Annotated in this window: 59 protein-coding genes and 5 tRNA genes (2 of these 64 only partly in view); 6 read left to right on the top strand and 58 right to left on the bottom strand. The window is 40.3% G+C overall.

The features are described 5' to 3' along the window. The 5 genes from Q7A53_RS01750 to Q7A53_RS01730 all read right to left on the bottom strand — a co-directional run. Positions 1-1647, bottom strand: partial view of an LTA synthase family protein gene (locus Q7A53_RS01750; protein WP_411787384.1) — the 5' portion only. It extends 228 nt beyond the left edge of the window; only the first 1647 of its 1875 coding nucleotides appear in the window; its start codon is at positions 1645-1647; its stop codon lies off the left edge, out of view. A 412-nt stretch (positions 1648-2059) separates the two neighbouring features. Beyond that, complete coding sequence (locus Q7A53_RS01745; RefSeq protein ID WP_411787383.1) at positions 2060-3022, bottom strand: ROK family glucokinase; 963 nt, start codon at positions 3020-3022, stop codon at positions 2060-2062. Continuing rightward, positions 3019-3240: a YqgQ family protein gene (locus Q7A53_RS01740; protein ID WP_411787382.1), complete on the bottom strand. Its 222-nt coding sequence runs from the start codon at positions 3238-3240 to the stop codon at positions 3019-3021. Before Q7A53_RS01740 ends, Q7A53_RS01745 begins: the two co-directional genes overlap by 4 nt. A 64-nt stretch (positions 3241-3304) precedes the next feature. Then, positions 3305-4759 (bottom strand): spore germination protein, encoded by a 1455-nt coding sequence (locus tag Q7A53_RS01735; protein ID WP_411787381.1) that lies wholly within the window; start codon positions 4757-4759, stop codon positions 3305-3307. Positions 4760-4823: 64 nt separating this feature from the next. Beyond that, on the bottom strand, positions 4824-5870 hold the full coding sequence (locus Q7A53_RS01730; RefSeq protein ID WP_411787380.1) for a M42 family metallopeptidase: 1047 nt from the start codon (positions 5868-5870) through the stop codon (positions 4824-4826). Positions 5871-5944: 74 nt separating this feature from the next. Between Q7A53_RS01730 and Q7A53_RS01725 the strand changes: the two genes are divergently transcribed. Continuing rightward, on the top strand, positions 5945-6805 hold the full coding sequence (locus Q7A53_RS01725) for a hypothetical protein (RefSeq protein ID WP_411787379.1): 861 nt from the start codon (positions 5945-5947) through the stop codon (positions 6803-6805). Here the strand turns inward: Q7A53_RS01725 and Q7A53_RS01720 are convergent. From Q7A53_RS01720 to rpmG, 5 genes are all read right to left on the bottom strand, one after another. Then, entirely contained in the window at positions 6802-8337 is a 1536-nt protein-coding gene (locus Q7A53_RS01720; RefSeq protein WP_411787378.1) for a rhomboid family intramembrane serine protease, read from the bottom strand. The genes Q7A53_RS01725 and Q7A53_RS01720 overlap by 4 nt on opposite strands. A gap of 170 nt (positions 8338-8507) precedes the next feature. Next, entirely contained in the window at positions 8508-8690 is a 183-nt protein-coding gene (locus tag Q7A53_RS01715; protein WP_411787377.1) for a hypothetical protein, read from the bottom strand. 54 nt (positions 8691-8744) lie between these two features. After that, positions 8745-9710, bottom strand: coding sequence for an L-lactate dehydrogenase (locus Q7A53_RS01710; protein WP_411787376.1), 966 nt, complete (start codon positions 9708-9710; stop codon positions 8745-8747). Between the two features lie 74 nt (positions 9711-9784). Then, a complete protein-coding gene (locus tag Q7A53_RS01705) occupies positions 9785-10345 on the bottom strand; it encodes a 5-formyltetrahydrofolate cyclo-ligase (RefSeq protein ID WP_411787375.1) in 561 nt (186 codons plus the stop codon). Positions 10346-10497: 152 nt separating this feature from the next. Further along, positions 10498-10647, bottom strand: a complete 150-nt coding sequence (gene rpmG / locus Q7A53_RS01700; protein WP_411787374.1) for a 50S ribosomal protein L33 — start codon at positions 10645-10647, stop codon at positions 10498-10500. Between the two features lie 179 nt (positions 10648-10826). Here rpmG and Q7A53_RS01695 point away from each other — a divergent pair, with 179 nt between their 5' ends. Both Q7A53_RS01695 and Q7A53_RS01690 read left to right on the top strand, forming a co-directional pair. Continuing rightward, entirely contained in the window at positions 10827-11198 is a 372-nt protein-coding gene (locus tag Q7A53_RS01695) for a hypothetical protein (protein ID WP_411787373.1), read from the top strand. Next, positions 11198-11647: a hypothetical protein gene (locus Q7A53_RS01690; RefSeq protein ID WP_411787372.1), complete on the top strand. Its 450-nt coding sequence runs from the start codon at positions 11198-11200 to the stop codon at positions 11645-11647. The genes Q7A53_RS01695 and Q7A53_RS01690 overlap by 1 nt, the downstream gene beginning before the upstream one ends. Before the next feature lie 179 nt (positions 11648-11826). Here Q7A53_RS01690 and phoU read toward each other — a convergent pair whose 3' ends face one another. The 16 genes from phoU to Q7A53_RS01610 form a co-directional block, all read right to left on the bottom strand. After that, positions 11827-12486 carry a phosphate signaling complex protein PhoU gene (phoU, locus tag Q7A53_RS01685; protein WP_411787371.1) on the bottom strand — a complete coding sequence of 220 codons (660 nt, stop codon included), beginning with the start codon at positions 12484-12486 and terminating at the stop codon, positions 11827-11829. 18 nt (positions 12487-12504) lie between these two features. Continuing rightward, positions 12505-13260: a phosphate ABC transporter ATP-binding protein PstB gene (gene pstB, locus Q7A53_RS01680; RefSeq protein WP_411787370.1), complete on the bottom strand. Its 756-nt coding sequence runs from the start codon at positions 13258-13260 to the stop codon at positions 12505-12507. Between the two features lie 85 nt (positions 13261-13345). Further along, positions 13346-14086, bottom strand: coding sequence for a phosphate ABC transporter ATP-binding protein PstB (gene pstB / locus Q7A53_RS01675; RefSeq protein ID WP_411787846.1), 741 nt, complete (start codon positions 14084-14086; stop codon positions 13346-13348). A gap of 117 nt (positions 14087-14203) precedes the next feature. After that, positions 14204-15091 carry a phosphate ABC transporter permease PstA gene (gene pstA, locus Q7A53_RS01670; protein ID WP_411787369.1) on the bottom strand — a complete coding sequence of 296 codons (888 nt, stop codon included), beginning with the start codon at positions 15089-15091 and terminating at the stop codon, positions 14204-14206. Continuing rightward, positions 15092-16039: a phosphate ABC transporter permease subunit PstC gene (gene pstC / locus Q7A53_RS01665; protein WP_411787368.1), complete on the bottom strand. Its 948-nt coding sequence runs from the start codon at positions 16037-16039 to the stop codon at positions 15092-15094. It lies immediately after the preceding gene. 150 nt (positions 16040-16189) lie between these two features. Then, on the bottom strand, positions 16190-17137 hold the full coding sequence (locus Q7A53_RS01660; protein WP_411787367.1) for a phosphate ABC transporter substrate-binding protein: 948 nt from the start codon (positions 17135-17137) through the stop codon (positions 16190-16192). Between the two features lie 176 nt (positions 17138-17313). After that, complete coding sequence (locus tag Q7A53_RS01655; RefSeq protein WP_411787366.1) at positions 17314-19422, bottom strand: peptidoglycan D,D-transpeptidase FtsI family protein; 2109 nt, start codon at positions 19420-19422, stop codon at positions 17314-17316. 93 nt (positions 19423-19515) lie between these two features. Continuing rightward, complete coding sequence (locus Q7A53_RS01650) at positions 19516-20751, bottom strand: MFS transporter (protein ID WP_411787365.1); 1236 nt, start codon at positions 20749-20751, stop codon at positions 19516-19518. Between the two features lie 105 nt (positions 20752-20856). Then, entirely contained in the window at positions 20857-21471 is a 615-nt protein-coding gene (locus Q7A53_RS01645; protein ID WP_411787364.1) for a superoxide dismutase, read from the bottom strand. 200 nt (positions 21472-21671) lie between these two features. Then, positions 21672-21747: transfer RNA gene (locus tag Q7A53_RS01640), tRNA-Phe, on the bottom strand. 46 nt (positions 21748-21793) lie between these two features. After that, positions 21794-21886, bottom strand: a tRNA-Ser gene (locus tag Q7A53_RS01635). A gap of 8 nt (positions 21887-21894) precedes the next feature. After that, a tRNA-Ile gene (locus Q7A53_RS01630) sits at positions 21895-21971 on the bottom strand. A gap of 4 nt (positions 21972-21975) precedes the next feature. Further along, a tRNA-His gene (locus Q7A53_RS01625) sits at positions 21976-22051 on the bottom strand. A gap of 42 nt (positions 22052-22093) precedes the next feature. Next, positions 22094-22170: transfer RNA gene (locus Q7A53_RS01620), tRNA-Met, on the bottom strand. A gap of 197 nt (positions 22171-22367) precedes the next feature. Further along, complete coding sequence (locus Q7A53_RS01615; RefSeq protein WP_411787363.1) at positions 22368-24005, bottom strand: Na/Pi cotransporter family protein; 1638 nt, start codon at positions 24003-24005, stop codon at positions 22368-22370. Between the two features lie 454 nt (positions 24006-24459). Next, positions 24460-25110 carry an NfeD family protein gene (locus Q7A53_RS01610; protein ID WP_411787362.1) on the bottom strand — a complete coding sequence of 217 codons (651 nt, stop codon included), beginning with the start codon at positions 25108-25110 and terminating at the stop codon, positions 24460-24462. Between the two features lie 272 nt (positions 25111-25382). On the opposite strand from Q7A53_RS01610, the gene ispG reads away from it, so the two are divergent. Next, on the top strand, positions 25383-26501 hold the full coding sequence (gene ispG, locus Q7A53_RS01605) for a flavodoxin-dependent (E)-4-hydroxy-3-methylbut-2-enyl-diphosphate synthase (RefSeq protein WP_411787361.1): 1119 nt from the start codon (positions 25383-25385) through the stop codon (positions 26499-26501). Between the two features lie 42 nt (positions 26502-26543). On the opposite strand, the gene Q7A53_RS01600 is transcribed toward ispG, so the two are convergent. Further along, on the bottom strand, positions 26544-27053 hold the full coding sequence (locus Q7A53_RS01600) for a hypothetical protein (protein ID WP_411787360.1): 510 nt from the start codon (positions 27051-27053) through the stop codon (positions 26544-26546). Between the two features lie 158 nt (positions 27054-27211). Then, positions 27212-27919: a lytic transglycosylase domain-containing protein gene (locus Q7A53_RS01595; protein ID WP_411787359.1), complete on the bottom strand. Its 708-nt coding sequence runs from the start codon at positions 27917-27919 to the stop codon at positions 27212-27214. Between the two features lie 174 nt (positions 27920-28093). Here Q7A53_RS01595 and Q7A53_RS01590 point away from each other — a divergent pair, with 174 nt between their 5' ends. Further along, on the top strand, positions 28094-28378 hold the full coding sequence (locus Q7A53_RS01590; protein WP_411787358.1) for a DUF2624 family protein: 285 nt from the start codon (positions 28094-28096) through the stop codon (positions 28376-28378). 89 nt (positions 28379-28467) lie between these two features. On the opposite strand, the gene Q7A53_RS01585 is transcribed toward Q7A53_RS01590, so the two are convergent. Both Q7A53_RS01585 and Q7A53_RS01580 read right to left on the bottom strand, forming a co-directional pair. After that, positions 28468-29373, bottom strand: a complete 906-nt coding sequence (locus tag Q7A53_RS01585; RefSeq protein ID WP_411787357.1) for a deoxyribonuclease IV — start codon at positions 29371-29373, stop codon at positions 28468-28470. Between the two features lie 16 nt (positions 29374-29389). Then, complete coding sequence (locus Q7A53_RS01580; protein ID WP_411787356.1) at positions 29390-30712, bottom strand: DEAD/DEAH box helicase; 1323 nt, start codon at positions 30710-30712, stop codon at positions 29390-29392. Between the two features lie 177 nt (positions 30713-30889). On the opposite strand from Q7A53_RS01580, the gene Q7A53_RS01575 reads away from it, so the two are divergent. Further along, positions 30890-31864, top strand: coding sequence for a 4-hydroxy-3-methylbut-2-enyl diphosphate reductase (locus Q7A53_RS01575; protein ID WP_411787355.1), 975 nt, complete (start codon positions 30890-30892; stop codon positions 31862-31864). Between the two features lie 99 nt (positions 31865-31963). On the opposite strand, the gene Q7A53_RS01570 is transcribed toward Q7A53_RS01575, so the two are convergent. From Q7A53_RS01570 to Q7A53_RS01435, 28 genes are all read right to left on the bottom strand, one after another. Beyond that, the gene (locus tag Q7A53_RS01570) at positions 31964-33082 is read right to left on the bottom strand and encodes a Nif3-like dinuclear metal center hexameric protein (RefSeq protein WP_411787354.1); all 1119 of its coding nucleotides are present in this window, start codon (positions 33080-33082) and stop codon (positions 31964-31966) included. Next, entirely contained in the window at positions 33079-33786 is a 708-nt protein-coding gene (locus Q7A53_RS01565) for a tRNA (adenine(22)-N(1))-methyltransferase (protein ID WP_411787353.1), read from the bottom strand. The genes Q7A53_RS01570 and Q7A53_RS01565 overlap by 4 nt, the downstream gene beginning before the upstream one ends. A gap of 63 nt (positions 33787-33849) precedes the next feature. Next, positions 33850-34224 carry a cytochrome c550 gene (gene cccA / locus Q7A53_RS01560; protein WP_411787352.1) on the bottom strand — a complete coding sequence of 125 codons (375 nt, stop codon included), beginning with the start codon at positions 34222-34224 and terminating at the stop codon, positions 33850-33852. Between the two features lie 90 nt (positions 34225-34314). Further along, a complete protein-coding gene (locus Q7A53_RS01555; RefSeq protein ID WP_411787351.1) occupies positions 34315-34866 on the bottom strand; it encodes a hypothetical protein in 552 nt (183 codons plus the stop codon). Between the two features lie 77 nt (positions 34867-34943). After that, the gene (rpoD, locus tag Q7A53_RS01550) at positions 34944-36071 is read right to left on the bottom strand and encodes an RNA polymerase sigma factor RpoD (protein ID WP_411787350.1); all 1128 of its coding nucleotides are present in this window, start codon (positions 36069-36071) and stop codon (positions 34944-34946) included. Between the two features lie 36 nt (positions 36072-36107). After that, a complete protein-coding gene (dnaG, locus tag Q7A53_RS01545; protein WP_411787349.1) occupies positions 36108-37925 on the bottom strand; it encodes a DNA primase in 1818 nt (605 codons plus the stop codon). A 35-nt stretch (positions 37926-37960) separates the two neighbouring features. Next, positions 37961-38422, bottom strand: coding sequence for a DUF188 domain-containing protein (locus Q7A53_RS01540; protein ID WP_411787348.1), 462 nt, complete (start codon positions 38420-38422; stop codon positions 37961-37963). A 214-nt stretch (positions 38423-38636) separates the two neighbouring features. Then, complete coding sequence (locus Q7A53_RS01535; protein WP_411787347.1) at positions 38637-39449, bottom strand: pyruvate, water dikinase regulatory protein; 813 nt, start codon at positions 39447-39449, stop codon at positions 38637-38639. 25 nt (positions 39450-39474) lie between these two features. Then, on the bottom strand, positions 39475-40104 hold the full coding sequence (locus tag Q7A53_RS01530; protein WP_411787346.1) for a helix-turn-helix transcriptional regulator: 630 nt from the start codon (positions 40102-40104) through the stop codon (positions 39475-39477). Positions 40105-40185: 81 nt separating this feature from the next. Continuing rightward, complete coding sequence (glyS, locus tag Q7A53_RS01525) at positions 40186-42270, bottom strand: glycine--tRNA ligase subunit beta (protein WP_411787345.1); 2085 nt, start codon at positions 42268-42270, stop codon at positions 40186-40188. Then, the gene (gene glyQ, locus Q7A53_RS01520) at positions 42263-43150 is read right to left on the bottom strand and encodes a glycine--tRNA ligase subunit alpha (RefSeq protein WP_411787344.1); all 888 of its coding nucleotides are present in this window, start codon (positions 43148-43150) and stop codon (positions 42263-42265) included. The genes glyS and glyQ overlap by 8 nt, the downstream gene beginning before the upstream one ends. 270 nt (positions 43151-43420) lie before the next feature. Further along, positions 43421-44164, bottom strand: a complete 744-nt coding sequence (recO, locus tag Q7A53_RS01515) for a DNA repair protein RecO (RefSeq protein WP_411787343.1) — start codon at positions 44162-44164, stop codon at positions 43421-43423. A 17-nt stretch (positions 44165-44181) separates the two neighbouring features. Then, positions 44182-44331 carry a YqzL family protein gene (locus tag Q7A53_RS01510; RefSeq protein WP_411787342.1) on the bottom strand — a complete coding sequence of 50 codons (150 nt, stop codon included), beginning with the start codon at positions 44329-44331 and terminating at the stop codon, positions 44182-44184. A 99-nt stretch (positions 44332-44430) separates the two neighbouring features. Next, positions 44431-45336, bottom strand: coding sequence for a GTPase Era (gene era, locus Q7A53_RS01505; protein ID WP_411787341.1), 906 nt, complete (start codon positions 45334-45336; stop codon positions 44431-44433). Positions 45337-45413: 77 nt separating this feature from the next. Further along, positions 45414-45791: a diacylglycerol kinase family protein gene (locus Q7A53_RS01500; protein ID WP_411787340.1), complete on the bottom strand. Its 378-nt coding sequence runs from the start codon at positions 45789-45791 to the stop codon at positions 45414-45416. Continuing rightward, complete coding sequence (gene ybeY, locus Q7A53_RS01495; RefSeq protein WP_411787845.1) at positions 45766-46233, bottom strand: rRNA maturation RNase YbeY; 468 nt, start codon at positions 46231-46233, stop codon at positions 45766-45768. The genes Q7A53_RS01500 and ybeY overlap by 26 nt, the downstream gene beginning before the upstream one ends. Positions 46234-46236: 3 nt before the next feature. Further along, positions 46237-48363, bottom strand: coding sequence for an HD family phosphohydrolase (locus Q7A53_RS01490; protein ID WP_411787339.1), 2127 nt, complete (start codon positions 48361-48363; stop codon positions 46237-46239). 61 nt (positions 48364-48424) lie between these two features. Further along, positions 48425-49387 (bottom strand): PhoH family protein, encoded by a 963-nt coding sequence (locus Q7A53_RS01485; protein WP_411787338.1) that lies wholly within the window; start codon positions 49385-49387, stop codon positions 48425-48427. A 24-nt stretch (positions 49388-49411) separates the two neighbouring features. Further along, positions 49412-50584: a sporulation protein YqfD gene (yqfD, locus tag Q7A53_RS01480; RefSeq protein ID WP_411787337.1), complete on the bottom strand. Its 1173-nt coding sequence runs from the start codon at positions 50582-50584 to the stop codon at positions 49412-49414. Positions 50585-50595: 11 nt separating this feature from the next. Then, positions 50596-50883, bottom strand: a complete 288-nt coding sequence (yqfC, locus tag Q7A53_RS01475) for a sporulation protein YqfC (protein WP_411787336.1) — start codon at positions 50881-50883, stop codon at positions 50596-50598. A gap of 71 nt (positions 50884-50954) precedes the next feature. After that, a complete protein-coding gene (locus tag Q7A53_RS01470; RefSeq protein WP_411787335.1) occupies positions 50955-51452 on the bottom strand; it encodes a hypothetical protein in 498 nt (165 codons plus the stop codon). A gap of 28 nt (positions 51453-51480) precedes the next feature. Beyond that, positions 51481-52473, bottom strand: a complete 993-nt coding sequence (gene floA, locus Q7A53_RS01465) for a flotillin-like protein FloA (RefSeq protein ID WP_411787334.1) — start codon at positions 52471-52473, stop codon at positions 51481-51483. 3 nt (positions 52474-52476) lie between these two features. Further along, positions 52477-53832 carry an NfeD family protein gene (locus tag Q7A53_RS01460; RefSeq protein ID WP_411787333.1) on the bottom strand — a complete coding sequence of 452 codons (1356 nt, stop codon included), beginning with the start codon at positions 53830-53832 and terminating at the stop codon, positions 52477-52479. Between the two features lie 124 nt (positions 53833-53956). Beyond that, positions 53957-54403 (bottom strand): GatB/YqeY domain-containing protein, encoded by a 447-nt coding sequence (locus tag Q7A53_RS01455; RefSeq protein ID WP_411787332.1) that lies wholly within the window; start codon positions 54401-54403, stop codon positions 53957-53959. A gap of 22 nt (positions 54404-54425) precedes the next feature. Further along, positions 54426-54599: a 30S ribosomal protein S21 gene (rpsU, locus tag Q7A53_RS01450; RefSeq protein ID WP_411787331.1), complete on the bottom strand. Its 174-nt coding sequence runs from the start codon at positions 54597-54599 to the stop codon at positions 54426-54428. Positions 54600-54820: 221 nt separating this feature from the next. Then, positions 54821-55492, bottom strand: coding sequence for a deoxyribose-phosphate aldolase (gene deoC / locus Q7A53_RS01445; protein WP_411787330.1), 672 nt, complete (start codon positions 55490-55492; stop codon positions 54821-54823). A gap of 148 nt (positions 55493-55640) precedes the next feature. Beyond that, positions 55641-56984 (bottom strand): tRNA (N(6)-L-threonylcarbamoyladenosine(37)-C(2))-methylthiotransferase MtaB, encoded by a 1344-nt coding sequence (gene mtaB, locus Q7A53_RS01440; protein WP_411787329.1) that lies wholly within the window; start codon positions 56982-56984, stop codon positions 55641-55643. A gap of 6 nt (positions 56985-56990) precedes the next feature. Then, positions 56991-57671, bottom strand: partial view of a 16S rRNA (uracil(1498)-N(3))-methyltransferase gene (locus Q7A53_RS01435; protein WP_411787328.1) — the 3' portion only. Its footprint extends 75 nt past the window's final position; only the last 681 of its 756 coding nucleotides appear in the window; its start codon lies off the right edge, out of view — the gene reads right to left on this strand; it ends in the stop codon at positions 56991-56993.

Raw genomic sequence — 57671 nt, 5'->3', positions numbered from 1 at the left:
CTGGCGGAACATGTCCTGGCCAAACGCCAGATCACCGGAATTATCGATACCAAGCAGATGCAGCAGCGTTGGCTTCACATCTATTTGGCCGGCTATATTATTCTTCTGGCTCGCTTTATGATACCCCGGTATATGAATCATGAAAGGAACACGCTGAAGCTGTGTATGCTCGTATCCATTAATATCTTTACCTAGAAATTTCCCCATAGCATTGTTATGAAATTCACTGATTCCATAATGATCGCCCATTAAAACAATGACCGAATTCTGATACAAGCCCGCTTCTTTTAATTCCTGGAAAAACTCTTCAATGGACTCATCTGTATATCTAGCAGTTTGAAAATAATGGTTTAAAGTTTCTGAACCAGAATCAAATTGATCAATATTGGCTTTATCCTGAGGCATCTCAAATGGAAAATGGTTTGTTAAAGTTATGAATTTGCTATAGAAAGGCTGTTTTTGCTTTTTTAAATATTTAATGGATTGGGCGAAGAAATCTTTATCATCCAGCCCCCAACCAAATGAATTCTCAGAGTTTTCAACAAAGGAAGTTTCATCATAAAAGTGATCATAACCAATGTTATTATACATGACGTCACGGTTCCAAAAACTCCGGTTATTCGCATGAAATACAGAAGTATAATAATTATTTTCTTTAAGGATTTCAGGAAGGGAGTGATACTCGTTTTGGGCATTAGTAAAGTATACGGCTCCCCTCCCCAATGGATAAAGAGAATTCTCAATTAAAAATTCCGAATCAGAGGTTTTGCCTTGAGCCGTTTGATGATAGAAATTCTTAAACCAGAATGTGTCTTTGCTTTCCTTTAAATCATTTAAAAAAGGGGTTGTTTCCTTGCCATTAATTTTTGAATCCAGCAGGAAGTTTTGAAACGACTCCAAGCTTACAAATATAACGTTTTTTCCTTTGGCAAGTCCATACAAATCCGTTTTCTCATTTGTATTAACGTTCTCATCCATATACCCTTCAATTTCGCTTATTTCCGTTCCATCCGCGAAAACACGCTGTGCTTTAGTTTTTGTCTGCATCGTTGAATCGTAAAGATGGTAATTAAAAATCCCAATATTTTTTACTAAATACTCACGGTCGAAAGTACGAACAAACAGCATGGGACGCTCGACTTCGGCCAGAGTTATATTTCCTGCTAATAATAGAAATGTTACGGCAGTAGCCGCAATTCTGCTGCTCCCGGATAATTCTGTGTACATACGGTATTTCTTTCTGCTTAGCAGCCAAATTAGTACTACATCAGTAAATAAAAAAAGATCGGTACTATGAATTAAGGTAAAAATACTGGAAGTTAAATCTGAAGCATTGTTTCCCTGAAACAAAACAGGGATCGTAATAAAGTCCGTAAAATTACGATAGAACAATAGATTCAGATACAAAACGACGGTGCCGATCATAGAAGTCCAGCGCAAATATTTTAGCTGTCGGTTCGGTTTAAGCCAGACGCTGATCGCAAAAACTAAATAAGCACTTGCCAAGGGATTAATGAAAAGAATGATTTCCTGTAATGGATTTTCAATAGATAAATCAAAGATGAATCTGTAAAGGATATAAGTTTTAATACCAAATAAAATCGTTGCAATCACAAATAAAGGGAGCTTCCTTTTATTTAATTGCATGGGTGTTCCTCCTCTATCTCCTCGACAAGTTAAATGAATACCATTCGCATCTCTCAAACTATTTATGTTTCCATTTAAGTATCATTATTATTAGTTCATCCACAATATTATGACGATGATTTTACCATAAAAGTTTCAAAAAAGGTGGAGAAACAAGTATTTGTTAGAAAAATGCCAAGCAAATGTAATAAGCTTCTAAAGATCCTGGTATTTTATTGCAGCTATTAGGCGCCGAGGATAGAAGATTTAAAGAATTCCTTTCCTTTCCTTTAAAATGAAACCCTACCCGTGGTGAAAAAACTTAAAAGCGACTGTTTTTTCACCACGGGTAAGGTTTATTCTCTATAAAATCCAGAAAAAAACATTTGGAAAGTGATGCTTTCTTCCAAATGTTTTTCATCCGTTAAGTTACTTACTTTTGATTTTGTTTAACTAGATAAGCGCCTCCGATGACTCCAGCATCGTTGCCCAGCTTCGCCATTCCAAAGTTACATGCCTCAGCAGTCCTCGGTAGCGCATACTTATAAAAGGTTTCCATTAATGGATGGAGTAATTGGTCCCCTGCATTAGATACCCCACCGCCAATGACTATTTTTTCAGGATTTATAGCAATAGCCAAGTTTGCAATTGCCAGCCCGAGCGTGTCAATCACATCATTTAAAACAGATTTAGCGAGCTGATCTCCTTGCTTTCCAGCATCAAATACATCTTTTGAAGTAATGGATTCATTTTGAATTTTATCCTTCAGACTGGAGGTAGGATAATCAGAAATAGCTTCTCTAACTTTCCTTACGATCCCTGTAGCCGATGCTTCTGTTTCTAAACAACCTGTCTTTCCGCAATTACAAGGTGCTCCCCCGTTCGGGACTACAGTCATGTGTCCGATCTCTGCGGCTGTACCGTTCGCTCCGCTGTCAATTTGTCCATTAACTATGATACCTCCACCTACGCCGGTGCCTAAGGTTACGGCGATAAGGTAGTCTGAACCTTCCCCCGCCCCGAGCCAATTTTCACCCAAGGCTGCAAGGTTAGCGTCATTATCCACCCAAACAGGAAATCCGCTAAGTTCCTGCAGCTGTTCTCCTAAGTTAAAGTTCTTCCATCCTATGTTTACTGCTTCATAAATAAAACCCGTCTCTGTATTAATAAAGCCAGGAGCTCCTGCGCCAATTCCAAGAATCTGGTCGTTATGTACATCCATTTTTGTTAATTCATTCTCAAAGGCCTCATGAATATCTTTTGGTATATTAATTCCTTGATCCTGTTTATCTGTAGGGATTTCCCATTTTTTTACGATAATTCCATCTAGTGAAATCACCGCCAGCTTAATAGAAGTCCCTCCTATATCTGCACTTAAACAATAAGATTGATTCATCGTATTAATCCTCTCCCCTTCAATCGATCTCTTTCCACTGCCATTTCATTTCTTAATAAGAGAATTGCCATTTGGTAATCATCTTGGACCATACACTGAGATTGATAAAGCTCACGAATCTCATCCTCCATCATCTCAAGCTCCGCCAGCCGGTCCCCAACGTAAATAAAAGTGCCAAATTTTTTTAGTAATTGCTGAATATCATATATAGTTCTCATTTTTATCACCATCTCTATTATAACAAGCTAGTCACTGAAATAAAATCTAAAAAACCCTGACCGATTACCGATCAGGGTCTCTAGGGTTTAAAAATGCTGGGCGTCTATTTTTCAAAGGAATAGGCGACCGAATTAATACATCTCGCAGAGGACGCCAAGAAAAAGGCAGGAATGGCCAAAGATACGGTATTTTGAAAGTTTTCATATGGGCTAAATACATTAACCAGAAGGTTACTCCGATAACATAACCTTTCACCCCAAAGATTCCCGTAACAATAAGCAGCAGTAATCTGGATAGCCGATCAGCTAATCCCATTTCATAGCTAGGAGTGGCGAAGGTCCCAATCGCCGCCATTGATAAATACAACACAACTTCGCTAGAAAACAACCCGACTTGAACAGCTACTTGACCAATTAAGATCGCAGCTACTAATCCGAGAGCGGTTGCGAGAGAAGAAGGAGTATGAATGGCCGCCATCCTTAACATGTCTATCCCTATTTCAGCAATTAGAAACTGAACAATAAGCGGCAGGACACCCGCTTCTTCAGGACCGATAAATGAAATAGCCTCAGGGAGCAGACCCGGCTGTAATGAAAGCAGAAAATATAACGGAAGCAAGAAAATGGATGCAAAAAACCCAATAAACCTTACAAATCTCAAATATGCCCCTACCACCGGTTTCTGCCGGTATTCTTCCGCGTGCTGAAGGTGATGCCAGAAAGTAGCAGGAGTAATCATAACACTTGGTGAGCCATCCACAATGATTAAGATATGCCCCTCATATAAATGAGCGGCGGCAGTATCCGGCCGCTCTGTATAACGGATAACTGGGTAAGGATTCCAATGCTGTCCGCTTATATACTCTTCGATCGTTTTCTCAGCCATAGGAAGCGCATCCGTATCAATTTCCTTTAAAACACGTCTAAGATGAATAATACGATCTTGGTCAGCAATGTCCTTCAAATAGCACAAACAGACATCTGTTTGTGAACGACGTCCAATCTGAGAATACTCCATACGCAAAGACCGGTCACGAATCCTTCTTCTTGTTAATGCTGTGTTAAACACAATGGTTTCAACAAACCCATCCCTCGCTCCTCTTACCACCCTCTCAATATCCGGCTCATGAGGGCTTCTTACCGGATAAGTTCTGGCATCGATCATGATAACTTCGGACATACCTTCAACGACAAGAGCGGTTGGCCCGGCAAGAATCAGGTCCGCTGCTTTATTTAAATCTTTTTGTTTACCTAACTCTATATATGGCAAATGGGTCTGCAGCAGTTTAGTTAAGGGATCCGGGTCTAATTGACTTTTCTCTAATTTAGACAGCAGCTTCATCAAATAGTGAAGAATGTCGTCTTTAACAAAACCATCGACCATAAATAAGGACATTCCGCGACCTGCATAGACAAGATCAAGGTGGATGATATCAAAGCTCTCGTCAACCCCGAGCCGATTACGCATATATTGAACATTTTTTTCATATTCCTTAAAAAGAGATTGCTTGTCTTCCATCCTAATCCTCCTACATTGGCTAGTAAGGATTAGTTTCTGCCGCAGTCTTCAATTCATACATGATTCAGCTGAGCATTTCGGACTTTATATAGCTCATTAATAATCGATAGGTGTGTAAAAGCGAATCGGTATGAGTTCTTTCATAAGAATGGGATGCATCGATACCAGGACCGATAAGAGCATGCTTAATATCAAATCCCGCTTTTATAGCTGCCGAAGCATCCGATCCATAATAGGGATAGATATCAACCTGGTAACTGATCTTATTCTCTTTCGCCAGGGAAACCATGTGATTTTTCAGGCCGGCATGATAGGGTCCTGAGGAGTCTTTAGCACAAATGGACACATCATGTTCGGTGGAGGTTTGTCCATCCCCAATCGCTCCCATATCGACCGCTACAAACTCTTCTGTGTTTGCTGGGATCGATGCATTTGCACCATATCCAATTTCTTCATTATTAGAGAAATAGAAATGAGTCGTGTAAGGAAGACGAATCTGTTCTTCTTGAATGACCTCCAGCATATGCATGAGCACAGCCGCACTGGCTTTATCGTCCAGATGTCTGGATTTAATATAGCCGCTCTCTGTTTCTTCATAACGCGGGGCAAAAGATACAAAATCACCGACTTGAATGCCCAAATTGATTACATCCTCTTTATTACTCAGAACCTCATCCAGCCTTACTACTATATTTTCCTCATTTCTCTTACTTTCTCCTGCCCCTTTGTAAACATGAACCGAAGCTTGGTGCATAAGAATAGTACCGCTTACTGGCCCGTTATCAACCGTGTGAACCTGACAATATTCGCCCTCCACGCTATTAAAGATAAATCCTCCGATCAAGGATAAACGTAGCTTCCCATCGGCTTTTATCTCTTTAACCATGGCTCCTAATGTATCTAAATGAGCCGTTAATAGACGCTGTCTGTCATTATTTTCTCCGGGGATGGTGGCTAACAGAGCCCCTTTGTTCGTCACCTTTGTGGAAATTCCTTTTACTCGAAGAACATTCTCACAATATTTCACAATTTCCTCTGTATAGCCAGTAGGGCTCGCTATAGAAGTAAGCTGCTTCAAATGATCTGCCATATAGTTTATATTTTTCTGCATGTTCGTTCCTCCTTTATCATATCTTTCCTATACATCATTACTTTCTTAGTAACAACCTATTAAGGGGTGTACGTATGAAAAAATCTTGGAAGGCGGCTTGCATTGGTGCACTGCTGCTGGCGCTTATCCTGCCTATGGCCGCGAATAGATCAAAGGATCAACCTGTAATCCAGTACTTCCCTCTGGATAAGACTCATTCGTTTACATCATATAAAACTCATCTGAAATTTGCTGAACAAGAGGATGAAAACGAATATGAGGTATCATGGGACATGACCTCAGTTAGTGACGAACCCATGTATTTAAGACAAGATGTATCGTTACTCTTTGTGAATGGACGACTTAAGGGAGTTATGAATAAATGGCTTCAAAATACGGCTTCTGTTGAAAAACAAACGAAACTGCATGGAGAGGATAGTATGAAATACCAGGCCATTTCTTTCCATCAAGGTGAAGTTCACAGAGATGAACAGCCCATCACAAGTGTACAAGCTAGTTCTAGCGATACCCTGTATGTCATAGATTCACCTCATACCACACGAACCGCCTTCAATAAACCTTCTAATCAACAGGAACAAGAATGGAAGCAGCGCCTGGACCATAGCATCAATCAGCAAATAAATGCCCAATGGGACGATTTAATTGACTATTATCATATCCCACTAGACCAGTACGTGAAAGTTCCTTTAACGGATTTGCCTCGATATAATGACCAGCCTTTTCCCGGGACCACAAAGGAGAACTATAACAGAATTAAAGGACAGCTTTGGGAAGGCTTATATAAAAATTATATATTAGGAATTTCAGATAAGAAGACATCCCACCCGATTCAAAGCTACATTCCATTAATTTTATTTGCTAAAAACGGAAAACATTTAATGGTTTTATTTGAGGACGATACTGGAAAGAAGCATCAACTCATTCAATATTATTAATTTAAGGAACGCAGCAGCTTTTGAAAATTTTCTTGCTCAGGCTTGAGAGATGCAGCTTTTTCTGCCTCTTCTTTAGCCTGATTCAGCCGTCCCCTCTTTTGATAAATTAAAGCAAGGTTAAAATGAGCTTCTGCCATATCTGGTTTAACTTGAACTGCTTTCTCCAAGTCTTGCTTAGCTTTATCCAGCTGCCCTTTCTGTGTATAGGCATAAGATCGATTAAATAATAGTTCGGCCTTGTAGATTCCTGGAAATTCCAGTGCATGTGTAGCTGTTTGAATAACTTGATCGTACTGCTTATCTTTAATAAGTTCCTGAGTGTATTGGACTTGTACGCCTGCCTGCTCAGATTGAGAGTATTGCGCGGTTCCTCCCCATACCATTCCAATGGCAGCTAGAATATAAATAGCTAAGCTAAGCAGCTGAACTTTTAAATTCTTCTGCTTTGGCAGGTGAATCAGCATGGAAGCAATAAAACCGCCTGTCAAACCACCTAAATGAGCGCTGTTATCAACTTGCGGGACAATAAAACCAAAGGCTAGATTTAAGCCAATAATGAAAAGAACATTTGTGCCCATTGTTCTGAAGAAGAGTCGTTTGTGCAGCAGTCCAAAGAAAAGCAAGGCACCAAACAAACCAAAGATAGCACCCGATGCCCCGGCAGCAATTTGAGGGTTCATCATAAAGCTCGAGAGACCTCCAAATATTCCTGCAAGAAAATAGATACCCGTAAAACGAAGGCTTCCATAAATTCTTTCAACGGCAGTCCCTAAATAAAACAAGGCAAGCATGTTCATAAACAGATGGAGAAAACCGATGTGGAGAAACATAGATGTAACAATTCTCCACCATTCCCCGTCCATTAAGGCAGGGTTATACTTAGCTCCATATTGGATTAGTGAAATAAGAGAGGTACTTTTCCCTTTCCACTCTACGAAAAAAAAGACCAAAATATTAAGTATCAGCAATACATACGTCATGATGGGTTTTCCATACTTAAATAAATCAAGGGCCGCTCTTTTTCTTTGCTGATCTGAACTTACAATTTGCTGTCTTAGATAGGAGATAATCGATTCCATTTCTGCAGGTTGAAGATTCTGTCCCAGCTGAGGTGAATTCAGACTAATCGAGTGATAAAACCGAGAACTCTCTTCACTTTTATGTTCTTCATCTAAATAATACAGCTTCATATTGACTTTGGAATCACTCTTTAATACATCCGTAACTGCTTTCTCCCAGTCATCTACAGGCGGATACTCAGATAAATAAAGGTTGTGAAACATTAGTCTTGACCCGGTAAATAATCTTATATTCTGCTTTACGCGCTGATATGTAAGAAGGATGTCATCCATTAATTCTCTTGCCCAATTGAATTGAGCCACCTTAAGGCGGACTACATGTGTTTTCCATTTATAGTCTTTTTCAAGCCACAGATCATGAGTTTGAGAATTCAGATGAAGAATCTCAAATCCTTGAACGACCACCAGGTCATGAGCTATTTTCCAAAAGGTATACTCCTGTTTAATAAACAATGCTTCTGTTCCCCCTTTAAAGTTATCATAGCATGATCATCCATAGGTTTGCTTACTTGGTAACTCCATTCTAACAGTTTTAGTTAGGACAGGACGCCTCCTATACTAGGCAAGAGATATGAATAACCCGTACGAAAAAAAAACTGCCGTTAAGGGCAGCTAACTTCCAATCATGTTTGAAACATTTTTGATAACATTTTCTGTCTTACCCATGGGATATTCATTGTACTCCTTACCAGCCATTTTCTAAGTAAAGGCAGGGTCGTGATAATGTTGAGCAGCTTAAATCTAAACCTATAAATCGTCATAATCACAGAAACAGCTAATACCAGCCAGCGAAAGAAAGAACGCAAACGCTCCACCTCCATTATGAAAGATAAAGTTAGCGTTTGCTAATTTAATGCCGATTATTCATTTCGATATTTCTTTAGGACAGGAGCTAGGGTACCCTTCAAAAGAAGGGTGGAAGCTTCAAATTTCTTCATTTCTTCTTCATTCAGATTTAATTCGATCACTTCTCTCACTCCACTTCGATTCACGACCGCCGGGACTCCAACATAAACGTCATCCTGACCGTACTGGTTTCTTAGATAGCTGGAGATCGTCAAAACCGCATTCTCATTATGCAGGATGGCTTTCGTTAATCTCACGAGCCCCATTGCAATTCCATAATGCGTGGCCCCTTTTCTATCAATGATATGATAAGCAGCATCCCGCACCTGGATAAATAAGTCTTCCAGTTCTTCAGTATGATATTGATTGGGAAACCGTTGAATTCGTTCCAGGATAGAACATCCGCCTACACGTGCCTGACTCCATATCGGAACCTCAGAATCCCCGTGTTCCCCCATAATGTATGCATGGATATTCCTTGAATCAATTTGAAAGTATTCTCCAAGTTGGTACCTAAGCCTGGCTGTATCAAGAATAGTACCTGAACCAATCACCCGATGGACGGGGAGTCCAGAGAATTCCCATGTCATATAAGTAAGGATGTCAACAGGATTAGTGGCCACTATGAATATGCCATCAAACCCACTCTCCATCACTGAATAAATAATATCTCTAAATATGGAAGTGTTTTTTACCACTAAGTCTAACCGGGTTTCTCCAGGCTGTTGATTCGCACCGGCTGTAATCACCACAATGTCAGCCGTTTTACAATCGGCATACTCCCCATTCCAGATTTTAGTACTAGAAGGAGCAAAGGCAAGTCCATGGTTCAAATCCATGGCATCCCCTTCCGCTTTCTCTTTATGAAGATCTACAAGCACTAGTTCATCAGCAATTCCTTGATTTAATAAGGCAAAAGCATAGCTAGACCCCACCGCTCCGGTTCCAACCACCACAACTCTGTTTATATGTTCCATCATCCTGCCCCCTTCTATCTCTATTTTAACTGAATAGCAACTTAAAATATAAAGGCAAGATGAATATTTTGTTAAGATTATCTGCAGGTAATCATTCTTTCTTCCGTGCAGATAAATTGAACCGGGATATCAAATGATTCTATAGGTATTTGTTCCTGCAGCTGTTTCTCAGATGCTAAGGAAATTGTCTCTCCTACATACTTCTCTAAATACCGATCATAATAACCACCGCCAAAACCAATTCGATAACCATCCTCATTAAATAATAATCCCGGAACGAGAAGAAGTTCGATTGCCTGCTTTTGAACAAGCACTGTTTTAGACGGGTCCGGCTCTTTTAATCCATAATAAACAACTTCTAACTGGCTGAGGTCAGTAATCTTATAAAATATGAGTTCTTTCTTATTCGGAACACACTTGGGTACAACCACAGTTTTTCCTTGGTCCCAGGCCTTCTGTATGATAGGTAAAGTCGGCCATTCATCCCCTTTGGAAATAGTCACACCAATAACGGAAGAAGCCTTCCAGATTTTCGAGGAAAATAACCGGTTAAGAATTAGCTTTGAAATTTCTAACCTCTCTTCACCTAAGTTTGTTAAGATGTCTTTCGCTTTCTTACGCCACTCCTTTTTTTCCATTATATCGCCCCTTCTGTGATTATTCCTGTAACTGATTCTACTTAAAGTTTTGATGTTGCTTTTGCTTGAAATCGAGCTTCATCTATATATAAGGATTAGTCTCAAATAGAAACTTGAAGATAAAAAAAACAGTAGGAGTTAATCCTACTGTCTTACTTGGTTTCACGGTGAAGCGTATGTTTGCCTAAACGCGGGCTGTATTTCATTAGCTCTATACGTTCAGGGTTGGTACGCTTATTTTTTGTTGAAATATAATTGCGATCACCAGTTTCGGTGCAAGCAAGTGTAATGTTTACACGCATGGTTATCCCTCCAAATCATCATTCATTTCACTGTCTTATTCACTTTATCAGACTTTATTATAGTAACAAATCCTAAGCTTCATTACAAGTAAAGATTATTGATATCAAGCGAAATATGATAGAAATTTCACTCTCCTTATGTTATAACTGAAGCTGAAATATATAAGGAGTGAATATTAATGGTAATTCTACTAATTACACTAGCCAGCATCTCAGTCGTCCTCTTTCTATTTTCTTTCGGGATGAATGACCGTTTTAAAGACCTTGAAAACCAAGTAGAACAGCTATCTATGAAAATGATGCAGGATAATTATCAAATGAAACAAAAAATGAAAATTCTTGAAGAAGAGCTGCTTGCCGAAGACCTTACCAGCGAGATTCTAAAAAATCCTTATAAGAAAACGGCCTCTTCCACACTTCCTTTTATGGATAAAGTAAAATCCATGCACAATAAAGGATACAAGAGCCATTACATTGCTAAAGAAACTAATTTAGAAGAGCATGATGTAAGATCCATTCTTCAGCAGTTCAGCCGAGAAGGAGGGAAATAATGAAACATACCATTCGCGCCTTTTCTCTCGGTTTACTCACTGCTACAGTAATAATTGGATATACTTATTGGGACCAAAGCAAGGATTCAGAAGAAACTGGACCAACTCATAATTTAACACGTACACAAATGATTAACTCACTTGAAAATAGCGGCTATCATGTTTTGAATTCACAAGAATTTTCTAAAACAGCGAACGCCTCTTCTGCTAAGAAGCAGCAGCAACAGGAAGACCCCATTCATTACTTATCGATGGATATCACTTCAGGTACTTCTTCTCCTGAGATAAGCAAAAGGCTAGAAAAGGCGGAGATTATTTCAGATGCAAAGGGTTTTGAAGCCTTTATGAAAGACAAGGATTACACTCGGTCTATTCAAGTCGGCTGGATTCAAGTAAATTCAGACATGAGTCCAAAGGAAATAGCCAACACCCTTATACATAAAAAATAAAGAATTAAGGCTGGGACTGGAGTCTTTCAGCTAAAATCAAATCCGAATGATGAGGAAATGTTACTGGCATCTTCCATCATCATTCGGATTTTTCCGTACTGGATAAGTTAAGGTTTCCTTTACACACTCTCTTCGGACCCGTTGCCCTTCTCTCGCCATATCCTTCTATCCCTGCTTGTTTATTCGTTTAAATCGTAGGAGACACCTTTAACTAAGTAAAAGATACTCTCCCCAATGTTCGTAATATGGTCAGCAAACCTCTCAATATAACGGGAGGTGAATGCCATCTGCATAAGATGCTGAATCTGTTCAGGGTTATTAGCTGTCTGCTCCAGTAAATCACGGGTCACTTCTCCATATTTATTATCAATGTAGTCATCTTTCACGGCAAGTTCCCGCGCCAGAGTAATATCTTCATTATCATACGCCTTACGAGCAATATCCACCATCTCTGTTGCTATCTTTGCCATTTCACGTATGGCTGGATGAACAGAAAGGGTATGATCCGGACCTAAATGACGAGTAGACTTCGCAATATTTTTTGCGTGATCGGCCATTCTTTCCAAATCTGCAGAAATCTTTATCGCAATAATTAAGCGGCGTAAATCAGAAGCAACGGGCTGTTGTTTAGCAATAAGAATAATGACCGTTTCATTAATAGCTTGTTCCTTCTGATTAAAGATATGATCTTTATCAATAATTTCTTGTGCTGCTTCTATATCTTTGTTATAAAGTGCGTCCACCGCTTTTTCCAGTACTTCTTTCGTATCATCAGCAAGTTCATCTATCTTCACTTGTAATTCATTTAGCTCTTCAGTAAAAAAACGACGTGTAGTCATGTTATAGCCCCCTGTTAATTATCCAAATTTACCGCTAATATAATCTTCTGTCCGCTTATCTTTTGGATTGGAAAAAATAAGATCTGTTTTATCAAATTCCACAAGGTCTCCATTTAAAAAGAAAGCTGTCTGATCAGACACACGAGATGCCTGCTGCATATTGTGTGTCACTACTACAATAGTATAGTGCTCTTTTAGATCCTGAATTAATTCTTCTACTCGCAAAGTAGAAATGGGATCTAGTGCTGAAGTAGGCTCGTCCATTAATATTACATCTGGTTCGACTGCAAGTGCCCGTGCAATACAAATCCGCTGTTGCTGTCCGCCCGATAGACCTTTAGCACTTGTATGAAGTCTGTCTTTAACTTCATCCCATATTGCTGCCTGCTTTAAGCTTTTTTCAACGATTTGATCAAGCTCTTTTTTACTTTTTCTGCCTTGAATCCTTACTCCATAAATTACATTCTCATAAATGGACTTAGGAAATGGATTCGGATGCTGAAAAACCATCCCAACATTCGATCTTAACTCTTCAGGGCGGTATTTATCTAAAATACTGTCCCCATTATATTTAATGTTTCCTGAAACCCGAACGGTTGGAATCATTTCTACCATACGATTCAGCATCTTTAGAAATGTTGATTTCCCGCAGCCGGAAGGGCCGATAATGGCCGTAACTTCGCGCTGAGGTATTTTCATGTTTACTTCATATAATGCTTGATTTTCCCCATACCACAGGTTTAAATTCTCTACTTCATAAGAATAATTTCCCATAGAACCTCATTCCTCTACTTTCATCCAGTAAGATTTTTGCAGGTGTTCATTATCATAAATAAAAAGTTGAATTACTCGGAAGAAATTAACTGAATTTCCCTCTTAAATAATCTTCTGTCCGCTGTTCATTTGGATTGGTAAATATTTTGGAAGTATCTCCGTATTCAATTAAATCCCCATTGTACATAAAGGAAGTATAGTCAGAGATACGAGCAGCCTGTTCCATATTATGAGTAACAATAACAATCGTATAATATTTTTTCAGCTCTATAATTAAATCTTCTACTTTTGCACTTGATATTGGATCTAATGCAGAAGTGGGCTCATCTAATAACAGTACTTGTGGTTTTAATGCTAATGCTCTGGCAATACAAAGCCTCTGCTGCTGACCGCCGGAAAGAGAATGGGCAGAACTATCTAAGCGGTCCTTCACTTCTTCCCATAAAGCAGCTTGTTTCAGCGAAGTTTCAACCATTTCATTCATGTCTTTTTTATTCGTTCTATAAAACTTCAACGCGTGAGTGATATTCGTCTTGATTGGTTTCGGAAATGGATTGGGTTCTTGAAAAACCATCCCGATTTCCTTTCTCAAAGAAACCACATCAATTTTCTTATCTAACAAATTAACACCATCATACATAATCTCGCCTTTATAACGGGCAATATCTATTTGATCATTCATACGGTTGATCGTTCTAAGCAGCGTAGATTTCCCACAGCCGGATGGACCGATAAACGCGGTAACCTTATTCTCTTTAATTGGCATTGAAACCTGTTTAACTGCCTCATTATCTCCGTAATAAACACTTAAATTATTTATTTCCATTAAGGAAGGTATATTCTCTTCTTGATTTTTCACTTCATAATTCTCTTTTTTAAAAGAGTTTTCATTTTTTACTTTTGTTTCTTTATCTGTATAGGCTTTTTGCAATTCCTTCAACTCCTACTTTTTACCAGATATTTTCGTGAATATAAGACCGCCGATTATTCGAGCAGATAAGTTAAATATCAAAACAAAAATAATTAGTACTGCCGCCGAACCGTTAGCTATTTGAAGAACATCCGGCATAATCCCTTGCGAATTTACCTTCCATATGTGAACAGATAATGTTTCTGCCGACCGGAATGGATTTAAAGGCGACGTTGTATCAAAAGGATTCCAGTTAGCAAAATTTAAGCTTGGTGTAGATAACCCGGCAGTAAATAATAAAGCCGCGGCTTCACCAAATACTCGTCCTGCAGAGAGGATTACCCCTGTTAGAATTCCCGGAAATGCAGCAGGAACAAGCACTGTTTTCACTGTGTGCCAATGAGTAATTCCCAAGGCAAGGCTGGCATTTTTTTGTTTTAGAGGGACTGAACGAATCGAATCTTCCGTTACTCTTACAATGACTGGCAGGTTAAATACGGTCAGTGCAAGTGCACCCGCAATGATGGAATAACCTAATCCAAGGTACTGAACAAAAACTAGCAGTCCGAACATACCCACTACTATAGAAGGTAGAGAAGATAGTACTTCTACGCTGGTTCGAATAATATTCGTAATCTTTCCTGGCTTGGAGTACTCTGCTAAATATATGCCTCCAAGCACGCCTAATGGGACTGAAAACAGCAGAGTCATTACGAGAATATAGAAGGAATTCCACAGCTGGTTTTTTATCCCTCCGCCTGCCTGAAAAGAACTAGAGTTAGAAGTTAAAAAAGACCAGTCTATTTCAGCCAGTCCATTTGTAAGGATGTAGCCTAATAAATAGATTAAAGTTGCGATCATAATAACCGCACATAAAATAAACAGTGAAGTTGCAATTGTATTCGTTATACGCCTATTCATTTAAACCTTCCTCCTTGAGGATATGAAACGAATGATAATGATAAACACATAAGACATCACTAACAATATCAGTCCCAGTGACCAAAGCAGGTTATTGTGCATACTTCCATAAGTGGTATGACCCATGCTAAGGGTAATAATGGAAGTCAGCGTTGCTGCCTGGTCAGTAATAGACTCGGGAAGTGCCTTGGAGTTACCAATAACCATCTGCACAGCCAGCGCCTCTCCAAAGGCTCTTGCCATCCCTAATACCACAGCCGTGGCTAGAGACGGAAGGGCAGCTGGAAGAATGACTTTATAAATTGTCTGCCAGCGTGTCGCTCCTAATCCATAGGATGCGTCTTTAATATCCTGGGGAATAGATTTCAGTGCATCTGCAGAAATACTCGTAACTGTTGGTAAAATCATTACACCAACTACAATCATACCTGCCAATAAACTGAACCCTACACCGCTGGAATGGTTTCTTATTAATGGAACGATAACCGTTAATCCGATTAGTCCATAAACGACAGATGGAATTCCAACTAATATTTCTATTACGGGCTGTAAGATCTTTTGACCCCATTTTTTTGCAATTTCGGTCATGAAGATCGCACTGCCTATGCCAAGGGGGGCGGCAAAAATTGCTGCTAGAAATGTAATAGAAAACGAACCAAAGATGAATGGAAAGGCACCATAGGCAATTTCGTCGCCTTCTCCGGATGGGCTCCAATTCAATCCAGTTAAAAATTCACCAACATTAACGCCATTGACTACAAAAGACTGCAGTCCTTTTAACGTCAAGAATAACGTAATGGCAAGAGTTGCCACAATAATCAATATGGCGCAAGAGTATACCACAATTTTCCCTCTCAACTCATTCCGTTTCACTGATCCTTGCTTACTCTTAATGAGCCGGTGAGTAGAGCTGGATGTAGAGGTTGTAGTTTGATTCGCGTTAGACATAGCTATCCTCCTAATATCATGGGAAACGGGCTGACCCTTGGCATCTTTCTTCAACGGGAGTGATCAAGTGTAATCCCACTCATTAATCCGTTGAATTGTGATGACAAAGAGTCAACCCTGTATGAAATCCCCTATCTAGTTTCTAAGAAATTATTTATCTGTTTGGTTACCTTCTGCATCACGTTCAACTTTCATTTCGCTTGCAGGAATATAACCTTGTTGTGGGACCAAGTTCGTTTGAATAGCATCACTCATCATGTAGTCTAAGAATGCTTTTTCTAGACCTTCAGCTTCACCTTTCGTGTAAGCATGCTCGTAAGCCCAGATCGGGAATTCACCAGATTTAACATTTTCGTCTGTTGCTTCTACATCGTCAATAGACATTTTCTTAACTTTTGAATCAGAGCTGTCGTCAAAGTATGAGAATGCAAGGTACCCTACAGCTCCTGGAGTATCATTAATAATCTTTTTAACTGTGTTAGAAGAATCTTCAGTAATTCCTTCAGCAGGTGTCGCGCCATCTAGTCCAAATTCATTGAATGTAGCACGAGTACCAGAACCATCAGGACGGTTTACAAGTTTAATTTCCATATCTTCTCCACCAACGTCTTTCCAGTTCGTAATTTTACCTGTGAAGACTTTGATAAGGTCATCTTTAGAAAGGTTTGTAACACCAGCGTCAGCATTTACTGCTGCAGTCATACCAACAACGGCTACTTTATGATCTTCAAGTTTACTTGCATCAATACCATCTTTAGACTCTGCAAAGTAGTCAGCATTACCGATGTCAAAGTTGCCAGCCGCTACTTCGGAAAGTCCTGTACCGCTTCCGCCGCCTTGGACTTCGATTTGTGCATCAGGGTTGTCCTGCTGGAACTGCTCAGCTGCTGCTGCAGCGAGGGGCTGAAGTGCGCTTGATCCGCCGACTACAATGGAACCTGAAGCTGCTTCGCCGTCAGAACTGCTTTCCCCTGAAGAGGAAGTATCTTCTGAAGAACTGCTGTCATTGCTGGATGAATCTCCATTTCCACAAGCAGCAAGCGCTCCTAGTACTAGAATGAAAGCAAACATTAGTGCTAAACTTTTAAAACGTTTCATTTCTTTTTCCCCCTATATTTCTAAAAATATTTCGTTGGCTTGACCAACTCACAAGTCATATACTACCGATGAAGTTTTAAGTACATATAAATCGAATGTTAAGGTTTTGTAAATGATCGATATTTAAGGAATAAAAAAAGGGCAATTCCCTTTAGGAATGCCCCTTTACAAGCTATCTATTCTTTTTCATTTTTGTTCAAATTCATATTGACACCATTCTTTTCTCTTTGTTTCTTCAAATCAAAGTATGCATCTAGTGCTTTTTCTCCGATTTCATAGTTAATGTGAACCGATGACCCTGCATTCATGTAAGGTACGAATACAGTGACTGCTACTTCAGGGTTATTAGCAGGGGCATACCCTACTAAAGTTAAGTTTTCTAAATCTCTATCTACTGCCTGATACCCGTTTTTAGTCTTCCTATATTTAGTAACCTCTGCGGTCCCAGACTTACCTGCTGGATTATAATCTTTCTTATGGAAGGTACCGTATGCCGTTCCTTCCGGATGCTGAAATACTTCGCGGAATCCTTCCTGCACTCGATTAATATTCGTTTGACTCATCTCTAAAGTATTTAACACGTCCGGAGAATAGGTTTTCTCTACCGGCCCGAGATCATCTCCGACTTGTGCGGGATTATGAATTTCCTTTACTAAATGAGGTCGTATTCTCGACCCTCCGTTTGCGATTGTGGAAACGTATTGATTCATTTGCATAGCGGTATAGGTATTATATTGCCCGATGGCAAAGTCGAGAATATTTCCGGGATTCGGATCCGTCCCAATGACTCCGGTGGATTCGTATGGTAGATCTATTCCTGTTTTTACCCCTAAACCGAACTGGTTAAAGTCATACAGAAAGGTTTCATAAGTATCTGATTTGAAATCCAGTTTTTTATTAGGTTCATAATGCTCTCCGCCAAGCCACATAGCTACATAAAACATAAAAACGTTGGATGACTTTCTAAGAGCTTTAAGGTAATTCACATATTGCAGAGGAGCATAGGAACTTTTCGTTAAACCTCCATAAAAATGTAAGGTCTTATCATAGATGGTTGTCCCCGTATTTATTACTCCTTCGTGAAAAGCTGTTAGAACCGTTGCCCCTTTTACAATCGATCCAGGTGCATACGCATTATAAATGGCTTGAGAGGAAGTATCAGATACCAGTGGTTCACCTTTCTTCCGATCATGGTTGTAAGTTTGCCCTGATATCCCCAGAATTTCTCCCGTCTGCGGATTGGACAATACCGCTATTGCATTGTCTACATATCCGTTCCCTAAATTTACCGCCCTCACTACTTCATCTTTGACTATCTTATCAAGTTTCTCTTGCAGTTCCATGTCGATCGTAAGCACCAGGTCTTTGCCCCGGCTCCCCTGCCTAATTACTTTCGTATCCACGACATTATTTTTCTTGTCCGTTGTATATTGAACTTTTTCCTTCATCCCCCGGAGCACATCTTCATATTCCTGCTCCAGTCCGCTTTCACCTACTCTGTCATTACGGCTGTAGTCAAGCGACATATAGTACTCGAGGTCGTCCCTTGGTACCCCTTCCTGTCTTGTCGTTATGTTTCCTACATAATTTTTGAAGGTTTTTCCGTAGGGGTACGATCGTTCCCAGTCAGAAGTTACATTGATTCCAGGAAGATTCGCAAGGTGTTCGGCTACTTTGGAGTATTCTTCTTCGGAAATATTCGCATTTTTAATCACATGCGGGGAAAGGGCCGATGCTTGATCAAGCTCTTTCTTAATAGCAATGACTTCTTTTGTCTTTTTACCATAAGAATTAATTTCACTTTTCTTTATACTGTCCAGTTGCAGCTGATAGACATCACCGTTATCCATATCATCTGTTACAGCATCCTCCGTACGTTCCTGAACTTCTTTTCTATTCTGAAGAAAATAATATTCTTTTAAGTTTCTCGATGTCAGATTATCTGTATCCATTTGAATATATTGAGATAGCTGTTTAGCTAATGCAAGCCTGTCAGCTGCCTGTACCCCTTTGGGCGGGGTGTATGTAATAGAATACAGCGGTTGATTATCTACAATCACTCTTCCATAACGATCATACATTTCACCGCGAGGCACCGGGATATTCGTGGTGGTATTCTCTGTTCTGTCTATTTTCTTCTGTGCTTCTTCCCCATTCAGTATTTGAACAACGCCTAACTGCAAGATCAGTACCGCAAATAAGATAAACACGATAAAAAATACTATGTTAAGCCGTAAAGGCATATGGGATTTTTTCTTTTGGCTTTTCTTTTTATTTTTCCCCATAAGGTCTTCCTCTCCCTTATTCTAAAAAATTGCTTCTATATTATAACATCTTTTACTCTGCTATATATAGACGAGCAGGAAAAAGAAAAAGTTTCAGTTTCTAATCGCACTCATAGCTGTCGTATCTATATCTTTAATAAAGAAATAAATCATAAAGTGACCGCCACCTACTATGAGCAATATATAAGGGAGCCCAGTTTCAGGAGGAATAAGCGAAATTGAAATCAGAAAGATAACAATAGACAAAACTCTCCCTGTATTTAAAAATAATTCACGCACTACAATGTATTCGATTCTCATCTCCCCTGCATTCCAAGATTTACCGATTACATCGTAAGTTAATGATATATATGGAACGTAAAGTACCGGAAAAAATATTCCCGCGATTCCCCCATAGAGTAACAACAGGGACATATTATCACTAATTAACAAAATAAGAACCGATAAATACAACGATAATCCCGCTATGAAGATTGCTTTCTTCCTTCTTCTCGGTTTAATCCATTTCCCCACTAAAAAGTAGAACAGAAAGGAACATCCAGAATAGACAAGATTAAACACTCCAAGCGATAGTTCATCGCGTGTAATCAAGAAAATCCATATGGACACAGCGAATAAAAATGTTCCTTCTCTAAACCCTTGAGAAACATGGGCGTGCAAAATTCTTTTCCAGTTCACATTGTTATGCCGCTCATCGATGATTCGCCGAAAAGAAAAGTTCCCTTTTGCTTTCCTCCTGGACAAACCAAGGCTGACAAGTACCGCAAGGATAAACAGACCGAACGAAATAGCAAATATAACCGTATATCCCGTCAAGTTATTCATTCGTGAAATAACTAAACCAGCGAGTAACGGACCTGTCATCCCTCCTAGTGATTGTAAGACCCCAAGAAAACCATTGAAAAAATCGCGTGTTTCAGGTTCGGTAATTTCAAAGGTAAGTACATTGTACGCAAGCCAGTAGAAACCGTATCCTATTCCTAACAAAGAACCCAGCATAATATTGAAGGTAGCCGCTCTCTCTCCCACTAATAATACCGTTAAGAAGAATAAAGAGAGGACGGTTACGCCGGTTCGTAATACGATGACCCTGTCGATCTTCTTGGCACATTTCCCCGCCACGATAAACGTGAGTGGCTGTAAAATATAGATGCTTAAATTGTAGAGGGCAATATCCGTATAACTATTGGATTGTTTCCATAAGTAAATATTTACAAAAGTACTCGAAAGAAATATTCCAAGCGAGTATAGACCGCCTATCAATAGCAACAGGATTAAATCTTTCGATACTTCTTCGCGGCTCAGCCACGCGTTGATCATCCTCACCATAATAAAATCTCCTTTGTCTTCTGTACTTAGTGTAGGCAGAACAAAAGGAGATATACAAAAAGAGAGACCCAGTTTTTGAACTGGATCTCTCGAGATCATTCTGTCTTATTTTGCTGCTTCAAAACGTTTAGCAACTTCTTCCCAGTTGACTACGTTCCAGAAAGCAGAGATATAGTCAGGACGACGGTTTTGATAATTTAGGTAGTACGCATGCTCCCAAACATCAAGACCTAAAACAGGAGTTTTACCTTCCATAATTGGAGAATCCTGATTTAAAGTATCAATGACTTCCAGGTTTCCATTATTCACTACAAGCCAAGCCCAGCCTGAACCGAAACGGCCAGCACCAGTAGCTTCAAACTTCTCTTTAAATTGATCAAAGCTTCCAAATGTATCATTGATTGCTGAAGCCAGTTCACCAGTCGGCTCGCCGCCTCCATTAGGAGACATGATCGTCCAGAACAATTCATGGTTAGCATGCCCTCCGCCATTACGGCGAACCGCTGTACGGATATCCTCTGGCACTGCTTCAAGATTGTTAGCTAGAAGCTGCTCCAATGATTTATCCTGAAGATCAGCATGACCTTCCAATGCATTGTTCAACTTCGTCACATAACCATTATGGTGTTTCGTATGGTGGATGTTCATCGTGTCCTTATCAATAGTTGGTGCTAGTGCATCATAAGCGTAAGGTAATTCTGGCAGTTCAAATTTAGCCATAGTATAACTCCTCCTTTAATTTGGTATGTAAGAAGACCGTGTAACCACGCCTCTCCCTATTTGTTACATTACCAAACAGAATTTTCACTTGCAAATTTAATGCATAGAAGTAAAAAGCTTTATTTCGCTTTCGATAATGTAATTTCCCGGTACAACAATAATTAAACATAAAAAAAACAAGCTTCTCTGCTTGTTCAAAATGGTGGCTCGGGACGGAATCGAACCGCCGACACACGGATTTTCAGTCCGTTGCTCTACCGACTGAGCTACCGAGCCGCTTATTTAATTGGATGTATACGAGAAGCTGACCACTAAGTAAGAATGGCGGAGGAGGAGGGATTCGAACCCCCGCGGGCCGTAAAGCCCCTGGCGGTTTTCAAGACCGCTCCCTTCAGCCGAACTTGGGTACTCCTCCGTATTCATTGGTGGACCCTGCAGGACTCGAACCTGCGACCGATCGGTTATGAGCCGATAGCTCTAACCAGCTGAGCTAAGGGTCCACTATGGGGCGACTGATGGGGATCGAACCCATGCGTGCCGGAACCACAATCCGGTGCGTTAACCACTTCGCCACAACCGCCATAATGAAAAAACTGCATTTGAATATGTATAACAAATAACTTGGTAGCGGCGGAGGGGATCGAACCCCCGACCTCACGGGTATGAACCGTACGCTCTAGCCAGCTGAGCTACACCGCCACAATGAGGATTAGGTCGCTTTTCTTCTTGAAGCGACGCTTATTAATATAACACGATGCAGATAACTAGTCAACAATAAATTGCTTAGCAATAATAGCGACAAAAATAATATAGCATGTGAACCATTTGCTTTCAAGGGTTTTTTTAAAAACATAATCGAGACTGCCCTGGATTTCCTAAAGCAGTCCCGGTTATTATTATAAACTCTCTTTTTCTCCAAGTACTTCTTCAGCGATATTTACCGCATGATCTCCAATTCGCTCTAAATTGCTCAGCATATCTACAAAAACGATTCCAGCTTGACCTGAACACAAACCTTCATTTAAACGAATAATATGTTTCTTTCGATAGGTACGCTCCATACGATCCAATTCATTTTCTTTTTGAACCACAGCTAACGCTTCTTCTCTATCCATATTTTCTAAAGACCTATTCGCTTGCTTCACGGTCATAAGGGTGAGGTCAAACATGGTATTTAAATCTTCCTGCGCTTGCTCAGTTAAATCAACCTTATTGGAATTTTTATAGTCGATCAATTCAATAATATTCTCAAAGTGGTCTCCAATTCGTTCTAAATCCCGTACCGAATCCATCAGTGCCGAGTGTTTATGGCTTTCTTCATCTGTTAATGAAGCTTGCGATAACTCTACTAAATAATCCGTAATTTTCCGGTCCAGATTATTTAGAGCGTCTTCAATCTGCATCGCAATTTCTGAGTGTTTTTGTTGTTTATTATTTAAATAAAGATTGGTTTCCTCAAGACCTTTATAAGCATATTCACCCATACGAATAACTTCCTCTTTGGCTTGGTCTAAAGCTAAAGAAGGAGACTGTTCGATGAATATAGGGTCCAAATGCTGCGGTTTAAATTCAATTAATTTATCGTCTCCAGGAATCAGCCGTATAACTAGCCAGGCTAGAAAACCTATCAATGGAAATTGAAGAACCATATTGGCGATGTTAAAGGATCCATGAGCAAAAGCTAAAGTCATTTCGGGACCTAAATCCAGAGACTTCTGCAGCCATGCAACATATTTTTCAAAAGGAACCAAAATCAGCAGAAAGATTGTCGCACCTAAAATATTAAAAATAACGTGGACAAGTGCCGCTCGCTTAGCTCCAATACTCGCTCCTATTGCTGCTAATACAGCCGTAATCGTTGTTCCTATATTATCTCCAAATAAAACAGGCAAAGCTGCCTTTAAATCTACCAGACCTTGTCCAAATAACCCCTGCAGTATTCCTATAGTTGCACTGGAACTTTGTACAATTACAGTAAAAACAGTCCCTATAATTACTCCGAGAATAGGATTGTCACTCATATTTAAAGTTAGTTCATGGAAAGCGTCTAATGTGCGTAAAGGTTTCATCCCGGCGCTCATCGTTTCTAATCCAAAAAACAAAGATCCTAGACCGAAAATGGTTTGTCCTAAATAAGTCACTTTTTTATTCTTAAAGAAAAAGATTAATATGGCCCCTACTGCTAAAATCGGCAAACCATATTCTTTAATATCGACCCCGATAATAAAAGCCGTCATGGTCGTTCCTATATTTGCTCCCATGATAACCCCGATCGCTTGTCGAAAGGTCATAAACCCTGCATTAACGAGTCCTACTGTCAAAACTGTAGTTGTAGAACTACTTTGAATCAACATCGTTACTACCGCACCGGCAACGACTCCCATAAATGGATTCTTCGTAAAACGATCCAGTAAATCACGTAATCGGTCCCCAGCTACCTTTTGTAAGCCGTCTCCCATATACTTGATCCCAAATAAGAAGATACCCAGGCCGCCGGCAAATTCAAATATCATCTGTTGAATGTCGATATCCAAAACTTCTCCCACCCTTTCTTTTTCCATCCAAGGTTTATGTGCTTTCGTGTTTTCTCTTTTTTTACACCCTACTCATTATTAACGAATTGTTTTTTATTTGTAAAGTTATATTTGAGATATTTACATTAAGTTTACATTCCAGTATAAAATCACTCCAATTATGGATTATTCAGACGATTTTTAAATAGGGGTGCTGAGTCGTGCTGAAAAAATTTTAAAAACTGATTTTAGATAGCTTGTTGCGAGCAAACCGAGGAAAATAAACCTCACTTGTTCTCTCCTGTTTACCGAAACATTCCTTCAAGAGAACTCCGGTAATCCAAACTTAAAATATACAAGTGAATTTTATATTAATGCTCAAAAAAACCGAACCAGCGTAAATCAAAGGTTCGGGTTTTTTAATTAATCCTATTTTATTGTATTTTTTCTCAGATCTTTATTTTTTATCAAGGATTTAAACACTTTGGGTATGATCGCTTGAGATTTTCTTTACTAATATCTTTGTGCCGTCTACGGATACAACCTTTAATTCCTCATCCTTAAAAATCCATTGACCATTTGATACTGCACTAAATTCTTCTTCCTCAATCACAATAGTGCCCACCGGACGCATATTAGTTAAAGCTCTGCCTGTTTTACCAACTAAGCTAGAATAGGTTTCCTTCATCGAATTATAACCCCTCTCTGAAGAAAGCGAATCCATTAGCGTTAACTTTGTCCACATATCTCTTCGTTTAAATACTTTAAGAAATAACAGAGAAGCTGCCGCACCTAGTATAACTCCAATAATACTGTACAATCCTGCGACCCAGTTCGGTGCACTTAAACCGACAGCAATAACCATAGAAATAATTCCGATGGTAGAAAGAGTTCCATCATTTACTAATTTCCCGTCAACGATAATTAACACTAAACCAAGCAGATAAACAATCATCATAATAATCACCATATGAGGTGCAAGAAAGGAGGAAAAATATACAGTAATAAAGCCAAGGCCCATTACTGCAAAGATACCTCTCATATTAACGAGCAGCTCCCCAAATAAAAACATGGTCCCAAGCATTGTAATAAATAAAGCAATCCAGTCATAAGAGAGTAGATCCATGATTTCACATCCCCTCATCAAATAGTTCTTTATATATGTACGGTTTAAGAGTCCCAAATGTTTCGTTTTATTCTAATCATTCCCCATGATATAATTTGTTAAGCAGTTTTAGAGTAGAATCAAGTTTGCATTTTTCTCTTTACACGATTTTTACATGTTTATTGTTCGATTTCGAGCAACTTAGCTTCTCATTTTTGATCAAAGCCCTTATAATTAGGGATGGTAATGAGTAAAGCATACCTTTTTGTGAACTTATAAAGGAGCGGTTTAAAATGGCAATTACGCACAGAAAAGACACTCGGCCCGTTAAGGTCGGAGATTTAACTATAGGCGGTTCTGATCAAGTTGTTATTCAATCCATGACTACTACGAAAACCCATGATGTTGAAGCGACTGTCGCTGAAATTAAACGTCTGGAGGAAGCAGGCTGCCAGGTAGTCCGTGTTGCATGTCCAGATGACAGAGCTGCGGATGCAATTCCTGAAATCAAAAAGCGGATTAATATTCCATTAGTAGTTGATATTCATTTCGATTACAAGAAAGCCCTCAAAGCTATTGAAGGCGGCGCTGATAAGATTCGTATCAACCCTGGGAATATCGGGAAGCGTGAGAAAGTAGAAGCTGTCGTTCAAGCAGCAAAAGCCAAGGGTGTACCTATCCGGATTGGTGTCAATGCCGGTTCTCTGGAAAAACACATTCTTGAAAAGTATGGTTATCCTACAGCTGACGGTATGGTGGAAAGTGCTCTGCACCACATCAAAATATTAGAAGACTTGGACTTTCACGACATTATTGTTTCCTTAAAAGCTTCTGATGTGAAACTCGCTATCGAAGCTTACGAAAAAGCAGCGGAAGCGATTTCCTATCCACTTCACTTAGGAATCACAGAATCCGGTACACTTTTTGCCGGAACAGTAAAAAGTGCTGCCGGTCTAGGAGCTATTTTAAGCAAAGGTATTGGCAGTACTCTCCGCATCAGTTTAAGCGCGGACCCAGTTGAAGAGGTTAAAGTAGCTAGAGAGCTTCTAAAATCATTTGGTTTAGCGTCTAACGCGGCTACACTCATTTCCTGCCCTACTTGCGGCCGGATTGAAATTGATTTAATTTCGATTGCTAATGAAGTGGAAGAGTATATCCAAACGATCAAAGCACCTATTAAAGTTGCTGTACTCGGCTGTGCAGTGAATGGTCCTGGTGAAGCAAGAGAAGCAGACATTGGAATTGCTGGTGCCCGTGGTGAAGGATTACTCTTCAGACATGGTGAAATCATCCGTAAAGTTCCTGAAGATATCATGGTAGATGAATTGAAAAAAGAAGTCGACAAACTTGCTGAAGAGCATTATGAGAAAGAGCGCCTTGAGAAGGAAAAAGAAAAGCAAGGTCAGGCATAATTAAAGGGTGGACCCAGAAATGGGCCCACCCTTTTTTTTGATCTAGAAGAAATTATAAAACGGTGCAAAAAACAGAGAAAACAAAATGGAAATAATACTGACTATTATCGCCATGTTTCCAAGTGTATCTGCATTCTGCCGTTTAGCTACAACCCCAAGGATTATACCTGCAGCGCCTAAAATAAGCGGTGCAAAGAAAAAGGAAAGGATGCTGACTGTCAAACCAAGCCATCCCATAGCTGGATTAACTTCGCTATTCATTATCGTTTCTTTTTCTTCATCGTTTTCCATTGGATCATTTATTGGAACGGCAGCAGCTTCCGCGGCAAATTCTTCCTCGTAGCTTTCCCCATACACGGGTTCAGCAGGATTGCGATTTTCCAGTTCCACGAAATCATCATCGTCGTCTAGTTCTATCTCTTCTTGTTCATCAGCAACGGAATCATCAAGTTCCTCGAGTTCTTCCTCTTCGGTTACTTGTTCCATTTCGTCACCATGTTCCGGTGCCTGTTCTGCTTCTTGATTCTCAACAGGATTTTTCGGATCATACATGAGACCACCCTCACTTTCTGTTTAAAGAATCATTTATAGTATGTGAAGGGTGTAAATAAATTATAAAGGTACTTGATGGAAACAGCATCATTAACAGAACCCTTTTATCTTGGTTCGATTCCTAACATGCCCCATTATATTATTGCCCACAATGCCTGCTAATTTGCTACTGCAACGGCTGTGTCATCTGCAGCATTATTCTGGATCGTTTTAGCATAACCGCTTTTTGCATGTCCATTTTCAGCTTTATATTCTTTTAAGCCGGCAACCCCGCGATTATAAGCAGTTAGAGCTTCATCCCAATTCCCATATTTATCATGCAGATAATCAAGATAAATAAAAGAAAGTTCAATGGAATAATAAGGGTCAAATAATAAATCTTTTTTATAAGGGAGTCCTCCCATATCTGCGATCCATGGAGCAGTGTTTTCCATAAACTGCGACATTCCATAAGCGTGACCGTATTTTGTCTTGGGTCCTACAAGCTTGGGATTAAAAGTTCCGCCTGATTCCACATTCAGCAATTCAAAAACAATATTAGGATTGATATGATAGCGTTTAGATTCTCTTACTAAATAAAGAGCCCAGGCTTTCTTAAAATTCCCTTCACTTTCCTTCACAAAATGATCAGCAGTCTTTTCCATCTTTGGCCATACAAAGAAGCCGCTTTTCTGCTTAAAATCAGATGGTTGGGATATTAAATATTTCTTTTCCGTTTTCAGCTTCTCGTTTTTATTCATTAATTGCTGATTTTCTTTAGTTAAAGCATTGTATTTTTGCTCATTAACATGATCAACTATCACAACTGTTATTCCTACGAGAAGGATTGCTGTTCCAGCTAATAGCAATGGTCGAACTACTTTCATCCACTCACTCCTTTAGACTTCATCATACTTCTTGTCTGAGCCTAGTGACCTATACTAACTTACCTCTCACTGAGAATTCAATTCATTGAACTGATGCAAATATTGTAAATACACCAATTGTGCTTCTCATTCATATGGTGTACTGAATACTTAAAAGAGGGGAAGCGTTTAGCAGTGCTCAATCTGGCCCAACAATTTCTTACCCAAAAATTACGTCAGTTAACCACTCAGGAGTTACTTTTCTATAGTCAAAAGTACAATATTAAAATATCCAAGAGTGAAGCTGCTCAAATTATCCAGGCTTTAAAACAAAATAAAGAAAACCCATTTGATCCAGAAGGACGTAAAAGAATGCTGAATCAACTAGCAGCTATTACTTCAAAAGACACCGCAAAATCCGTGCATCAATTGCTCTTTAAGCTCGCAAAGGAATATGGTGTTGAACATTGGCTGCAGTAATCTAAATATGGTTAGAAACACAAAAAATCCGAACAATGATGGAAAAAGGTGTGCCCCTTTCATCATCGTTCGGATTTTTTATGTTTGTCTTAGCTTTTTACCTGCTGCTGCATTATTTTTTCTTTCAAATCTTTGTCGAATGTTCCTTCTTTTAACATCTCGATCTCAAAACGGTATGGCGGCTGTTTGTTCTTTTTGTCTTCCCCAACATAAGGCGTTTCCAAAATTTTTGGGAGCTCCTTTAAAGCGGAATGATGAACCACCTTGTGCAAAGCATCAAAACCGACATACCCAAAACCGATATTTTCGTGTCTATCTTTGGCAGCACCGCATTCATTTTTACTGTCATTCACATGGATTACCTTCAAACGCTCAAGCCCTACAATTTTATCAAACTCTTCCAGAACACCATCAAAATCACCCACTACATCATATCCAGCATCGTGAATGTGACAAGTATCCATACAAATAGAAAGCTTCTCATTTAAAGTAACTCCATCAATGATTTGGGCCAGTTCATCAAAGGTTCTGCCAATCTCCGAGCCTTTACCCGCCATAGTCTCAAGGGCAATTTGCACTTTCTGATCCTTGTGCAGCACTTCATTTAATCCTTCGATGATTCTCGGAATTCCCTTTTCCACACCTTGTCCTACATGCGAACCAGGATGAAGAACAATTTGCCTGGCTCCTAGTGCCTCCGTGCGTTCAATTTCACTTCTAAGAAAATCGATTGCTAATTGAAAGGTTTCGGGCTTCGTTGTATTCCCTGCATTAATAATATACGGCGCGTGAACAACGATATTATCAATTCCATGCTCTTTCATGTGCTCTTGTCCCGCATCAATGTTCAGTTCTTCAATAGGGCGCCTTCTCGTGTTTTGCGGAGCACCTGTATAAATCATAAACGTGGAAGAGCCATAAGAAGCTGCTTCTTCACTAGCACCAAGCAGCATTTTTTTGCCTTTCATCGATACATGTGATCCTATTTTCACCATATAAATACCTGCCTTTCTATTTCTTATTACGAAAGCTATTTCGTTTTAATTTCTTAACATTTTTCTCTGTTTCACGTTTCATTTTCTTTTTATAGCCGGGCTTGACTTTCTTTGGTTTACGCACCATATGGCGTGCCTGCTTCTCGATGTCCGTTTCCTTGCGCTGTCTAGTCTGCCGTTCATTATAGGATTTTACTTCTTTCCATTCTCCATTTTTCACTTCAAAAAAGTCAAAAGTGAGTCCGCGTTTTTCCAATCTTTGAATAAGCGGAAGATCTTCTTCGGTATATAAATTAATGGCCGTTCCCTTTAACCCTGCGCGAGCTGTTCTCCCTACGCGATGAATATAAAATTCTTCTTCTTTCGGAAGACGGGCATTGATGACATGACTAACCCCTTGGATATCAATTCCTCTGGAAGCAAGGTCCGTTGCCACAATATACTGATAGCGAAGGCCCTGAAGTTCCTTAAGCATACGCTTACGTTCACGGGGGGACAACCCGCCATGAATGAGCCCTGTTTCTAAACCTCGGTCCAGTAACTCTGAAGCAAGTTCATCGGCCTGTTCTTTGCCATTAGTAAATATAATAGCTAAATAAGGCTGGATGACTTTAGTTATATCGACAATGATATCTGCCGGGTTCTTATGACGTAATGGGATCAGCCTGTGTTCCATAGACTCTGGTGAAGGTTTATTATCTTCAATTTGAATATGAGTCGGATTGGCAAGATATTTTTTCAAAAACGGCTGTAAGCGTTCAGGTATTGTCGCTGAAAAGACCATCAGCTGAACATCTGGATTTGTTCGAAGGAGGATTTGGTCTACGTCTTCAATGAAACCAAGATCCAGCATTAAATCTGCTTCATCAAGGACAAATGCTTTTACTCCCCCTAAATTAAGAGCTTCTTCCTTTGTCATATCCAGGATTCTTCCTGGAGTTCCGACCACAATCTGCGGTTGGTTGGAGGAGAGCTTCTCCATCATTTTCAATTTGTCTGTGCCGCCAATGACTAGTTTTGCCTGCCAGGTATTTTCTTTGCCTGCCAGAGCAGCAGCTTTAGTCACTTCGTCGTAAATCTGGATGGCAAGCTCTCTCGTCGGTGCGGTAACAACATACTGCACTTGTTTTAAATTTTCATCTAAACCGTTCAGCATAGAAAGAAGAAAAGCATGTGTTTTTCCTGATCCCGTATGAGATTGTCCAATAATACTTTCTCCTCTTAATGCCGCCGGAATAACTTTTTGCTGAATAGGCGTGGGCTCTTTAAAACCCATCCCTTCAACGATTTGACTTATTGTTGAATTGATCGAATACTGATCAAATGAATGATTACTCATATATGTGCTCCTTTAATGTAGAAATGTCCCTCTCTTATTATAATAGACACAACGGATAAATGCACGGTTACATTGATTCCTTAAAGAGATTCTTTGTTTTCTCCCGCTATACCCTTTATAATGAATATGGATTATAAATGCTTACAGCTTGATTAGCTATAGAGGAGGAACAAACGCATGGAAGTTATTAAAATTGCTCCGCGCGGCTATTGCTATGGTGTAGTAGATGCGATGGTCATTGCCCAAAATGCGGCGAAGGACCCCAATTTACCGCGCCCTATATATATTCTAGGAATGATTGTTCATAATACTCATGTAACAGATGCCTTTGAGAGTGAAGGAATCATAACTGTGGACGGTAAGAACCGTATGGATCTCTTAGAAGGAATCAATGAAGGAACGGTTATTTTCACCGCTCACGGCGTATCACCTGAGGTAAAAGAAAGAGCCAAAGCGAAAGGATTAACTGCCCTTGATGCAACTTGCCCGGACGTTACAAATACGCATAATTTAATACGGGATAAAGTTTCAGATGGCTATGAAATCATTTACGTAGGTAAGAAAGGTCACCCGGAACCAGAAGGAGCTATGGGCGTTGCCCCTGGGAAAGTTCATCTTGTTCAGACGGAAGAAGATGTAGAAGAGTTGGAGCTTGATCATGATAAACTCTTAATTACCAATCAAACCACTATGAGTCAGTGGGATGTTTTTGACGTGATGGAAAAAGTAAAAGAGAAATATCCTCAGGTCGAAAAACACCAAGAAATCTGCATGGCTACTCAAGTACGTCAAGAAGCCGTTTCTGAACAAGCAAAGGATGCCGATTTAACTCTCGTAGTTGGAGACCCGAAGAGTAATAACTCGAACAGACTGGCCCAGGTATCTAAACAAATTGCAGGTACGGAAGCATATCGTATTTCAGATGTTACTGAAATTAAACTTGAATGGCTGGAAGGAGTACAGAAGGTTGCCGTAACAGCCGGAGCATCAACCCCTACTCCCATTACTAAAGAAGTCATTAAGTTTATTGAAAATTATGATCTGGATGATGAAGATACGTGGATCTTAGAATCTAAAGTGGAACAGAAAAAGATCCTGCCAAGAATTAAATCCAAGAAAAAAGTAAGAGAAACATCAAAGCATTCAGAATAATCTTCTACAGAAAACCCGAGCCGATTTGCGGCTCGGGTTTTTTAATTCCTGTGACGGACAGTCCAATGGTTATGCGGATTATTTTTTTATGGATTGTTGTTATAGAAAGGTAAAAGGCTCTGTATTGACTTCGGATAGATGGACGCTTATTTCACCTTCAAATTCACATTCCTCTGTCAAAAAGCTTTTCACTTTACTGCAAACTAACTTTTCTACGTGGTGGCCAGGGTCTATTACAGTAAGCCCCATTTCCTGTGCATCTTGAGCCATATGAAAAGTCATATCTCCTGTGATATAGACATCCGCACCTTCTCGTTTAGCTTCGTGGATGTATTTTTCCCCGCTGCCTCCTAATAGAGCGACTGTTTTAACTAAAGTGGATAGATCACCTGTCACTCTAAGGGCAGGAATGTTATACCTTTTCTTTACCATTTCAGCAATTGCCTCCAGGGTCATCGGTTCACTTAAAAGCCCTACTCTTCCGACTCCTGTCTTCTCACCTTTATTGAGAAGGGGGTAAAGATCATAGGCAACTTCTTCGTAGGGATGAGCGGACTCCATAGCTTCAATAACTTTATTGATCCGTGAACGCGGCACGATTGTTTCCATTCGCTTTTCTTTCACAGTTTCCAAAGCCCCTTGAGTCCCTATATAAGGGCTAGTGCCTGTTTGCGGCATGAATGTGCCTTCCCCGGCAAGCTGGAAGGTACAATGGCTGTAATTGCCAATATAGCCCGCTCCTGCCTCACTGATCGCTTGGCGCACCTTTTGCAAGTGGTCTTCTGGGATAAATACAGTCAACTTTATTAATTCGTCTTCTCCCGTAGTTACTAAAGGTTTTAAATGAGTCAAATTCAATGCTTCTGCCATAACATCATTAACGCCGCCTTGCGTAACATCTAAATTTGTGTGAGCAGCATAAACAGTAATATTATGCTGAATTAACTTTTGTACTATTTTCCCTTTCGGCGTATCTAGATTGACTTGCTTTAAAGGAGCAAAAAGAAGAGGATGGTGGGCAATGATGAGGTCTATATCTTTCATAATCGCTTCATCCACAACATTTTCCAGAACATCTAAAGTTACCATTACGTTTCTGACGGGTTTATTCAAGGTCCCTACTTGAAGTCCAATATTATCCCAGTCAAATGCCAGATGCTTTGGTGCCCAGCTTTCAAATTGCCGAATGATCTCTTGTCCCGTTACTATTTTTGTCATGAATCCAAGACCTCCTTCAGCCAGTTAATTTCTTGAGTAAGATTATTCACCTTTTCCAGCTGCGGTTCTTTCGCCTGCTTCAACTGGTAAAGTACTTTTTCTTTTTTCACTCGTTCTACTTTGCAGTATTCTTTAAATACAGCGGTCCTTTGTTCAAGAAGTCTCGGACCCAGCCACATTTCTTTTTCCAAGTCTTCTTGATGGTATCCCGCATGAGGATCCCCTGGCTCCGCTGCTAAAACTTCATAAATATGATTATTCTCTTCAAGTATTGTTTCCTCTACCAGCGAAAAACCGTGTTCAAAGAACCATTTACGCAATGACTTCGCCCCAATGTTAGGCTGAACAATGATCCGTTTCACTGCGGTCAATTTATCCTTACCACGATCGAGGATGTCGCGAATGAGAGGGCCGCCCATTCCTGCGATAACGATTTGATCTACCTCATCCCGTTTAAGTACTTCAAGGCCATCTCCGAGTCTTACTTCAATTCTATCCTGAAGCTCTTGAGCCTTTACTTCTTGTAATGCAGAATCGTACGGCCCTCGATTCACTTCCCCTGCTATGGCTTGGGCATAAGGATCTCTAAGGCATACATAACAGGGTAAATACGCATGGTCCGAACCAATATCAGCAAATTTCGCTTGACTTGGAAGAAATTCAGCCACTTTCTCCAGCCGCTTAGATAATTGATAAACATTCATACAAATTGTCCTCTCATAAAAAGAAAAGCTTTCTGAATGGGTCCAGAAAGCTTTTCTCCATGTTTACTTCTTTTTAGCCAGCCACTCGGCTATTTTCTTAGCTTGTTCACCGCCATACAAACCTGGAGGCATCTGGCCGCCTTTACCGTTTTTAATTATGTTCTGAATTTCTTCTGCTGAATAACGGCTGCCTACCTTTTGAAGGTTTGGACCTACTCCGCCGCTCAAGTCTGCACCATGACAAGTCGCACACTTCGCCTCAAAGAGCTTTTCGGGATCTTCACTTGATCCAGATGCATCCTGCTCAGTTTTACCACCATTTTCTTCTGCATTTTGAATTGCCTCTCGCTGGTTACCTCCAACTGTAGATAGAACAATCATAGCTACAATACCGAGAACAGCAATAATTGCAAAAGGAATCACAGGGTTTCTTTTCATTACATGCAACCTCCTTATGTATTCCCTTTCACTAAAAGTGAGATAGACTACATTCATTTTACTTGAAAACCTTTACTTAGGAAAGGGCTATCATGTGAAAACTTCTAGAACAGTTAATATGATAGTCAAAATCAAACCAATTGCTCCAGCAGCAATTAAATAATAAAGCTTTAAACGAATGCCTGCCCCCACCCATAACAGACTGTTGGCGAGTAAAAGTAAATAGATGATTTTATTATTCGTATAGAACGTATGAAACATACTTACTGACAGGAGAAGCAAAATTAAAAAACCAACAATCACAGGAATATGAAACTGAAAATTATTGCGTTTTTTTAAAAATCTTCCGTAAAAAAAAGTAAAGATCGCAAATGTCGACAAAAGACCTGTTTGCAAAAGCGGGTCTATTTCAGTAAAATAAATGACAAGAAATGAAAGGGGTAACAAAAAAAGGGTGCTGCCCGTCAGGACCGCTGCTGACCGCTTTCCAGCTATTCCAGGTTCCATTTCCAGACTGTCTGGATCTTCATCCCCTTGCGTATAAAGAGCTAGGAGAAAATCACAATATTCTTTGGGTAATAAATGGCTTTTTTTCCAATATTGGATTTCTTTAATAATAGTTTCAATGCGCTCTTCTGCCAAAACATCACCTCGAAAAAAGATAATAAAAACTCAGGACCACCCTGAAAATGAGGGAACGGCCCTGAGCTTTAAGTGTCCTATTCCATGAAATCTTTTAGACGCTTGCTTCGGCTAGGGTGTCTCAGTTTACGAAGGGCTTTAGCTTCAATCTGACGAATTCTTTCCCTTGTTACACCAAATACTTTACCGACTTCTTCCAGGGTGCGGGTACGGCCGTCATCCAGTCCAAAACGAAGTCTTAGTACGTTTTCTTCACGGTCTGTAAGTGTGTCCAGCACATCTTCCAGCTGCTCTTTCAACAATTCATAAGCAGCGTGATCTGAAGGAGAGGTTGCTTCCTGATCTTCAATGAAATCCCCAAGGTGAGAGTCGTCTTCTTCACCAATAGGTGTCTCTAAGGAAACAGGTTCTTGCGCAATCTTTAATATTTCGCGGACTTTATCCGGAGTCAGCTCCATATCCTGAGCAATTTCTTCCGGTGTAGGTTCGCGTCCTAAATCCTGCAGCAATTGACGCTGTACACGAATTAGCTTATTGATCGTTTCTACCATGTGAACAGGGATACGAATGGTACGCGCCTGATCGGCAATCGCACGGGTTATGGCCTGTCTGATCCACCAAGTAGCATACGTACTAAATTTATATCCTTTACGGTAATCAAACTTTTCTACAGCTTTAATTAAGCCCATATTTCCTTCTTGAATTAAATCAAGGAAGAGCATTCCGCGTCCTACGTATCTTTTTGCAATACTTACCACTAGCCGCAGATTGGCTTCCGCCAGATCCCGTTTAGCTTCTTCATCGCCATTTTCAATACGCTGAGCCAGACTAATTTCATCTTTTGCTGCGAGAAGGTTTACTCGTCCAATTTCTTTTAAATACATACGGACAGGATCATTAATCTTCACTCCAGGCGGAACACTAAGATCGTTAAGATCAAATTCTTCTTCCTTATTGATCTGCTGCATGCTTGGATCCTGGTCGGAATCACCAATTACCTCCACACCTTGTTCAGTAAGGTGTTCGTAAAATTCATCCATTTGGTCAGAATCTAATTCAAAGCTTGAGAGTTTGTCTGCTACTTCTTCGTAAGCAAGAACTCCCCGCTTCTTCCCTATTTCCAAGACTTGAGCTTTGGCCTGCTCAAGGGTTAATTCATTTTCTTCTTCTTTAGAACGTAATGGCTGTTTCTGCTTATCTGCCATAAGTCCCCCTCCTTCCAACGTATCTATACGAAACCATCAATGGATATTCTTCGTTTCCTTCTTCCTTTGCAGGATCTCCATCGCAATTTGAGCGGCTTTAATTGGATCTTTTTGCTGCTCTGCTGCTTTCAAGTCTGCCCTCAAAAGTTTAATATCCTTCCGGTCCTTATACTCTAAATTAATTTGATGAATATAATCCTGCAGTTCCTGATCTGAGATTTCATCATTTCCTGGCGCCATGGCCAGCTGTATGACCAGGTTCTTTAGGGATTGATCATCCAGACGCTCTACAAACTGACTAATATCTGATTCGTTGCCGTCTTCATAATATGCATAAAGATGGGTCACAATAACCTGATGGTCAGAAATATTAAATGCGCCTCCTAATTCCTCCTGAACTTTATCAGCAATAATAGGGTCTTTCAACATATATGCAATCAGCTTCCGTTCGGCATTATGAAATGCCGGGAGAAGTTTATGCTGTAACGAATAATCGCTGCTGCGATTAGTATGCCGCCTCTCTCGAACCCTATCCTTTTCCGCTCCGAGATGGCTTCTAATTTGCTGGACCTCTTCTTTGAGAGTGTCCATCGACATTTGAAATTCCTGAGATATCTCATGGAGGTAGTGTTCTCTTTCCACTGCCCGGTCAAGCTGAGCGACCTCCTTTAATACCTCTTCGATATAAGAGATACGATCTCCTTCTAATTGAAGATTGTAATTACGCTTTAAGTAACTCATTATAAAGGTTACATACGTATCACTCGTATCAAGGATTTCTCTTTTAAATCTCTCTCCACCATTTTTCCGGATAAAGTCATCCGGATCTTGTCCTTCAGGAAGCCGGGCAACATTGGATTGACAGCCGACATTTTTCACCAGCTTTGCCGCTTTAACGGCAGCATCAATCCCTGCCTGATCTCCGTCATAACAAATAATAACTTTATCTGCATAACGCTTGAGAAGCTTCGCTTGATTGGTGGAAATGGAGGTTCCCATTGTACCTACTGCATTCGTCACTCCAGCTTGAAAAGAGGAGATAACATCCGCATATCCCTCAAATAATACTACCGAGTTCTGTTTTCGAATGGATGATCTGGCAAGATCAAAATTGTAAAGCAGCTGCCCTTTATGAAACAGATCTGTTTCAGGGCTGTTCAAATATTTGGGCTGCTGATCTCCTAGAGCACGGCCGGCAAATGCCACCGTCTTCCCAAGGTGATTACGCAGAGGAAAAATAATCCTGCCTCTGAAACGGTCCGAGTACTCACCTTCGCTGTTAACACTTAAAAGTCCTGCTTTCACCATCGTTTGAGGATGAAAACCTTTTTTCTCTAAAAAAGTGGCTACAAAATCCTTGGAATTTGGAGAATAACCTAATTGGTATTTCTCGATGATTTCGTCCGTAAAACCCCGATCCGCTAAATATTCATAAGCCTGTTTTCCATCTTTTGAATTACGGAGTAAATGGTGATAAAGCTTTACCAGCCATTGATGGGCATCGAGAATATTTTGCGATTCAGGATTTCGTTCTGTCGGACTGTCCTCATTATATTGCTCTGGAAGCTGGGTGCCAGTCTTTTCAGCTACCTGTGTAACTGCCTGAATAAAACTGTAACCTTCCATTTCCATCAGGAAGGTATACACGTTCCCTCCCTTTCCGCATCCAAAGCAATGAAAGATCTGCTTATCACTAGACACGGAAAAAGAAGGAGTGTTTTCTCCATGAAAGGGACAAAGACCGAAGTAATTCCGACCCTGCTTTTTTAGCTGCACGTACTCTCCTACGACATCAGCAATGTCTATCGATTTTCTAATTTCATCTACCATTTCCTCTGGAATATGTCCAGCCATTCTCATCACCATACTAGAATTTTATTCGAGAAGAACTACTGAATCCCTTCATTATTTGCCAATGTTTTTTTAAAAACATAACGAAAAGCTTCTCGATCTTTATTTGTAAAAGAAGAAGGACCCTTCCACTTCCCCTTCTTTTTTAACGTTTTTTGCCTCAGATGCTTATTAAACATAATTTCTTCAGCATCTTCCTCACTAATCAGTTTACCTCTTGGAGTAATGACGTAAACCCCTCTTCCAGTTAACAGTACGGCTAGAGACAAATCTTGACTAATAACAATATCCCCTGGTTTAGCGTGATTCATAATATAAATGTCCACGGATTGAGAACCATCATCGAGGAATTTCCACGCACCTTCCAAATTGAGGCTGAAATGATTGATCGTTGTAATAAATTTCGGCACGGCCGAATAAAGCTTACTTATCTCAGTAATTTCTTCTTTAACAGGACAACTATCCGCATCTACCCATATGTTTGTTATTTGATTCAGCATAATTGAATAGTTCTACATGCATTTGAAGAATCCTGCCGTATTACGAATGTTTTATTTTTCTGACAAGTGTTTATCATGAATTCAGCCTTCCTGTTTTTTCACAAATTCATATTATAATACATTATGAACCGTAAAGCCATGACGAATTTTACCTTTTTAATAAACTCCCCAAGAAAAGTCGCGCTGTTTATGCGCGACTTCTACTTAATTTGTACTATTGTTGGGCATCCTCGCGTAATTTATTCATTATGACGTTTGCAGTTTCTTCTACCGCTTTATTGGATACGTCTATTACATGGCAGCCAATCCGATCTACTACGCGATTAAAGTGATTAATTTCCTGCTGAATTCTTTCCATATTTGCATAGCTTGCTTGAGATCCCAGCCCAAGGGACTTTAATCGTTCTTTGCGGATATCATTTAGTTTTTCGGCGCTGATTTTCAACCCAATACATTTGGCAGGGTCTACTCTGTACAGCTCCATAGGCGGCTCTACCTCAGGAACTATTGGCACATTGGCAACCTTTAGTCTCTTGTGCGCTAAATACTGAGACAAGGGAGTTTTCGATGTTCGAGAAACTCCAATGAGAACTATATCTGCTCGACTAATCCCTCTTGGATCACGTCCATCATCATAACGAACTGCAAACTCGATAGCTTCTACTCGTTTAAAATAATCTTCATCAAGTTTATGGACGAGCCCAGGTTCTAAGCGGGGTTCTGTTTTAAAATACCGCTCCATAGCATCCATCATCGGACCCATGATATCAATGCATTCTATGTTGTGTTTTTTTGCTTCTGCTAATAAATGGCTTCTGAATTCTGGAATGACTAAGGTAAACCCAATCATAGCTTCATGTTCTTTTGCCTGGAGAATGGTTTCATTTATCGTCCCCTTATCTTCTACATACGGGACCCGTTGTAAATCAAATGGACCATCATCAAATTGGCTGAGCGCTGCCTTAACCACTAATTCAGCTGTCTCTCCAACTGAATCAGAGATAACATAGATTAAAGGTTTTTTCATACCTATCCCCCCTTGAAAGGACTCGTTATAAGTGTTCGTCCCTAGCTAGTTCTACTAAAGCTTTCGTAATATTTGTTTTAGTTATTCTGCCTATCACTTCTAACCCCTTTTCACGAGGGACAATAACCGGGAGCCCATCAATTTGCTTTTCAATCAATTGCTGTGCAGCATCAACGAGTAAATCTTCTTGCTTACAAACCGTTATATTCGGCATTCTTGTCATAATAATATGAACAGGAATTGAATTGATATCCTGATTTCCCATGCTCGCTCTCAACAAATCTTTTCTTGAGAGGACTCCAGTTAAATGGGACTGATCATCTGTAACAAATAAAGTCCCAACATCTTCTAAGAACATTGTACAAATAGCATCATAAACGGATACATTATCTTCTACAACGATAGGAACGGACTGATACTCCTCAACTTTAAATTTCTTCAATTTCTCTGTGAGCAGCTCTGTACCGGTTTTCCCCGTGAAAAAGTAGCCGACCCTTGGACGGGCATCCAAGAAACCTGCCATAGTAAGTATGGCTAAATCAGGTCTTAAAGTTGCCCGGGTCAGGTTTAAGCGATCAGCGATATGTTCACCGGTAATCGGACCATTATCTTTTACAATTTGTATAATCTGTTCTTGACGGTCGGAAAGTTCCATTCTTTCACCACCCTGATCACTGACTGTGTCATACTATTTAATTATTATATATCATTTTTAAACAGGGTAAAAGACGGGAGTTTAATACTGCTGCTTCCATTGGATTTCATTAAGATCTGCAAACAAGGTAATATCTTCAGCAATCTGTTTTAACAATGCTAAGCGATTTTTTCTTATTTGATCATTCTCATCCATTACCATCGTATGATCAAAAAATGCGTGAATCGGCTCAGTTAACTTTGAAAGTTCATCGAGCGCATCTTCTGGTCTTTCTTCTGTCATAGCTTGTTGATAGCTGCTGTGAACAGACTGAAAAGCAGCATATAAATTGGTTTCTGATTCATTGGCAAACAGCGACGGATTCACCTGATTGCTATCTGCTTTTTTCGCAATATTAAGGACCCTTCCTAATGCTTCGTGAACCGGTTTGAAAGCCTCATCCTGACGTTTTCCGCCTAGGATTACCGCCTTTTCAAGAGTCACAGGATAGATTTGTATTCCTTTGGCCAGTACGGCGTCTACGATATCTGGATCCATTTTCTCTTCACGAAGTAAATATGCAGCACGCACCTTGAAGAACTCCTCAAGATCCTCAACAATTTCCTCTTGGGGACGAGTTGGCAGCCCTAATTCCTGGTACATTGAAAGTACAAGATCCAGAAGAGTCTCGACTCTGATAGACCATCCTTGTTTTTGCAGCGTCTGAAGGACACCTAGTGCTTGCCTTCTCAGTCCATAAGGATCTTGAGAACCAGTGGGAATAATTCCAATAGCTATTGAACCAACGATCGTATCTAATTTATCTGCAATACTGACGATTGACCCCACTAGAGTATCAGGAAGCTCACCATTTGCCTGTCTCGGCATGTAGTGTTCATTAATGGCCCGTGCCACCGCTTCATCTTCTCCAAAGATCCGCGCATACTTTTCTCCCATAATACCTTGTAATTCTGTAAATTCATCTACCATATGTGTAACTAAATCAAATTTACAAATCTGCGCAGCTCTTTTGGCTTGCTTAATTTCTCGATCTTCAAGATTGAGGAGCTGGCTTATTTTTTCGGCAATTTGATTTACTCGCACTGCCTTATCATGTAGCGTACCTAGTTCTTCCTGGAAGACCATACGGGTGAGCTTGGCTGTTTTTTCTTCCAGAGTCCCTTTTTGATCTTCTTCAAAGAAGAATTGAGCATCAGCAAGACGGGCTCTTAAAACTTTTTCATTCCCTTTAGATACATTTTCAATATAATTTTCATCTCCATTGCGTACCCCTGCAAAGTAAGGAAGTAACTCTCCCGTTTGATTTCTTACAGGGAAATATCGCTGATGTTCTTTCATGGAAGTAATTAACGCCTCTTCAGGAACTTGTAAAAAATCCTCCTGGAAGGATCCACTGAACACGGTAGGATACTCTACTAAATGGGTAACCTCGGTAAGTAAATCTTCATCTAATATAAGTTTCCAATCTTTCCTCCGCTCTAGTTCTTTAAGCTGAGCTAAAATGGTTTCTTTTCTGGCATTAGCATCAGCAATTACATATTCTTCTCTCAGAACATCTTCATAAGTTTCAGCGGATGGTAATACCGTTTTATTCCCAAGGAAGCGGTGGCCGAATGTAAAACGATCCGCAGGTACATTGGCAATTTCTAACGGGATGACTTCATCTCCGTAAAGCGCAGCAATCCAACGTATGGGGCGGGCATATCTTAGATCTAAATTACCCCAGCGCATATTCTTAGGAAAGGTTATGTTTAGAAATACGTCTTTGAATTCTTTTAATAGTTGGATGGTGTTCTTCCCTGCTATAAATTTATTAATGTGCACGTATTCGGTACCATTAATCTCTTTAAAGTAAATATCCTCTACACTCTTACCTTGACCTTTAGAAAAACCGATTGCGGCCTTTGACCATTCTCCTTCTTCGTTTAACGCTATTTTCTTAGCAGGACCTTTGGCCTCTTCTTCTACATCCGGCTGTTTGTCAGCTGTCTCTGAAATTTGCACCGCTAATCTTCTAGGAGTTGAGAAGATCTTGACAGAACCATAAGGAATTCTCTGTTCCTTCAGCCAAGCTTCTGTTTTCATTTGCAGCTGATCGACTGCGTCTTCCATAAACCTTGCGGGCATTTCTTCTAAACCGAGCTCAAACAATACTGTTTTAGTCATGGCTGCCACCCTCCTCTTTTAGCATAGGGAACCCTAAACGTTCACGTTCCTCCACGTAGGTTTTAGCAATTTTACGGGCAAGATTTCTAACTCGGCCAATATAGCCAGTCCTCTCAGTTACGGAAATAACTCCTTTGGCATCTAGCAGATTAAAGGTGTGTGAACATTTCAGAACATAATCATAGGCAGGAAACACTAATCCTTTTTCCATAATCCTGGCTGCTTCTTTTTCGTACGTATTGAATAACTGAAAAAGCATTTCCTCATCAGATTCTTCAAAAGTATAAACCGAATGTTCAACCTCAGGCTGCATAAAAATATCTCCTACGGTTACCCCATCGGTCCACTCTAATTCAAAGACGTTTTCTTTATCTTGAATATAAGATGCAAGGCGCTCTAGTCCATAAGTGATTTCCGCAGATACAGGACGGGCTTCTAAACCACCTATTTGCTGAAAATAAGTAAATTGAGTAATCTCCATTCCATCAAGCCAAACTTCCCATCCGAGTCCGGCCGCTCCGAGAGTTGGATTCTCCCAATTGTCTTCAACAAAGCGAATATCATGTTTGGCTGGATCAATGCCAAGTGCTTTAAGCGATTCTAAGTATAATTCCTGAATATGATCAGGGGAAGGTTTCATAATGACCTGGAATTGATGGTGCTGATACAAACGGTTTGGATTCTGACCATAACGCCCATCGGCTGGTCTTCTTGAAGGTTCAACGTAAGCCACATTCCACGGCTCAGGTCCCAAACTGCGAAGCAAAGTCATAGGAGACATTGTGCCTGCCCCTTTTTCTACATCATACGCCTGCATTAATAAGCATCCCTGCTCAGACCAATGGTTTTGCAGCGTTAAAATCATATTTTGGATGTTCATGTTTCTTCCTCCCATCGAATAAAAAAATCCCGTCCCTATGTCATTTGACATAGGGACGGGATTTCCGCGGTTCCACCCTACTTGCTTTCTTTCGTACAGAAAGCCACTTTCAATCGTTTGCTCCAGAATGCCTTCACTGGTCCGTTCTCACCTGACTCTCACTATCACAGGCTCGCTATTGAAAAGGTTGTCAGCTACTACTTTCTTTCCTCGCAACGGTATAATTGGTATATGAAGCATACTCAAAACATAAGAATTTGTCAATCATGGTTATGAAAACAAATCAAGCTGTTTGAGAAACTTTTTGGTTTTAAGAAAATACCCACCATATTGATCATAGTACTCATCCATCAATTGGCGCAAGAATTTCTTATTTTCTTCCTTCATAGAAACTTGACCAAGACGTTTAATATCCATATGTAAAAACAGACGCAGCAGCTTAGATAACGGCTCTGTTAAGCCACGAGAATCAGGATCAAGATGCTTACATCGCACACATAGAAATCCTCCTTCTCTAATGGAGAATGAAAACGGTCCTTCTGGATTTCCACAGTTCACACATTGATCTAACTGAGGAGCAAATCCTGCTTTTTTAAACATTTTCAATTCATAAATATAACTGATAATTTCAGGATCTTTTCCTTCAGCAATCCAAATATAAGATTGAAGGAGCTGCTCAAAAAGAAACGGATCCGGCTGTTTTTCCTCGATGTGTCTGTCAGTCAATTCTGCCAAGTAAGAAGCATAGGCTGTTTTGACAATATCTTCCCTGACTGACCGTAGTGATGTCATCATTTCTCCTTGACTCATCGACCCTAAACCGGATCCTATTTGAAGCAGATACATTCCATGTATAAAAGGCTGAGTAACAGAAGAAGTTCTGCTCTTAGGTTTCTTAGCACCTCGTGCCATTACTCCAATTTTTCCTTTTTCTCTCGTCATCATTGTAACAATTTTATGGGTTTCTCCATAATCCCTAGTCCGGATGACAATGCCTTCTACTTTTTCTAACAATTCGCTCACCTGCTCATTTACAAGTTCTGTTCTTCAGAAGATTCCTGTTCAGATGAGTTCTCTTGCTGATCGATCAGTTGGCTATCAGAGGCTTGCATTTCCTTGATTAACAAATAGGTTTCTATGTTTCCTGTCTGCCGAAATACATTCCATGAGAATTCGAGCACAAGAAACACCGCCTTTCGTATGTCAGTCTTAGAACAATTCGTTACCTTCTTAGAATGCTGCAACTATCTAAAATCATAAGGCTTAAATTTTACCAATCTCTAATATTCATCTGCACGATAGCCAAAGTCACTCAGTTGCATCTGTTTATTTCTCCAGTCTTTCTGGACTTTCACCCATAGCTCCAAATAGACCTTGCTGCCAAGCAAAGATTCAATGTCTTGTCTTGCTCTTTTTCCAACTTCTTTTAACATACTGCCTTGTTTCCCAATAATAATTCCTTTTTGTGATTTACGCTCTACAATAATGGCTGCTTGAATAAAAACAGCATTGGAATTCTTACGGGGCTTAATATTTTCAATAACCACAGCAATGGAATGAGGGATCTCTTCATGAGTTAAGTGCAATACTTTTTCTCTTATGAACTCGCTAATAACAAATCGTTCAGGATGGTCCGTAATTTGATCCTCTGGATAAAATTGCGGTCCTTCCGGCAGAAGGTTTTTGAGGCTTGTGATAAGTTCATTCACATTATTGCCTTCTAATGCTGAAATTGGAATGATTTCTTCAAAATTCAATTTTTCCCGGTATTGATCAATCAAAGGAAGTAATTGATCTGGATGAACACGATCAATTTTATTGATCACTAGAAAAACCGGTTGATCAACTCTTTGTAAGCGATCCAGGATAAACTGGTCGCCACGTCCATATCCCTCTTCAGCATTGATCATAAACATAATGACATCTACTTCATTCAGGGTATTTTCTGCTACATTGACCATATAATCACCTAATTTATGCTTAGGCTTATGGATTCCTGGGGTATCAATAAAAATGATTTGCGACTCTTTATCCGTCATAACCCCCTGGATTTTATTTCTAGTTGTTTGTGGTTTGTCACTCATAATGGCAATTTTTTCGCCAATCACGCGATTCATAAACGTTGATTTCCCTACATTTGGGCGACCTACGATTGTAACAAATCCCGATTTAAAAGGTTCAGGCATTATACTTCCTCCATCATTCACATTTCTTCAATTCTTTGTTTTATTTTACTACATCCTGCCCCTTATTTCACTCTTCTCTAAAAAAGATTAAGAAACTTAGGCAGAAAGATTAACAAGGCGATGATCACGGAGCTTAGGGAGGCAATGAGCACAGCGCCTGCCGAAATATCTTTCATGATTCCCACTAAAGGGTGGATTTCAGGAGCTAAATAGTTGAGAACCCGCTCAATACTAGAATTAACCATCTCCAAAGCTAAGACCAAGGGGATAATGGTAAAGAGCACGGCCCACTCCACCAGACTAATGGACAGAACCAGACCGGCAGCTACCACGAGCCCTGCCGCCAACAAATGAATACGAAAATTTCTTTCTGTACGAGCGACTTCCATAATTCCATTCCAAGCAAACCGAAAACCTATGCTCTTCTTTTTAGGGTCTCTGGAGTCCGAATTCATGAAGAATTTCCTCTTGACGTCCAAACATCTTCAGTTCTTCCTCTTCATTCATGTGATCATATCCCAATAAATGAAGGAAGCCATGAAGAGCCAGAAAACCAAGCTCTCTTTCATAGGAATGGTCATAATCTTCTGCTTGCTCTTTTGCTTTATCCACGGATATTATGATGTCGCCTAACATTAAAGGAATCCCTTCTCCTTTAATATCCATTTCACCCTCACCCTGTTCCTGCATAGCAAACGAAATTACATCAGTAGGACGATCTTTATCCCGATATTGTTTATTTAATTCTTGTATTCTGTCATTATCCACAAAGCTGATGGATACTTCTGATTCAGCGGGAACCCCTTCTTGTTTACTGCTGAATTGCAGAATCCTTTCGATTAAATCATAAAAAGCATCATCGACTGAGGATGTTTCATCATGAAAATCAATTTGAATCATTTATTTGGCCGCCCTTTCTAATTTTCCTGGATTCGGGTACTGAATCCGGGAATGATAAATTCCGTGTAGTGTTTCCCAGATAGATCTTTCTACCTTATTCAATTCTTTAAAAGTTAAATTACAGTCATCAAATTGTCCATCCAACAAGCGGTTTTCAATAATTCCATGCACAATTTCCTGAATTTCTTCTTCTGTAGGCTGGTTAAGCGATCTTACAGCAGCTTCGACAGAATCACATATCGCAACGATGGCAGCTTCTCTCGACTGGGGTTTCGGTCCTGGATATCGATAACTCTCTTCCCTTACCACTGTATCATTTTCTTTCGCTTTATAGTAAAAATACTTCAGTAATGTTGTTCCATGATGCTGTTTGGCAATATCGATAATCTCTTCTGGCAGCTTCTCTTTCTTCAATAATTCTGCTCCGTCATAAGGATGGTTAATAATGATTTCAGCACTCTGCTCGGGATCGAGAAAATCGTGAGGATTTCTCATTCCCATTTGGTTTTCAATAAAGTAATGAGGACGGACGGTCTTCCCTAAGTCATGGTAATAAGCAGCAACCCTTGCCAATAAACCGTTGGCTCCCACAGATTCACAAGCCGATTCGCTTAAGTTAGCCACCATTACACTATGATGATAGGTTCCCGGTGCCTCCGTCAAAATTTTTCTCAGGAGCGGGTGATTGGGATTGGCAAGCATTAACAATTTATTATCAGACAAAAGTCCAAATCCCGTTTCAATAAACGGCAGTAATCCAATGGTTAAAACAGCTGCCAAAAAAGCTGCCATTACACCATAACCGCAATATAGAAACAATTCAAACCATGAATATTTTTCAAATGAAATGAATAAAAAGAATAGTAACGCTAAAATATTTACCCCGGCAACACCCGTACTTGATTTCACAATGGCAAGCTTGTCTTTAGTATTTACGAGAAAGTAGGCCCCTGCTAATTGAGACAAAGCCATGTATATACCTGCCTGAGCATTCAACACCCCAGCAATTTCCCCATTAAATAGCACACAGGCCATTACGGCATAGACTAATGACATGATGATCGCCAGTCTTTCATTGCATAACAGCTTGATAAGCATTGCCCCGGTAGCTGCTGGAAGAGCATAATAAACAGGCTGACTTGTCGTCGCATATAGGCTCATAATTTTCATCATAGTCACCATAAAAAAAGAAACTAATAAAATGACTGCAATATGGCGAATCGTCAGTTTATTGCTTCTCAGCCCTCGTACGCTTTCATAAAACATAATTCCACCCAGTAATAAAGAAAACAAGGCAAGTCCTATAATGGGGAGACCATTTCTCTGTGTATCCAGAAGTCCAGCAATCTGTAGTTCCTCATAAATTTCACTCGTAATGGTAGACCCTTTAGTCACCAGCACTTCCCCTGCCCTGATCATCACGGGCTCAATTTGGGAAGCGGCTTCTTTTCGAGCTTGATCCGTTTTTTGAGGATCAAATAAAGCATTTTCCTTTAGTGCAAATACGCCAATGTCAGAGATGGCAGACTTCATATCCTCGGGTAGACTGGAATATTTAATTTTTAATTTGAGATTATCTTCAGCGTCTGAGAGATCAGCAGCGCGAATCCCGTCTTTAAAAGCAGCCATTAAGGAAGATTCAAGCAGAGAATGGGCTTCATCAAGGTCAGACTTACCGGCATCTACCAATGGCCGAAAGAGCGCTGAAGGAAGTGCTTCAGAAATGTCATCCGACAATAAAGTTTTGAGCTGGGCAGCCTTATCATATGAAGAAGATTCAGCATTCACATTTAAATCTCTGGTTTTATTCACAGCGTCGAATATTTCAGTTACTTTACCTACTCTTTCCTCCGTAATAGCACTGGAAACCGTATATCTCTCATCAACGGATTGGGTAGCTTCTCTGATTTTCTGCTGTGTTTTCCTTTCATTTTCAATTGTAATAGGAGATCTAATCGTTTCATTTGCCGTACTGAATTTTTCTAAGTGATAGGTTTCTGTGTATACGTTAGAAATCGATAATACAAAAAAGAAAAAAGCGAACAACAAGGAGGGAAGGCCGGCTTTTAACCAGAAGCTGTAGCGCTTTATGTATAGCAGCAAACCTCCGCCTGTATGATTATCCATGATAACCTCCCATTACAAATTATTCCAATATAGTATAAGAAATAAGGCCCAATTCTGGGCCTTATGACTGGTCGCTTTCATATGCGTTAATAATACGCTGGACGAGAGGGTGTCTTACCACATCAGTTTGATCCAAATGAATAAAAGCAGACCCTTTCACATGGCTCAGCCTTTCTTCTGCAACTCGCAAACCGGAAGTTACTCCTTTAGGTAAATCCACTTGAGTAATATCTCCTGTAATAATCATCTTTGAACCAAAACCTAAGCGGGTTAAAAACATTTTCATTTGTTCAGGAGTTGTATTTTGAGCTTCATCTAAAATTGCAAAAGCATCATCTAATGTACGGCCTCTCATATAAGCCAGCGGGGCAATTTCAATCGTTCCCCGATCAATCAAGCGCGCCGTGTGCTCCGCTCCGAAAACATCATGTAGAGAGTCGTACAGCGGCCGCAAGTAAGGATCAACCTTTTCCTTAAGATCGCCTGGAAGAAAGCCGAGGCTCTCACCAGCTTCTACTGCAGGACGAGTTAAAATGATCCTTTTCACTTCGCCTTTCTTTAAAGCATTTACCGCCATAATAACGGCTAAATATGTCTTACCGGTTCCTGCCGGCCCAATACCGAACACTAAATCATTTCTCTTAATAGCATTCACATAATTTCTCTGGCCGAGTGTTTTCACCCGAATAGATTTTCCTTTTGCATTCCTGGTTATCTCATCTTCGAAAAGCGCCTCAAATTGATTGATTTTCCCATTTTTAGCGAGCTCAACTGCGTAAACTACATCCCGTTCCGTAACGGTAAGCCCTTTTCGAATAAGAGCTAAAATAGATAAAAGAATATCTTCTACTAATTTCACATGTTCGACCTGTCCGGAAACACTTACTCGCTCGCCTCTGGAAATTATCGAAACGTTTAATTGTCCTTCAATTTGTTTTAGATTTCTATCTTCTGTACCGAACAGCGATAAAGCTTCGGTAGTATTATCCAATTGTATATCGATTGTTTTAAGGTCTTCTTGCATACTCCATCTCCTTGAGTTACTTTCTTAATGATTTCTTGTGACTGCAATGTTCTCATATACTTTAAATAACAGGATTAATTTTACTTTACCATTCTCCTTACGCTCGTGCAAAACATTTTCTTCTTTCACTTCAGCGTCCTTGGAAAGTTGCTGATAAAGCGTTTGCTTCGCGGTGTTCATTCCTCTCTTTATTGCTTCTTCTTTAGAGAAGTCAGCGGATTGTGATTCGTTATGAATATAATATGTGGTTGCTAAATTCACGGGAACATCCCATTTAAATAATTTCCAATCTGAAACGAAATGTTCCTCACGCTCATCCTGACCTTTTTTATGCCACCATCCCCACATAGGGACCTCCACTCGGCCGAATTTAAGATTAAATGCTTTTCTAGTATCCCCATTGGTTAACATCAATGATTGCTTCATGGGAACAGTCAGGCTGGCTTTATACCATGTTTCAGCAACCACTTCCCCTTCAGCCCTGACGAATGTATCACTATCCTCTGCCAATTCCCCTGCCGCAAGCTTTTGTCCTTTTTTAACGATTTCGTTAACGGCAACCAGTGGCTTGCCTTTCTTAATAAATGTTTTAATAACCATTCCTTTTTTTGAGGCGACCAGGTCTGCCGGATGGTTATTGTTATTAATATCCTGTCTTGTTTTTTCTACTCCATAAAGATGATAGCTTGTCCCTTGTTTTTTCACACCAATCCACAGCAAATCAGGAACGTCCTCCAGAAGTTTACTCTGGATTTCGATAGGATCCTTCATCCCTATGGTAAGTTTTCCTGGAGAGACTCCATAGCTCTTTAATTGCTTTTCTACGCTTGCTTCCAGTTCGGGCGTTAATCCATCGACTTTTATCGACCAAAGTGTGTTGGCCAGTAAAAAAACTAAGATTACCGCTATAAGAAATGCGAGAACAAGAGATGTACGCTTTAGCATTTTTTGAAATAGAAATGGAATTCCTTTACGGTCAACTACATGGATTTTGCAGCGATAGGATTTTCTAAGACGTCGGTAAATCGCCCTGTCCTTTAAGCGGATCGACATTTGGACTTCATCTGTACTTACTCGAGTAACATTTGAGATTTGACATCCATTCCTTACACAAGCTTGTAAAAATGGCTCAATTAATTTACCTTTCACACTTATTGTCACAATTCCGAAGAAATAGTCTTGCTGGCTGCTGGACATACCATCCCCCCTTATTCGTGCGCAGGTAAAAATTCAACGGACTTTAGTGTTCCTTCCAGAAGAATTTCCTCTTTCAGCATCATTTTCACTCCTAAATTTTGCCCAGAAATCCTGATTTGCCCCTGTTTATACTGAAGGCGTACTTCCTGATCAGAAAAATGTAAGAGCCCCGTATGGTTCTCTATGTAAACATGTATTGAACCTATTGTAGTTACTCGAGGAAGATCGAGCATTACATCGGAAGGTAAATCGAAGTAGCGTCCTAGCCATGTGCGTATCTGCTGCTGCCATTTTGACATCCGACTTCCTCCCTTCTCTTTTATTTATACGAAAAACGCACGAATTGTATCACTACAATTCGTGCGTTTCCCTATCTTTTTCTTATTTGAGACCGGTGAGGCTTATAAGCACGCGGCGGTCCTAAAATTTCTGCCATGATAATTCCCTCTGCAATACGGTTTTTGTTCCACTTTTTATTTACTTTGATTGGTGAAGTTGAACTATGGTCATTCCCTGCCACATAAACTTCAAGTTCCCTGCCCTTTACCTCCTGCCGGTGAAGGTCCTTGTTAGGTGTTTCATACGTAAATATTGTTGACTGCTTGCCATTCTCTTTTTGATCAGCATCCTGCAGCTGCTTTTTCTTCTTATCATAATACTCGCCTACGCGATCCCTGCTTTGCTCAGAAAACACAGTGTGAGGCTCTAACTCCCTCTCCGGATCTTTATCCTGTTTAGGAACTGCAGGGCCAGATGGGATAGGTTTATCTTCCTTTGACCTCATTCTCTTAAACCAGCTGAATACCCCTGCAATTATAGCGAGCAATACAAATACATTACTAAAGATCATATCAAAAAGGTTTTGCATTTAAATGCGCCCTTTCCTAAAAAATTGCTTATTTTTCGTCATCTTCTGCTTTATTATCAGACATTTTCCCTAACGTTCCACGCATATCAGTATCAGCATTAATATTTTGATAATTCATATAATCCATGACTCCCATCTTCCCAGATCGGAGGGCTTCAGCTAGAGCTTGAGGTACCTCTGCTTCTGCTTCCACCACTTTAGCTTGCATTTCCTGTACTCTGGCACGCATTTCCTGCTCTTCTGCAATGGCCATTGCCCTGCGCTCTTCAGCCTTAGCCTGGGCAATGTTTTTGTCAGCTTCTGCCTGGTCAGTTTGCAGGATAGCTCCGATATTCTTACCAATATCGATATCCGCAATATCAATGGATAAAATTTCGAAAGCTGTCCCTGCATCGAGCCCTTTACCTAATACATTTTGGGAAATGAGATCTGGATTCTCAAGCACTTTATTATGATTCTTACTAGAACCAATGGTCGATACGATTCCTTCGCCAACTCGGGCAATAACCGTATCTTCCCCTGCACCCCCGACGAGGCGGTCTATATTTGCCCTTACTGTAATTCTTGCCTTAGCTTTTACTTCAATCCCGTCCATTGCCACACCAGCTATAAACGGAGTTTCAATCACTTTAGGATTTACACTCATTTGAACGGCTTCTAAAACATCACGGCCGGCAAGATCAATAGCCGCTGCACGCTCGAAGCTTAATTCGATATTTGCCCGCTGTGCGGCTATCAGAGCATTAACTACCCTGTCTACATTCCCACCCGCTAAATAATGACTTTCCAATTGGTTAGTATCTACATTTACTCCTGCTTTGTGCGCTTTAATTAATGGATTGATCACCCTAGAAGGGATAACTCTTCTCAGTCTCATACCTACTAGTGTAAATATACTGATTCTGACTCCAGCAGCAAGAGCACTGATCCAGAGCATAATAGGTATAAATGTAAATAAAACTGCGACCACGATAATGATGATACCTACAATGATAATGGGCATGAGTTCGTTTAATGTCATTTTTTATTCCTCCTGTTTTCGTAGAGAATTGATCGGACGGACCACAATTCGTGATCCTTCTGTTTTGACAACTTTAACTCGCTGTTTAGCCTGGATGAAACCGCCTTCACTGACCACGTCTAAGCGTTCACCTTCCAGTATAGCTGTCCCCGCCGGCCGTAACGGAGTAATCGCTTCACCTTCCAGCCCTATCAGCTCCAGTCTGGTTACTGAAGATAAAAATCCTTTCTCGGCAGAAGCTGATTCATTAAGAATAATATGCCGGAAAAAGCCTCGCTCCATGCCAACGATTTTAAATAAAACGAGAGATACTGCAATCGTAACAAGTAGAGCGATTCCAATACTCATGGCCATATAGCCCATATCTGCTGAGGAAAGCATAAGAGAAGCTACAATCGCTATCAGGCCAGCAATACCTGCGATCCCTCCCGGCAAAAATAATTCAGCTATAATGAGCACCACACCCAGAATCAGCAAAATAACTGCCTCGTATCCTGCAAGACCTGCCACAATATGCCCATAGAAAAAGAGCACTAGAGCAAGAATCCCCATAATACCAGGAATGCCAAACCCTGGAGAGTAAAGTTCCACTACCAGCCCTAAGCTTGCGACGGATAGCAGGATCGGAATGACTACGGGATTTGTCAGGAACCTAGCAAGGTTTTCAGCAAGAGTAGGAGATTCTTCTACTACTTTGGCATCGGATAAACCCAGCTCATTAAGTAATTCTGTGCGATCATCCACAATTCCTTCCGCGTAACCGGTTTCCTTGGCTTCCGAAGGACCTAACGTTAAATATTCCCCCTTGGCCGCTCCGTATTCAGGTAAATCCACCTTTGGATCAGCCATTGCTCTCGCATAAAGCGGGTCCCGGCCATGTGCCTTAGCTGCCGTAACCATCGAAGATATCCATGCTGACTGAGCTTTTTTATCTGCAGCTGTCCCATCAGATTTAATCACTCCTGATGCTCCCATAGTGGCTTGAGGTTTCATGTAAATATTGTCTGTATTCAGAGCTATGTAAGAGCCCGCTGAATACGCCCGGCTGGTGACAAAGGCAGTGTTCGGAATTTTTAAATCCTGTATAATTTCTCCAATTTCACCAGCTGCATCTACCCGGCCGCCAGGGGTGTCTAATTCAAATATCACATGATCCGCACCCTGTTCCAATGCTTCATTAGTGGTCCGCTGAAGGAATGCCGCCATTCCCCGCTCAACTGTATCCTCTATAGGGATGATATACACAAGCTTTCCTTCACCTTGTGCGTAAGCAGGTAAGGAAACTACCTGCAGGAGAGAGAAAGCCCCTGTAACAAGCAAGAAGCTGAAAATTATGATCCGAAAAAATAATTTAGTCATGCTCGATCACCTCCTCTTTAGCTTCCCCGGTGAATACTTGTTATACGATTCAAAAGGAGAATTGGTTTCAAAAAATATGTAAAAAGACCTCTCTTTTAAAAGTTAAAAGAGAGGTCTTTATTCTTTAGGATAAATGCTTTAGTACGAGCTTGTTAACTTGGGATCCATCAGCCTTACCTTTTACTTTCGGCATAATGGCACTCATGACTTTTCCCATGTCACTCTTATCGGAAGCTCCTACCTCTTGAATCGTTTCTTGAACGATTTGTCCAAGTTCTTCTTCAGAAAGCTGTTTCGGCATATATACTTGTAAAATTTCAAGTTCATTATTAAGTCCTTCTACAAGATCATCGCGTCCAGCTTCTTGAAATTCATGGAGGGAATCTTTTCGCTGTTTTACCTCTCGAGATAAAACAGTTAATTCTTCTTCTTCAGATAATGTGTCTTTTCCAAGTTTGATAGCTTCGTTCTGCATAGAAGCCTTGACCATACGAATTGTGGACAGAGTTTTCTTATCTCTCGCCTTCATCGCAGTTTTCATATCCTGGTTAAGACGTTCCGTGATTGTCATCTGCTAACACCCTCTTTAATCACTACTTGCGCTTTCTAGCGGCCTCAGATTTTTTCTTGCGGCGTACGCTAGGTTTATCGTAATATTCACGCTTACGATATTCAGATAGTGTACCACTTTTAGATACATCACGCTTGAAGCGACGAAGAGCATCTTCAAGAGACTCGTTTTTACGAACGCGAGTTGTTTTTGACATGCTATTTCCCTCCCTCCGAAGCAAAAAGACTGTTTCTTCTTTATATGGGAAGTCTCCCATACCTTTGACAATTATATTATAAGGGACACGTATGGTCAACTTATTTTATTAAATAATAGCCATTTATTATGACTTATCAAACAAAAATTCAACCAATTTAATCGGAAAAACCATGGCACAATGTCCCTAAAACATACCATTAAATACCATATTAGCGATTATTAATAATCTGATGTTCCCTGTTCACCGTTCACAATAGAAATCCCTGCGCTGGCACCGATTCTTGTAGCTCCCGCATCAATCATCGCCTTGGCACCAGTATAGTCGCGAACCCCTCCAGAAGCTTTCACGCCCATGTCAGGACCCACTGTCTTCCGCATTAAGCTAATATCTTCAACAGTAGCTCCTCCTCCGGAAAAACCAGTAGACGTTTTTACAAAATCAGCTCCTGCTGCTTTTGCTAATGCCGAAGCCACTTCTTTTTCATTTTCAGATAGTAGAGAAGTTTCGATAATGACTTTAACTAATGCTTTTCCTGCTGCTTCACGTACTACTGCTTCTATATCTTTTTGAACATTCTCTGTATTTCCTGATTTCAATTCACCCACGTTGATGACCATGTCCACTTCTGTCGCACCCTTTTCGATCGCCTGCCGCGTCTCAAAAGCTTTGGTCTCTGTAGTGGTCGCCCCTAGAGGGAAACCAATCACCGTACATACTTTTACATCGGAATTTTCGAGAAGACTATAGCAGTATTCTACCCAATAAGGATTAACACAAACGGAGGCAAAATGATTGTCTCGTGCTTCTTCACAAATTTGTGTGATTTTCTCCTTCGGTGTATCTGGTTTCAGCTGTGTATGGTCGATCATTTTTGCAAGATTTTGGTCCATAACATAAACGTCCCTTTCTTCTTCTAAAATGAGTTGTTCGTACATCTATTGTATCATAGCATGACTATCACAAAAATGCATTAGGATTTCAGCAGTAAAGGTGAACAGTTAGAGTGGAATGTCATTCCAGTTGATTTTTTCAAGTTCCCTAAGAACTTAAAGACACACTGGAAGGACTGTCCATCACACGAACAAATTCCGCTTTATTATAAGGATAGCCGGCCTTGGTAATTTTAACCCTTACAATTTCCCCTATCAGCTTGTCGCTTCCGGAAATCTTCACTTTTAGATAATTATCTGTGTATCCGACCAATAGACCATCCTCATCTCTGGAATGCTCCTCCGGTATCATTTCTAAAACTTCTCCTTCAAAGGTAGAAGCATACTCTTTTGCTTGCTGATTGGAAAGCTCAATGAGACGTCGCACACGATCGTGCTTAATTTCATCTTCTACTTGGTCTTTCATCCTTGCGGCAGGGGTGCCTGTCCGTTTAGAGAATGGGAAAACGTGCAGCTCAGAATATCCGACTTCTTTAATGAATCGATACGTTTCCATGAATTCTTCCTCGGTTTCCCCAGGAAAACCAACAATCACGTCTGATGTAATCGCTAATCCAGGCAGTGCTTCTTTAATACGATCAATTCTTTCTTTATAAAACTCCATCGTGTATTTTCTTCTCATTCTTTTCAAAACAGTATTCGATCCAGATTGCAAAGGAATGTGAAGATGACGCACAATCTTGTCGGAATCATTAAGAACTTTAATCACATCATCTGTAATTTGACTCGCTTCGATGGAGGAAATACGAATCCGTTTAAGATCTTTCACTCGACTGTCCAATTCACGAAGCAGCATGGCAAGGTTATAATCTTTCAGATCTTCGCCGTAACCGCCTGTATGGATTCCAGTTAGCACAATCTCTTTATAACCGGCATCAACTAGCTGCTGCGCTTGTTTAACAACTTCCTCTGGATCCCGAGATCTCATAAGGCCACGTGCCCACGGAATAATACAGAAGGTACAAAAGTTATTACAGCCTTCTTGAATTTTCAGAGAAGCACGCGTACGGTCAGTAAATGAAGGGACATCCAATTCTTCAAATACACGGTTTTTCATAATGTTCGTGACTCCGTTAATTGGCTGTCTTTCGTTCTTGAATTGTTCAATATACTCAAGCATTTTAATTCGGTCCTGCGTTCCTACTACAATATCCACTCCAGGTATATCCATAATTTCTCCAGGAGAAGTCTGGGCATAACAGCCTGTTACACAAATAACCGCATCCGGATTCTTACGGATCGCCCTGCGGATAACTTGACGGCTTTTTTTATCCCCTGTGTTTGTAACCGTACACGTATTAATTACATAAACATCGGAAGGACGTTCAAAGTCCACCCGCTCGTACCCTCGGTCACTAAATAGCTGCCAGATTGCTTCTGTTTCATAATGATTAACCTTACAACCCAGCGTATGAAATGCTACATTTGGCATTTACATTCACCTCAACTCTTCAAATTGATAAGAAACACTTGATAAGTAATACAATGGAGCGGTCTCCATCCTAAGTATTCTGCGGCCGAGCCGAAAAGATTGAAATCCATGATCATAAAGGGTATTCACTTCTCTCTCGGAAAAACCGCCTTCAGGTCCAATGACGACTAGAACATGATCTCCAGCATTGATTGTCTCTAAATGGGATGCCAGCGAGTGAAATTCTGCCGTCTTTGCCTCATTTTCGTAAGCAAAGACTTTAGCATCAAAAGTCTCCCCCATTGCCATAACTTCCTTTATAGTAGAAGCATTCTCGATTACCGGAATATGAGTGCGCTGTGATTGTTCACTTGCTTCTTTTGCAATTTTTTGCAGGCGCTGAATCTTTTTTTCAGCTTTCTTATCATCCCATTTCGATATAGAACGATCCGCTTTGAAAGGGATAAAGCGATAAGCCCCAAGTTCTGTTCCTTTTTGAATCACCTGTTCGAGCTTATCCCCTTTGCCGAGACTTTGCACGATAGACACGAATACAGGAAGCTCCCGGTCCTCGCTAATCCAGCTCTCTATATGACAAGTGACCTCATCACTGCTTATATCAGTAATTCTGCATTCAGCTATAACTTGATCAGAACGTATACAAATGATGGTGTCTCCAGGCTCCATTCTCATCACTCTTCCAATATG

This window comes from Halobacillus rhizosphaerae, assembly GCF_046719735.1.
GTDB lineage: Bacteria > Bacillota > Bacilli > Bacillales > Halobacillaceae > Halobacillus_B > Halobacillus_B rhizosphaerae.
This window is presented reverse-complemented; position numbering and strand designations above follow the sequence as displayed.

Coding starts and splice junctions, on each gene's coding strand:
- Q7A53_RS01745 (WP_411787383.1), bottom strand. CDS start 3,022: ATGAATCAATCTTATTGTTTAAGTGCAGATATAGGAGGGACTTCTATT.
- Q7A53_RS01740 (WP_411787382.1), bottom strand. CDS start 3,240: ATGAGAACTATATATGATATTCAGCAATTACTAAAAAAATTTGGCACT.
- Q7A53_RS01735 (WP_411787381.1), bottom strand. CDS start 4,759: ATGGAAGACAAGCAATCTCTTTTTAAGGAATATGAAAAAAATGTTCAA.
- Q7A53_RS01730 (WP_411787380.1), bottom strand. CDS start 5,870: ATGCAGAAAAATATAAACTATATGGCAGATCATTTGAAGCAGCTTACT.
- Q7A53_RS01725 (WP_411787379.1), top strand. CDS start 5,945: ATGAAAAAATCTTGGAAGGCGGCTTGCATTGGTGCACTGCTGCTGGCG.
- Q7A53_RS01710 (WP_411787376.1), bottom strand. CDS start 9,710: ATGATGGAACATATAAACAGAGTTGTGGTGGTTGGAACCGGAGCGGTG.
- Q7A53_RS01705 (WP_411787375.1), bottom strand. CDS start 10,345: ATGGAAAAAAAGGAGTGGCGTAAGAAAGCGAAAGACATCTTAACAAAC.
- rpmG (WP_411787374.1), bottom strand. CDS start 10,647: ATGCGTGTAAACATTACACTTGCTTGCACCGAAACTGGTGATCGCAAT.
- Q7A53_RS01695 (WP_411787373.1), top strand. CDS start 10,827: ATGGTAATTCTACTAATTACACTAGCCAGCATCTCAGTCGTCCTCTTT.
- Q7A53_RS01690 (WP_411787372.1), top strand. CDS start 11,198: ATGAAACATACCATTCGCGCCTTTTCTCTCGGTTTACTCACTGCTACA.
- phoU (WP_411787371.1), bottom strand. CDS start 12,486: ATGACTACACGTCGTTTTTTTACTGAAGAGCTAAATGAATTACAAGTG.
- pstB (WP_411787370.1), bottom strand. CDS start 13,260: ATGGGAAATTATTCTTATGAAGTAGAGAATTTAAACCTGTGGTATGGG.
- pstB (WP_411787846.1), bottom strand. CDS start 14,086: ATGGAAATAAATAATTTAAGTGTTTATTACGGAGATAATGAGGCAGTT.
- pstA (WP_411787369.1), bottom strand. CDS start 15,091: ATGAATAGGCGTATAACGAATACAATTGCAACTTCACTGTTTATTTTA.
- pstC (WP_411787368.1), bottom strand. CDS start 16,039: ATGTCTAACGCGAATCAAACTACAACCTCTACATCCAGCTCTACTCAC.
- Q7A53_RS01660 (WP_411787367.1), bottom strand. CDS start 17,137: ATGAAACGTTTTAAAAGTTTAGCACTAATGTTTGCTTTCATTCTAGTA.
- Q7A53_RS01655 (WP_411787366.1), bottom strand. CDS start 19,422: ATGGGGAAAAATAAAAAGAAAAGCCAAAAGAAAAAATCCCATATGCCT.
- Q7A53_RS01650 (WP_411787365.1), bottom strand. CDS start 20,751: ATGGTGAGGATGATCAACGCGTGGCTGAGCCGCGAAGAAGTATCGAAA.
- Q7A53_RS01645 (WP_411787364.1), bottom strand. CDS start 21,471: ATGGCTAAATTTGAACTGCCAGAATTACCTTACGCTTATGATGCACTA.
- Q7A53_RS01610 (WP_411787362.1), bottom strand. CDS start 25,110: ATGGATCTACTCTCTTATGACTGGATTGCTTTATTTATTACAATGCTT.
- ispG (WP_411787361.1), top strand. CDS start 25,383: ATGGCAATTACGCACAGAAAAGACACTCGGCCCGTTAAGGTCGGAGAT.
- Q7A53_RS01600 (WP_411787360.1), bottom strand. CDS start 27,053: ATGTATGATCCGAAAAATCCTGTTGAGAATCAAGAAGCAGAACAGGCA.
- Q7A53_RS01595 (WP_411787359.1), bottom strand. CDS start 27,919: ATGAAAGTAGTTCGACCATTGCTATTAGCTGGAACAGCAATCCTTCTC.
- Q7A53_RS01585 (WP_411787357.1), bottom strand. CDS start 29,373: ATGGTGAAAATAGGATCACATGTATCGATGAAAGGCAAAAAAATGCTG.
- Q7A53_RS01580 (WP_411787356.1), bottom strand. CDS start 30,712: ATGAGTAATCATTCATTTGATCAGTATTCGATCAATTCAACAATAAGT.
- Q7A53_RS01575 (WP_411787355.1), top strand. CDS start 30,890: ATGGAAGTTATTAAAATTGCTCCGCGCGGCTATTGCTATGGTGTAGTA.
- Q7A53_RS01570 (WP_411787354.1), bottom strand. CDS start 33,082: ATGACAAAAATAGTAACGGGACAAGAGATCATTCGGCAATTTGAAAGC.
- Q7A53_RS01565 (WP_411787353.1), bottom strand. CDS start 33,786: ATGAATGTTTATCAATTATCTAAGCGGCTGGAGAAAGTGGCTGAATTT.
- cccA (WP_411787352.1), bottom strand. CDS start 34,224: ATGAAAAGAAACCCTGTGATTCCTTTTGCAATTATTGCTGTTCTCGGT.
- rpoD (WP_411787350.1), bottom strand. CDS start 36,071: ATGGCAGATAAGCAGAAACAGCCATTACGTTCTAAAGAAGAAGAAAAT.
- dnaG (WP_411787349.1), bottom strand. CDS start 37,925: ATGGCTGGACATATTCCAGAGGAAATGGTAGATGAAATTAGAAAATCG.
- Q7A53_RS01540 (WP_411787348.1), bottom strand. CDS start 38,422: ATGCTGAATCAAATAACAAACATATGGGTAGATGCGGATAGTTGTCCT.
- Q7A53_RS01535 (WP_411787347.1), bottom strand. CDS start 39,449: ATGAAAAAACCTTTAATCTATGTTATCTCTGATTCAGTTGGAGAGACA.
- Q7A53_RS01530 (WP_411787346.1), bottom strand. CDS start 40,104: ATGGAACTTTCCGACCGTCAAGAACAGATTATACAAATTGTAAAAGAT.
- glyS (WP_411787345.1), bottom strand. CDS start 42,270: ATGACTAAAACAGTATTGTTTGAGCTCGGTTTAGAAGAAATGCCCGCA.
- glyQ (WP_411787344.1), bottom strand. CDS start 43,150: ATGAACATCCAAAATATGATTTTAACGCTGCAAAACCATTGGTCTGAG.
- era (WP_411787341.1), bottom strand. CDS start 45,336: ATGCCTGAACCTTTTAAATCGGGATTTGTTACAATCGTAGGTCGCCCA.
- Q7A53_RS01500 (WP_411787340.1), bottom strand. CDS start 45,791: ATGAATTCGGACTCCAGAGACCCTAAAAAGAAGAGCATAGGTTTTCGG.
- Q7A53_RS01490 (WP_411787339.1), bottom strand. CDS start 48,363: ATGGATAATCATACAGGCGGAGGTTTGCTGCTATACATAAAGCGCTAC.
- Q7A53_RS01485 (WP_411787338.1), bottom strand. CDS start 49,387: ATGCAAGAAGACCTTAAAACAATCGATATACAATTGGATAATACTACC.
- yqfD (WP_411787337.1), bottom strand. CDS start 50,584: ATGTCCAGCAGCCAGCAAGACTATTTCTTCGGAATTGTGACAATAAGT.
- yqfC (WP_411787336.1), bottom strand. CDS start 50,883: ATGTCAAAATGGCAGCAGCAGATACGCACATGGCTAGGACGCTACTTC.
- Q7A53_RS01470 (WP_411787335.1), bottom strand. CDS start 51,452: ATGCAAAACCTTTTTGATATGATCTTTAGTAATGTATTTGTATTGCTC.
- floA (WP_411787334.1), bottom strand. CDS start 52,473: ATGACATTAAACGAACTCATGCCCATTATCATTGTAGGTATCATCATT.
- Q7A53_RS01460 (WP_411787333.1), bottom strand. CDS start 53,832: ATGACTAAATTATTTTTTCGGATCATAATTTTCAGCTTCTTGCTTGTT.
- Q7A53_RS01455 (WP_411787332.1), bottom strand. CDS start 54,403: ATGACAATCACGGAACGTCTTAACCAGGATATGAAAACTGCGATGAAG.
- rpsU (WP_411787331.1), bottom strand. CDS start 54,599: ATGTCAAAAACAACTCGCGTTCGTAAAAACGAGTCTCTTGAAGATGCT.
- deoC (WP_411787330.1), bottom strand. CDS start 55,492: ATGGACCAAAATCTTGCAAAAATGATCGACCATACACAGCTGAAACCA.
- mtaB (WP_411787329.1), bottom strand. CDS start 56,984: ATGCCAAATGTAGCATTTCATACGCTGGGTTGTAAGGTTAATCATTAT.